This is a genomic window from Ochrobactrum sp. BTU2 (genome assembly GCF_024539785.1).
Lineage (GTDB): Bacteria > Pseudomonadota > Alphaproteobacteria > Rhizobiales > Rhizobiaceae > Brucella > Brucella anthropi.
The window spans coordinates 1-41652 of the sequence record NZ_JAHWRG010000016.1; the positions used below are offsets into that span (position 1 = coordinate 1).

A 41652-nucleotide genomic window follows, 5' to 3' on the forward strand; every position below is an offset into this window, starting at 1 on the left:
AACTGCCGCATGGCCGAAAGCCGGCGTGACAGCCGAAAAGCTCGGCCATGCGGCATAATCCGACTTACGGCATAATGACCATTATGCCGATATCGGCATAACGGGCATTGGTCAGGCGCAAAACATCGCCTTGATCGTGATATGTCGGGCCGCTTCGGCACCAACGCTTATGCGCTCGAAGAGCTGGTCGCAGAACTGTCCGCAGCATTCCTTTGCGCTGACCTGGGTGTATCCCATGATCCTCGCGAAAACACAGCCGCTTACCTTGAAAGCTGGATGTCCGTCATGAAGGCGGACAAACGCGCCATTATCACCGCAGCAGCCAAAGCTCAGGCGATTGCCGATTATCTGCATGGGCTTACATCGATACACGGATCGGAGGTCGCGTAAGCGACCTCCATGTCAAACAGGCCTTTTCTGCCGCATCAGATCTGACAGAAATGACAAGATTATGAGATATTACTGTGTTCTGGAGCGAGCGGTATTATAAACATCGCCACGCTCACGTTTTCCAACTGCCACGACCAACACCGTTACAGTGTCGTCGTTGACGGAATAAACCAGCCGATAGCCTAATTGACGTAATTTTATCTTGTAATGGTCAGGCATACCGTGAAGTGAGGCGCTAACGACCCGCGGCGTTTCCAAACGTTCACGCAGTTTTTTCTTTAATTGCTCTTGGATTGTTGAGCCGAGTTTATTCCATTCTTTGAGTGCCGAAGGCAGGAATTCAAGCTTATAAGGCATCGATATCGACCGAAAGGCCCTTTTCGTCGGCTCGTTTCCGGATTATCTCAGTCAGACGAATATCGTCCAGCTTCTCGAGCATGGCTTCATAGACGCTAGCGGGAACCATATAAGCCATAATTCGATTGTGATTAAGAACGGCGACAGCCTCGCCATTAGCCTCGTCCATTACCGCTGACGGACTTTTTTTGAGGTCCGAAACACTAACTGCTATATTTGCTTCCACACGTTGCATAACAAATTCCGTATCCAATTGGGTGCGAAATTTAGTATCATATTAAGTATGGAAGTGCAACAGTAAACCCGATCCTCCCATTGAGGATTGGTTCTTATCGCGCATTTCGAGCAATTGTCGGCTATTCGCAATTGCCATTGCCAACTTCGACTATTTGATTGGATCCGTGCTTTGCGGTTTGGCATCGACCTGGCTTTGTAAGTCTGCCATTTTTTTAACCAACGAAAGCAAGTCACGCGTAGTGCTGTGCGGGAGATTTGCCACGAGTTTCGCAAGTTCGACGCGATCCTTGGCTTCCTCCTCACTTTTGCCCCACAAATGAGGTGCTGCCTCGTAAAGCATGTCGATGGGCATAACGTTCAGCACTTCGCAAATATGAACCATGCGTGTGACGTGGAGTTTTGAAAACGCCCGCTCATAACGGCCATAAACTGGCGTAGACAGTCCCATCAGTGGCGCAAAATCAGCTTGTTTCAGGCCCGCTTTTTCACGTGCGTCGCGCAGGTATTTTGCAAGTCGCTGATCTATTTCTTCAAACGTGCTTATTCCGTTAAAACCTGAACGCCTGAAGACTGGCTTATCGATCTCAGGATCATTGGTCCTTTCCAAAGAATGCTCATTTGCGAAATCCAATGACTCACTACTCACGCTGGAACCCCTTTTACCTGCCGTGCCACAACGGCGATCATTACCATATTTTTCAGAAATAGCAGCACTTCAGAGTTCGTGTTCGCCTGTTTTCAGCGCGCGTTTTATATTGAAATGAAGGAGGAGGGCGCATTCGGCGCTAGCGTTTGGGATTCCAATGCCGATCGTCGTCACATCGGTTATCTGGATTTCACCGCCACAAGGCGCCAATCATTGGCCACCCCCTCGAAGACGGCTTCGATAGCTTTGGGCTCATTCAACCAGCTTAGCGATGCAGACAATTCGCATGCAACAGTCTGCTCTTTGATTGGAATACAACGCAGGACCGACACTTTGGAAGAACGGCCGTAATCGGCGTAATTCCAGTTCGACAATCGAAATAACTCCGTCCTGGCTGTTTCGTCATCAGGCCAAATGGCATCGTAGCTTTGCTTTGCCAGACTAGCGACCTTCCGTTCGTCGGTATGAAGATCCAGATTGGTGCGCAGCGATGGAGCGATATAGATCCCAACGGCAATTCCGACCGCAATGCCGATGAGAAAACTTCGACCAAGCATGATCAGTATCCGTTATCTTTGAGATACTGATCAATTGCGTCTCGAAGTATGACGGTCATCTTGAGACCGTTGTCGTGTGCTGCTTTCTCAAGTCGACGCTTGGTTTCATAATCAAGCGAAACGTTGACGAAATGCTTGCTTTCACGCTCACGAGACTTGCGAAGCTCACGCAGTCGATTACGGGAGTCTTCCCGACGGTTCGCAGTTTCAATAGCACTTGCCCGGTGCTGTTCCGGTGTTGTCTCAAGAGGCGTATACTGCTTTTTCTGTCTTGATGTCGCTGGCGCTGATTCATTTCCAACTTTTGCAGCGTTTTCGTCGCGCGCGTGAGTAACTGGCGGGGGAGAGGCAGTGACTTTGTCCAGATCAATAGAACGTTTTCGACGTTCCGCGACAGGGAAATCAGAAAGAGAGATTTTTCCCTTAGCCATTGATAGTCTCCCCGTCGTGCTCCTTTTTAAGATGCTCCAACTCCTCGACGAATGCATTCACCTCCGCTCTGGCCTTGAGAACCGGTTCACTCGGTTCGAGCATTTGTAGCGTGCCAAGACCGCTGCGGATTTCGCGATAGCAGTTGCGCTCGATCAACTCTGTATCGAGCAACACGGAATTATAACCGTGTTCGCTCAGATTTTGGACGAAAGGGCGAATGATCCGGTATTCCTCCAGATGCCGATTGACGATAGTGATACGTGTTCGCAGAACTGCTTGAGGAATACTACGGTCTAGAAGGTCCGTTCGTGTCGCAATTGCCTCCGCTGTTTCACCAACTGCTTTAATCTCATCTTGGGCGGGCTGAATGGGTGTGATGACGATATCTGAATGGTCGATTATCGTATCCATCACTACACTATCGACGCCCGGTGCGTCGATCAGTATGGCGTCGTAGTTGCCCTCCTGTGACGCCATTAACTTCTCTATATTGTTCTGACGAAGTGCCGTCGCCAGTGAAATCGACGCTGGTACATTATCCTTTGCCTCGCACCGCTTCCACCACTCGGCTAAGTTCTGTCGTGGATCGGCATCAATTAGGAGTACCCGTCGATTTTTGAGTGCGAGTTCACCTGCTGTCAGGATGACTGCGGTCGTCTTCCCCGCTCCACCTTTGCCGCTTACCGAAGATATTCGAAGTGTCACGATGGCCCTCCTGTACCTGGATAATGCTGGTTTTCTTGGTGTCGATTATTGCCTGAAGCGCCGGCAATGCTGCCAACAGGGCGCAAGAATACATGTCAGGATAAGGTACTTTCACACGATGTGACAATACGATTTGTAGCATGTGACACACCATGTGTTCACATCAAATAATCACATCACTCGATAACTGGAGTTTGGGAACATGTTTCTCCCAATCGAGTGTGAACCCCGGAGCCGCGCAAAAGCCGTCCGTGCCGCTCGCACGCAGTCCGGCAAGGGCGAAGAGCGAAGCGTCCCTTGCTGGCGATTACGGAGGGGTACACAAAGGCGAATAAAGCGTTCTGGTGGTGAACCTTGGTGAGCGTAATTTCTTTGCAGCGCCGGGGCGCAGCCTCGGCGTAAGGTAAGCGGAGCGAGGCCAAGTTAGACGAATATTGGATGGCTCCCCTTGTAAATGGTTAGGCAGGATACGGAAAAATGTGCTACATTTTTGCTAAGCAATCGCGAAACACGTCCGCGATTGTCGATTGCTGCGCTGAATTGGAGCTAACAACGCCTATGAATGAAGCAATTAATGAGGGTATGGGGGGCGTAAAACCCAAGCCGCAAACCATTCATAGCCGTGTCTCGGCGGACGAATATGACGCGATCGACGATGCCGCGAAGGCGGCTGATATGACGATGAGCGCATTTTTCAAGGCCGTGTTGCTGCAAGGCGCAGGGGTAAAGCCCATCTTCAATGATGAAGACAGAGCGCTTTTGTCCCTCATGCTTGAGGATATGCGCATGATTGGCATCAATCTTAATCAGGTCGCTCGAGCGCTGAATAGCGGCAAATCGGTTTCAGATGGCGAAATCCGCATGGTGGTGGGTGACGTACAAAAGATGCAGGTTGCGGTTCTAAGTGAATTGAGGCGCGTCACCAAGCGGTCAGGATACAGACACCGCAGCAAGGAATAGCGACCATGGAATTCTTTCTCGGGGCCTTTGAGAGCGAATGGGAGCAGCGCCGTGCGGCGATGCTGCATGAGCTTTCGTTGGGTTCGGGAGTAGCAAGTAGCGCCGAAGAGGAAATGCGTCGTAGATTGCGTGAATTGCAAATCGCTGGCGGTGCTGCTGCAGCAAGTGGCGGCTTGGTGCCGAAAATGCGCGCGCGATCCTCAGAAGCATTTGCGTCCGTACAAAGTGCGGCGAACAGACCGATTGCCGCCGCAAGGCCGATGGAAGCCCGTTTGGTCGCGGTCGCAGCAGGTAGTCAACCGGCTGTGGTGAAAATGGCGTCGTATGGTGGCGGTGCGCGGTTCGGCGCGATGGTCAATTATGTATCGCGTAGCGGGGAAATACGCGTCGAAAAGGAAAACGGCGAGCGCCTTCAGGGTCGCGAGGATCTGGCCCGGTTGCATGGAGATTGGGAGCCATTGTTTCAAAATCGAGCCGAAAGCAGGGATATTGGGACTTTCCATGTGTCGATCGAAGCTGCCGGGTTCGCAACAGAAGAAGCTTTGCACCAGCTCGTACGCGATAGTCTGGCTAGCGCATTCGGTAATCGCAGCTTCGCTTATGCTGTTTCGCAGCCTTCACGTGGAGTTTTACAAGTTGACGGTATTGTAGTGTTGCGCAGTGCGGAAGGGGAACGGTTAACCGGCGACCCGAAGGCAGCGGACATTATTCAGAGGCGTTACAACGAAAGCGCAGCGTCTGATCTGGCGAGGGCGCGGTTCCGTTTTACCGGGTATGGTAATGGCGTGGAATATGGCGCTGCCAAGCTGAGAAATCTGGTCGAGGATCATAAGGGTGATGTTCGCGATGGTAAGGGGCGTGTTGTCTCTGATGCGCGCTCCGCAGGCGACCTGGTGCAAAAGCAGTGGCGTCGGGAGTTGCACAGCCGTAAGGGCAGGGATGTGATGCATGTCATTATGTCTGCCAAAGCTGGCACCAATGTTCAGGCTTTTGAAGGTGCTGTTCGGGATTTTCTGGCCGCGCAGTTCGAAGGACACCGCTACATATTTGCGATGCATGATCCGTTCAGCGACCCGAAAGAGATGGGGCAGGGCGGAAAGCGACCGCATATCCATGCACATGCCATTATCGCTATGCGTTCGGATGCCGGTGATCGGGTCGAGACCTCGCCACAAGTTTTTCGCCAGTGGCGCGAACTTATGGCTGAAAAGGCGCGCGAGCACGGCATCGCTATGGAAATGACCGACAGGCGCGAGTTTGCAAATGCTCCAGCCTATACGCGCAATCAGGTTCGGCCGGTTAATCGCGAGGGACGAACGGAACATGAGGGGACGAGTGCGGCAGCTCAGTCGCGTTATGACGCCAAGCGGTCGGGTCGTCATAGCGTGGCGCGAAGTGCGCGCAGCCGCGAATATACCGTAAAGGTAACTCAGGGTTGGGAGAAACTCGCAATGGCAAGCGGCGATCGTCAGATTTCTGCATATGCTATGCAACAAAGAGATGTAATAGAATCAACTATTTCGCTTCAAGCGGACGTAAATAATTCTAATATCGTTCATGCGGATTTCGGGTCGCAATATCGTTCCAATTTGGTAAAGTTGCAAAATATCATTTTGGAGGGTGAAAAAATGCGCGAAATGTCGAGAAGCGATTTTGAGGCATATGAGAAAGAAGTTGAAACAGCTTTGTTCCGACTTGGCCGCAATCTCGGTCTGGAAGACAAAGCCGATCTGGATCAGGTAGCGCAGTATACGCGCGAACATGTCAATCTAATGCGCGAGCATATGGAATTGACGGAACAGCGTGGATTGACCGTTGAAACACCATCGCAAGAAAGCGAGCCGGATAGCTCGTCGATGCAGATTGCTCGCGAACCCGATTCCGAAATTGCAAAGCCAGCGCATGTTGTCGCGGAAGCAGAGCAGGGCCGGCCATCGGCAGATAATGCCAACGAACTTCATTCCAGCATGGATGACGAGGAGAAAGCGGCGGCAGCATCCTACCGGGCTGAAATGGATCGTTCATTTCCCGATGAAATCACGAGCCGATATTATATTCGTGAGGATCACGGGGGGACGCAGCGAGTCTTTGCCGATTCAATGGGTGAGCGCGAAGTGTTCCAGGACAACGGCGAGAAGCTGCGCGCTAAATCGTTCGATGTTCAGGGTGTTCGCTTGATGGTCGAAACAGCAGCGCATCGCGGCTGGACGAGCATCGAGATAACGGGGAGCAAGGCGTTCCGCCGTGAAACGTGGCTGGAGGGCCAGGCGCACGGCATCTCGGTCAAGGGCTATCAGCCGACCGAACTGGATTGGCAAGATCTGGCGCGTCGCGAGCAGTCCTATTTGCGTAATGAAATTGCTCCAATCGAGGGCAGGGCGCTGGATGCGGCTCATCGGGATCAGGAGCAATCTGCAGGTTCAGATCAGTCGAACAAGATCGATAGAGAGCCACAGAGTGCAGATAATTCCGGAACGCCGCAGTCCAAGACCGTCGACTATAAGGAGGGCGTTCAGGGTATCCTCGTCGAAACAGGCGAAAAGCCCTATCAAGATAATGAAAAAAATGAGCCTTCGCCATTTGTGGTTATTGAAACCGCCAGTGGCAATCGCACGGTCTGGGGTGTCGGACTGCCGGATTCGTTGCATCGTGCTGGCGCTGAAATCGGCGATGAAATTCATTTGCGATCCACTGGTACGGAACGCGTCCTAAAAACCGTCATACAGGAGATTGACGGGCAGAAGCAGCGTGTCGAACAAATGGTCGATCGCCGGGCATGGGAAGCGAACTTGCTTGAAGAACGGGATCGGGCAGACGAGAAAGTTGAAGGTTCCAAACAACTCGATAATCGCGCGAATATGGAAACAAAGGCCGTCGTTCGGGACGGAGAGACAACCCGTGCAGATCCGCCGCAACAGCAGGTTGCGCGATTGCAGGAACTAAAGCAAGAGCAGCAGCAAAAGAAGGAACGCGACGAACACGAGCGTTAATCGACCATGCGACACGATTACATCTATAACTCACCTCCCGATCCGAAGGCCGACCATGCCCTTGCAAAGTTCTTTGCGGTTCTGTTCTGGCTTGTCCTGGGGCTGGTAGCGATCGTGTACGTAGCTACTGTCGTGAGAAGCTGGTTCAATGCAGTCATCGCGTGGTTAACCGATATGATCAGTTTCCTTGGAGGATTTTTGCCGTTTTGACGGCAAAGAATATTTAATCAGACGGGCACTTTTGCTGCCCGGAATGTTTGAAGTGGGATTGAGATTTAAGCGGGTCTGGGGTCAGTTACAGGAGCAAACTACATTATGGGGCGGGAATAAACGTGCTAAGTCGAATCCGATGCCCGAGTGTAAAACTCAATGTCTTTAATATATCTAATGCATAAATGCCGACCCTATAGCCGGCCGTTGTAGGCGGTGGACTGTGGAGCTCCCCTAGCGTTCCTGACGTGGCCTCAACTCGATCGTTAAAGGGTCGATCTCTTTCATAGTCAGGAGGGCATTCACCCGCCGCGCCGCGTCGCCAGCGCGAAACCACTTGGATGCTGCGTCAATATTGAAGCGTGGGCGCCGACGGCCCTCCTGGGGCTTAGATGCTTCTGTCACAACCTTAACGATCTCATCGATCCGGTAGAGTCCGCCTGCGACAGGAAGAGGCATTTTTCGTTGCTGGAGCGCCTGCCGCTGCACTTCAAGCTTCTCAGCGACGTCAGCCAGGCTTACCAGGTCAGGTCGAACCTCGTGAAGGGTCGTGCCTTCGGGAAGCGCTTTGATCAGCGCCCGTGCTGCATTAAGAATTACGTTCTCAGCGTCATCGCCTTCCGCTTCTAACTCGACACCGAGCAAGCCGGGCGTACCAGTGCCCACCAGGGCGTCCTCGAAGCCAGCTTCGAAGATGGCGTCGGACAACACAAATGGATCGTGTCCCCCGTCAGGGAGCGCGAAAACTAACTCGAATTCGAATTCCTCAGCCATCGACATTTCCTTCGTCATTTTTCTTTAGTTGCACGCAAGCAAGGGCTTTCTGGCGGAGCTTCTTAGCGTGTTGCTGAGGGTTTTTGGGTGTCGACCAGACCGACATCTGGCAAAACTCGCCACAGCGACAATCCTGATCATTGGCAGGGCAACGCAGGATACCCCAAACAATGCCCTTTTCCCTCGATCAGCTTCCACCCGAGCTTTTCGAGCTCCTGGAGGACGCCTTCTATTTCCTTAGACGTGTGCCTCTTTCTAGGCAAAATATATACTCCGCCATATTAAATTGTCAATTGACAAGTTAGAATGCCGCATACTCTTAACCTTAAGAATGAGTATGATGCCATGTCATCCTTCCTCGCGTGTGACTTGGTAAGTTATAGTGGTACACAATTACAAGCGAGAAGTTCAAAGGTCAGATCGCTGTCGCATATCGACGTAGGTTCTAGACGGTCACGGAAAACGCATGGACCGGCCAAAGTCGAGCGACATTCTCTAATTCTGCAATTTCACCACGTTTCGAATGAGTGCTTTCGACCCTCTAGAGGTCGTTTCGAAGGGCTCCGTTCCCACCCGCAACCTGCCGTTCATTCTGGATGAGATGCACGACGGAGTCTGGGCCGCAAGCGGACTGTCGGGTTTAAATGGTAATTTTGGGAGAACTGACGTTCGCTTTACCTGAAACGAAGTGGACGGTTCACGATGACTGCCGCAGAAATGCTGATTGAGGGCCTATTCTTGCCGATAATTCTAAGAACAGCACGGTCATGATGAAAGTTCAGAAACTCTTGCGCTACCGCATCGTCTGCAAAGTGCGTTGATATCTGGGCATCCGCCGAAGCTGTCAACGTACCGGCTGGAATACTGTCTTGCCAACCTTTTAACTCACGAAACTCCTTCACGATGATCCCGAAAGGCGGGTGAGCATGACTGAGCTGTGCTTCGGAATAAGCGACGAGTTTTCCAGTAATGTCGCACGCGATCAAACCGTCAGGGCCAGCGAAGCGGTCAAACTGCCTCTGCTTCATACCAAGCAAGTCGCGTGACACTGCGTTATGGCAAGCCACCGAGAACTCCTCCGCGTCACTCTTGGGACGACCTGCAACCGCTTGAACGTAACTAAAGTCCGTCGGTGTATTATCTACGCGAATAACCCAAAATCCTGGGCTGGACCATCCGTCGCCCTTATTCAACCGCCTCTCGAACTGCTTTATTCCCGCGCCGATTTTTGAAGGGCCGTCGGAAACAAGTAAATCGAAGCGCTCTAGGAGCGACGACAGATCACTGTGGTCCTGATAATCCGATATGTGTTCTCCGTCGCGATAGCGAGCCAACATGTCTCTAAAATGCTGTTCAGCAGCCTTCTTAGTCTTGAAAATCTGGCCATTCGCCAATTCAACTGGTTTTGCCATCTATTCCTCCTCCAATATTGCCTTTATCAGCACTTTTTCGCGAACCTCCCGAACCACGATTAATGGCAAACCGAGAGCGTCCAGCCGGTCGCGCCGCTCAATGACCCATTCAATACACGCTGCTTCATCGAGGTCATCCAGTGCAATAATCTCATATAGTGCAACAGCCCCTATGCGTGACATCCCAAGCTCCATCAAGGAGCGTAGGGTAACGGTGCTCACCCCAAATTCCAGGGCAATACCGATGTCGAGGTCGATATCGATGAGGTCTTCTCGCCCAATGGCCTTCAGATGGTGGTTCAGCACGTCGACATATGCTGAGAAATACCGAGGCGCCAGAAAGCGAGCCGTACTCTCGATCATCTCGAGTGTGCTTCTGATGACACCAGCCGTATCAATCTCCCGATCGCGCTGTTGAAGATACTCGATCCGCTTGCGTATGATAGTTGGCAACGAATAGCCTTTCAGCCACTCCAATACCGTCCGGGCGTGAAGCGGGATCAGTGTTTTCGGTACGAAGACGCTTAACACGTAGTCATTGATCCTCTCCATCATCCTCGAAAAGCGATCATAGGCGTCAACGCTTTCCGATGGGGCGGGAAGCAAGTCCTCAAGCGGACCACCATAAGCCTGAAAGAATGCCAACAGATTCTGCAATCCAATGAGGCTTACACCTGGGTTTCGTGCGCCAATTTCCGCTGCAAGGTCGAGCCCATCTGTAGCTTTCGCAAGCGCTTGCTCGAGGCGTAGCAAATTCGCAGAGGATTGGCGTTTGGCCCACGGTGCTGCGGTAAGAGACCGGTCGCGGACATATGCTGTCGTGAGATAAGCGCTCACCTGCTCGAAGGCACGGACCTGACTAGGGTTAAGGTCCATTCCTGCGACACGTTGCTCAATATAGGAAATCAGCTCATCGAGTTTCGAAAGAGCAGTATCGGTCTCACGCCGGATCGGATACCGGGTTCGCTGTGGAACGCCTGAAGGCCACACCTTCTCATCAAACGCATCGATGCAGATGATGTTGCCTTGGAATTCATCGCCCCATCTGCCAGCGCGACCGGCAAGGTTCCAGAAGTCCTGCGGCTCCATGGGCGTCTTCTTGCCCTTGCGAGGCCCCCGAATCACGATAGTCCTGCAAGACAGATTGACGCCCTCAATTAGCGTGGACGTACAGACTAGGAATTTGAGCTTACCTGTCTTGAACAGCCGCTCAACCTCCAGGCGGATTAGCGAAGGCATGTTCCCGTAGTGGAAAGCGACGCCGGCCTCAACGAGTGGTGCCAACCTGTAGCTTCTATGGACACACTTCCGCGCCAGATCAGCAAGATCAGCGAGTTCTTGGTCGATCTCCTTCGCTTTCGGTAGAAACTGACTGATGAGCTCAGCGACATCTTCGGCCTCTGCCGCTCCATTAGCGTAAACAAGGCTACCGCCCTGCTCACCTATGGCCGCTGCGATAAAGGCGAGCTTCTTCACCAGCGTACCCGGCTTGCTTGCAAGCGTCAGTGTCCCGAGGGGCAGATATTCCTTATTGTGTCGGAACTTCAGTGCCCATTTTTTCGGTTTTGCGGGAACTTGGTGGACGACAACGATGTTTTGCAAAACAGTGGCCACATCACTGTCGATCGGTATGGTCGGGGTGGTGTCCGGCGCGTCGTCGAGCAGTACCTCGGGGTTCTGTGTTGCCGGGCTTACAAAGATCACACGCATGTTCGGACTAGATCGAAGAAGCCGCTCAATCGCGTCTTGCAAGATAACACCGCGCTGCGGGTCCCCGATCTTGTGCGCCTCGTCGACGACAACTAGATCGATTTCGACACGCTCGTGCAAGAGGTTGGCCAGAAGATGCAATCGTTCTTGAGTGAAGACGAAGACGCATCGCTTGCCGGATTTCTCCGCGGCTGCATATTTCTGCGCCGAGGGCAATGAGGAGATTTCGATATCGAGCCCAGATTGAGCCGCAACTTCTGTGAGCGACGACTCGATTTCCGAAACAAGGGCGCGTGTTGGCGCAAGGTAGACCGCCCGCTGCACCTTCTCGGTAGCGATGCAATCGACGAGCCATTTCAAGACGAGGAAGGTCTTGCCGGATGCGGTGGGTGCGGACGCGGACAGCCAAGCCCTCTCCTGGCCAGCGGCTTGCCAGAACTCAAGCTGGAACTCATTGACCGGCAAGCGCTCCCCTGTCGCCTCCAACAAGATGGAGCTTTCGATCTGCTTACGTTGGTCTTCGATTCTAAGCGCGACACCTAACCTTGATTCCAAATCTGGTTTAAGCCGTCCTCGCTGCTCGGCCAAAGCTACCGATCGGCGGTTCGACAGCTTATCAAACAACACTGCGGCCGCGTCGCGAACTGGGTCTGACGTCGGTAGCAACATCGCGCCGGTCGCGATCCGCAGACTTGCCTCGCGGTGCAAGCGCTTTTTCGAACGTGCAAGGATGCTCGCAGCCAACAGCAGACGCGGCCAATCAAACGTAATGTCCGCCAACTCAGGCTCCGGGGCCACATTATCTAGTTCCAGAAGAGTGGTGACCCGACCAAGCTGCTGCAGCTCTTCGCGCATTGATGTCTCATAGAGCCAATCTTGAAGTTCCGTTTCCGACATCAGCGCCCCATAGCGTCGAGGAATGCCTCTCGAAACTTGTCGACGGAAGGAACTGGCAGGCAGAGGAAATGAATATCGAAATGCTGGAGCTTCTCTTCAGTCAGCCTTCTTCCAACCGATTTCGACCAGCCAACAAAGCGTTCTTTCGCGGCCTTCACCATGTCCTCAAGCACACCCAGTCCATCGTCGTCAGGATAGAAATCCGCTTCGAAGCCGACAAGCGCTACCCCGCAATACTCGACCCTGTTCGACAGGGGTGAACTAGTGTCGAAGAAGCGGCGAAAGGCGGCCGACAGTTCCGGATCGCCAAGGTCTGCTTTATCGCTCAAAAGCACGAGGTCGCGCTCTCGGGATGACTCGAGGTGATCTTCTTCGATCAAGAACGGTGCCAGCGAATTGAGACAGTCGCGGATAGCATCAGTTGGATCCTTGTAGACTTTTGATTCGCCCCAAAATAGCTTCAGCTTTCCGTCGTCGGCGACCGACGCATAGACGCCGTCAGCGCCATGGTAGTGCATCCGGCTGTCGGTCTTGAGATCCATCTTGCACAGGACATGGGGGAAACCCAAAAAACGTTCCGCAAGGAGGAACAGAAGCATTTCGCCGCCCTCGCCAGTCTTGGCCAGATCGGTGAACACAGCTCTTGCTTTTTCATGTAGCGCGGCAACGGCAGACGTGGATCGGAACTTCGCGTCCCTCTGCCTTGCCTCTTCAATTCGCATCCGTGGGATAGCGTAATCAGCCGCTGCGTGGCGCATGAATTCCGCCAGCCGCTTTACCTTGATCCTGCCATTTCCATCGGTCGTCAAACAATGACAATACATCGTAACCTTGTGACCATCGATCATGATGTCACGCTCGACGAGATGTAGATGCACGCCCAACTCGTCCGGATCGCCCGATAAAATCGCGTCGAGCTCTGCACCGGTTATTTCTGCCATGTCCCCGCATCCTACAGAATCAATTGAAGTACAATGCAAATTAAATCTTAGAGTTGCAAGTGAAGCCCCTATTAGATCACGTTGTTCTTGGGCTCACCCGGTTTGAAAATTGTCACATCGATCACATCGAAGCCTGGCCGATAAACGTCTGCTCGGAAATTCTTCACCTCGGGCATTATCACCAACCTGGTGATGCTTTCCTGACGTTTAAGCTGATCTCGTTCTATCTCCAACGTAAAACGATCGTCTTGTGTTCGGCGTACAGTAGACAAGCAGCTGTGGAGACACACATATCCAGAATTGCGTAGTGTGGCGCACCGATCCAATATCACTGAAGCGAGGACAGACAGGGCAAATCGGTGACAGAAGACATCAAAGCGGTAGATTTAAAGCTGGTCGGCGATCTATTCGGTGAAGGCTACGTGATGGACTTCACTAATAGAACCTACCAAGAATTCTTCCGTGATGAAGTTGGTGTAGACATTTACAACGACGCCTACTTGATCAACGAAGGCAACTCGAAGGGAAAACGCCTGCGTGCATTTATGCAGAAGGCGCAGAAAGTTGCCATCGTCAAAGCGCTCCATGGCCTCTGGGAATATCGGGTAGCCTATATGGCCGGGCGTGAGGATCCAGTGTCGCAAGGCCGCGAGCGGCTGAGCGCCTTGATCGTCAAGCTAGGTGGCAAGCCTCTCTCGGGAGCTGTTGATACCACATTAACCCATGCACCGTCGCCCAAGTCGAATGCTCCAAGCGAGAATGTTCAAGCTGCGCTGGAAGCAGGATTCAACATGCTACATTCAATGGACGATGTGCCACATGCTAGAGGATACGCCTTCGAAAGCTTCCTCAGATGCTGGTTCGATGTTTGGGGCTTAGAGGCTCGCAAGTCTTTTAGGATCGGCAATGGCGAGCAGATCGATGGATCTTTCGTCCACCGACATTCGGTCTTTCTCTTAGAGGCGAAATGGAAGAACGCCGAGACAAACGCCGGCGAATTGCATTCATTTCAAGGCAAGGTCGGAGAGCGCTTGGAGGGCGCACGCGGACTCTATGTGTCCTATGCAGGGTTCACTTCGCCGAGCCTTCGAGACTTCACCGCGAAGCGGATACTTTTGATGGACGGTATGGACATTGTAGATGCGTTAACTCGTCAATTATCCTTGGACGAGATAATTGCCGCTAAGCTACGTATTGCGATAGAAGAGCGTAGACCATTCGTCCGAGTGCGCGAATTGTTTCCTTAGTCGAAACCTTCAGCCTGTATGCAGCAAGGTTCAAGAACGTGCCCAAGGCAATCGCCAAGCTACGCCACGCTTTGCTGCGCCCCCATACAACCGAGGCAGCTTTACTCTTACGCACTCAATAGAAATTTTCCCGGCGAGCGATGGTTATCCAGCGACGTGTGGTTTTGCCGGTCAATCAAATGTCGGCCAAGATAGACCTTCTTTCAGTTGACCACTCCGACGTCGGCGATGAATAGGGGTCTTTAAACCCATGGGATTGACTTCCCCCAGCGGCGTTGGTTCAATGCTCCCGAGGGGACGCAGCCATGGAAATGACGGTCGAAGAGGCTTTGGCGATTTTCGTCGAGGCCGTGAAGCGATTCCTGCAACAGGAAGAACTTGCCTATGCGGACAACGACGAGACGGCGCTATCCAGCGTGCTGTTCGCCCAGATGTTCGGCCAGTATCCTGGATGGCAGGTGAACGCTGAATGGAACAAGCACAAGCAAGACAGTAAGTGGATGGATGCCGCTGGCAGGGCAGATGGCGAGCTAGCAACTAAGATTCGACCGGATATAGTGGTACATATCGTCGGGCAGCGCAAAAACCTCTTGGTCGTGGAAATGAAGCGCGAAGTGAACAAGAACCGCGCTAGAGACATTGAGAAGCTCATCGGACTCACCCTGCTGGGCGGTGACTACGGATATGCTGTTGGCGTACATCTTATCGTAGACATTGCCGAGAGCGTGGCCACGGGCTGCAACGTGTACATCAACGGGGCGATAGACGACCGCTGGACGACATGGCTAAGGGAGAGACTTCCCTAGCAACCCGTGCCTGCGGCACTCTTTCATCTGTTAGCCACCGTGGGCGTCAGTTGGTCGCCACAATTCAATGACGCCGTCTGGCCGCTCTACTCCTGATCAGCCCAATTTGATCGACCAACGGGTGGCATCTTAACAGTAATTCCAAAAAAGCGCGTTCGCTCATAAATAAACGCTTCAGGCCTATACGCGAAATTTTACCTCTGACAACGGGATGGCTGCTTTTCGGCCAACGTCGCGGGTGCCCATATGTCCAATTTGAGGGCACAAAGCTGCCGGAATTCGGCGACCAATTGAGTGGCAGCTTTTTCAATTTGGCCGGTCAGAAGCGTCGAGGCAAGTTATACCCAATTGTGCTGCTGAGCTCGGCGCGATTGCTGAGTCTCACTCAACACCTCTTTCGAGTGCCGCAGTTATTTTCACAATGTGACATTGGTCATCAGCCCAATATCTTCCGGGTCTGGCACAGTAGCATTGAATATGTCTAGATAACTTTTCCGCTTTCGAGGCGATGCGCCCGAGGCTTCGACTTTTTCGTTCACAGCCTTCAATAATCGCTCTGCGCTCGGTTTAAGCTGCGCTTCGACTTCTTCAATCCGATCATGGATGTCAGCGGGAGGAGCTGCCGACTTCGTGTCACTCCCTGTTGAAGCTAATTTGACGTTCAGATTGACCGTCCTGCTATTTGTTTTTTTCCTGTCATCAGCGTTAGGAATTGACGGAGAATTGTTTGGGCCCGATTTATGCAGAGGTTCCTCATGCTTTTCAGGACGGGCGGGCAGGGGGCTAATTGTCTGCTCAACGGCCTGTTGCCCATTACTCGCGTATTCGCTCGTCAGTGCTGGAACTGCCCTATGAGGTAGATATTCAATCGTCGGCACATCAGGAACATGCGATTGCGAATAAGCTTCAGCGGCCTTGAAGGGCATGGTGTTGAAAAACCGCAACTTATCGCCGTAGATGGGCCGTTGTCCTTCAACAAGCAAAATCATCTTGCTTTCTGGCATTTGCCGCACTTCTTGCGGCATCATCAAATCGCGTTCGCGGATTTGCTCAACCTTTGTGCGTCGAGGTAGTCCAAGAATCTCGATCGTGCGGGATTCCGACTTGTAGCGGATGGTTCTTTTTCCAAGTGCACGCGATGCATATTCCGCTGTGGCCTGATCGTTGGCACCTAGCACCAGTTGATAACCACAGTTGCCAAGAAGGGAATGACGCGAAGTCTCACCGTAAATCTCGTCGAGATTCTTGAGGTCCTGAATAATGATTGCGAGCTTGATATTATAACCAGCCACATAGGGCAGCTTTGTCATAATCTCGTCCATCTTTTTAAGCTGTCGAAATTCATCCAGCAAAAAATAGACGGGTAACGAGTTCGGATCGTGTTCCAGCGTCAGAATGTTCATGACTTGCTGTACGAACAATGTGAGAAGTGGTCGCAGGATCGTAATATCAGTAATATTCGGTGCAAGATAAATTGAGATTGGCCGCCGTTTCATGGCGGCGATATCCATGTCAGTTACCTCCGTTGCGGCAACAATGCGTTCATTTCTAAAGGGTCTGAGTGCGTTCTGAATATCGAGCAGTGCCGATGCTGCTGCACGCTCTGACAAGGCTAGAAATGCGTTGAAGCTTTCGACGGTATATTTTGAAAGGTTCGTCTCTTTTTCCTTGATGAACTTAATTTGTGCCTGCAGATCGACCCCGCTGTTTACAAAAGAAATGACTTCACCAAGGTTGCGCCGACCATGGTAATAGGGGCTCTCAAGAACGTAGCTGATAATTCCCGCAACGACCTGTTGAGCTAAGCCCTGCCAAACTGAATTTTCGGAACCGACGTTCTCAGGAACGAGGATGCTTGCAATATTTTGTATATCGGTTGTGCGATTACCACGCTCTGGGCGAACAAAATCTAGCGGATTATAGCGATGTGTCGTCTCGGAGCCGGGTGCGAAAAGGAATAACTGGCTTCCGTTCTTCTTTCGGTATCCGGCCGTAGCCCTAAATATTTCGCCCTTCAAGTCTGATACGATCATGGACCCTTCGTGCATCAGAGCATTGGGGATGACGTAACCAGCTCCTTTTCCGGATCGGGTGGGGCCAATTATTAGATGATGTCGACTGTCGGCCGCACGCAGTACATTTCGGCCGAACCGTCCAAATATGTGCCCCTTACTTCGAAACCATTTGCCACGCCGTAGGCCCATAACGTCCTGAAATGCCGCATCTCCCAACGGATTTTCGTGAGTCCGAAGACCAAGATAGGCAGCAAAAACCGCAGCCGCTATCGCGGGTAATAAAGCGCCGATTGCGACCCGCTGAAGGGTTGAGTTAGACGCATAGACCCAAATTTGTTGTATCGGCGCAAAAGGGTTTTCTGTGATGGTGACATTAAGAATGCGAGTATCTTTATAAATGACACCGAGCGCTACCCCATATGCCAGGGTCCAGACGAGAAAGGCTGTTCCGGCGCAAAATATGAGATAGATCGCTTTGTAACCTTTACTCATAGCTCCTCATTTCGCGCGAAAAAAATCTCCGATACACCGCGTTTTCCGCCGTCCCGGCGCAGCTGAATGACTATGGGGATTACCATGCGAATGTACGACATAAGGTCATGCTTGGAGTATCCCCCCGACAGCCCCGCCTGCTGCATCATCATGGCGAGCTGTTCATATGCGCCTTGTGGGGTATCGGCATGAATTGTGGACATAGAGCCAGGATGGCCAGTGTTAATTGCGCGTAGAAATGAAAACGCTTCGGCACCACGGATCTCACCAACAAATAGTCGGTCTGGTCGCAGTCGGAGCGATGCTTCGAGCAGATGTTGGATCGTGACGTTAGCGGTGCCTTGACTACCTTTGGAAGCCACAAGGTGAACGCGGTTTTCCTGTGGTGGTAACAGCTCCCGGGTGTCTTCCAATGTAATGATCCGTTCCATAGGGTGAACGGACTGCAGACAAGCGTTTAGAAAAGTTGTTTTCCCCGAGGTAGTGCCGCCGCTGATCAGGATTGACACGCGTTGCTTTATCGCAGTGTTGATGAAATCAAAAACCCTGTTTTTCTTGAGATGATCGATAAGTTGGCGATCGATATCACTCAGGCCACCAACTGCGACAGATACCTTGTCCAGCGAACCGCTATCCCTGTATTCTTCCAAGCTGAAATTGCTAACCACCTGCTTGCGGATCGATATCGATCCACCTTCAGGAGCGGCAGGAGGTAGTACGACCTGGATGCGTTCGCCAGTCGGAAGCGAAGCACTTAATATTGGTTCGGATTTACTGACATACTGATCAGTCGATCCGGCGACACGTTCACCGATATTCTGAATCTCTGTCGCTGTAAGTGCGTCAATCGCATGGAACTCCATGTGATCCGCACCAAGACGCTCTACATAAACGTGACCGGGCTTGTTGACTGCAATTTCTACAACCTTCGGATCGTTGAGAAGTGGTCGCAACGGCTCCAAAGCCCGCTCAAGGAAGTAATATCTGCTTTGTGTGGCTGACACCGCACTATTTGCCCCGGCGTTCACGTTGGATTTCCTTCATTGCCTCTGTGACGGGATCGTCATACATCGCGGAAAAATCGAGGTCTTGGCGCACAAAGATAAAGATGCGCTCTCCTTGATGGACGCTAATCGTTGGCTTGATACGCAAATTCTCGCTCAACGCGGTATTCGCCATCTGCGAGAATGTGTCTGCGATAGTTTCGCGTGCGAGTTCTTGGCCCCGTTTCGCATCATCATTATTGCGCCCGAAAGCTTCTCCGCTTCCAAAACCCGTCAGATAGCTGGCGCCAGCACCGACCACAGACAGCATGATGGACGCTCCGAACCGCTCGCGCCATTTTTTGTCAACGATGCCAGTGAGACCCGAACGCCCTAGACTATCTGTCCCCATGGAGTTCAGACGGACACTAACTCCATCATCGCGGAGCAAACGCGTCCAAACCACGAAGACGCGGGTTTGGCCGGTCATTACGTCACTTTGATATTCACCTACGAGGCGTGTGCCGGTAGGTATAAGAATGCGACGACCATCAAAACTGTAGACGTCTTCTGAGGTGATTGCGCGAACTTGGCCTGGCAGATCGCTTACGATCGAAGTTTCGAGGATACCGGGTATCATCGTTCCTTCCGGCACAACCGCATCGATGCGCTTGATTTTCGTAGCTTTGGCATTCCTGTCAGCCATTGCCGAGGCCGTCGCCAGAAACTTGCTGTTTCTGTCTTCGCCAGCAACAGTCGGTGTTCCTTCGCCACTATCGCCACCAAGTCCCCCATTTGCTCCGCCTGATCGCGCTTGATCCATCTGAATAAGTTTGGATTTGAACCGGTCTGGAAATTCTTCAACGATCTCCGGCGTGGGTGCCTGATCGGGTTCCTTCACCGCGACTGTCGGCGGAGGCGGGGGAGGGACATTAAATGTCGTGGTGTCGACTTTCTCCGGCTCCGGTGGCGGTGGAGGCGGCGGGATATTGATGATGTTGGGCTCGGGCGCAGCAGGAGGCTGATCCTGGTCGCGCACGAAAGACGGCGGTCTGAACGACGTGGTGCTGAACTCCTCGTCACCGCGCACGAGATCGCGCGGCTTCTCCGAAGGTTGTTTGAGAACAAAATAAGCCATAGCTACACCTGCAAGCAGAAATACCGCCATCGCAGCCGTCTGATTCCGCTTTGCATTCTTGTTGCTGACTCCGGCGTCATCGGCAGACGCCAGTGCTTCCAGTTCGGGAGACTGTTTCATCAGTTGCCGCTCCTTCTCCGCTTGGTTGCCACTTGATCAGGCGCAGGACCCATGATGTCGGGATCGGGTGCGCCAAAATCCGGCTTTCTAAGGTTGAAGATGCAGATCCACTGATCACCGTCGCGGAGAGTGTATTGAGTTGCCGTGCCATCCACGACGAGATATTCGCCTTCCTTGCGGAAGTTACGCAATGTTTCGGAAAAATCGCTGTTTACTGCAAAGATTGCTGGCGTCCGACCAGTGAATTTGAAGAAGGTTTTCTTGCCGTCATCGAAAACCATTGACGGTTTCAGTTTCGTATCTCCCGTAAAGGAATAGTCGATATTGACGTTTGCCTTGTCGATTTTAGAGATATTCGGGTTGGCAGCGCGATATTCAGCCTCTTTGCGCATCGCTGCATTCAAATCCTTCTCGGGGTAAATGAAACGGACGCCAAAGACTTGTCTGCCAGCTTCGGGCGCATAATCGTGCAGTTCCAAAAAATAGATGCGCTTGGTCGTGACTACGTTCATGTTTGTAACGACGTTCTTAGCCGTCGGCTTCACAAACAGAATGTTGCCTTTTTCGGTTGGAGCAACCTGCCAGCTCTCTGTATCGCCGAGTGAAATGGTCTCAAATTTTTCATCTTCATCGAAGACGATCATTGTCGATATGCCATACGTCGCGGAGATTTTGACGACATTGTTAGGCTGGTAGACGACACTGGTCACACGTGAATCGAGTGATCCAGCCCTTGGCGTCTGTGCTGCGTGGGCGTGCGAAAGGATGGCGGCGGAGAACGCCGCCGCAAGTAGGAAGCGGTTTTTCATCCCTTGCTCCCTTCCGTGACGGTTTCCTGATCACGCCGGTAATTGTAAACTTGGAAGCCGAGGGGATTTTCAAACCGCCATTCGTTTGTGGCGGGTTCGTCCGTGTAGCGATAGCGCACAACAGCGATGTAGTGTCTGGTGATGGCATCGGTATCGGACTTTTCAGTGGTTGAGAAACGAACTAGAGCGGTTGAATCGTTGGGGAAGGTGACAGACTTCACATCGACAAGCACACGCTTGTTTTTACCAAAGACCTTCGCCGGATTGTTCGGGTTGGCGACGCTGTATTGCTCTTGCAATTCGCGAGCGGCATCGCCTGTCGACAACAGTGCCGCCGTGCCAAAGTTTGTATCGATCGCGTAAGGATCATAGCCTTCACGTGTCCTGATATACCGAACGACGTTGGCTTGTGTAATTGCGCGTGAATCCGTCAGATTTTGCGCTTTTGTCAGTCCGCTTTTGGTTTCGATGTAGCCGGTAGCCTTGTCTACGACGACAATCACAGGCTCGAAAGATTTTAGCGGAACCAGCATAACGAGTGCGAGCAATGCGAAAAGCGCGACGAGCCCGAATATGATGGTTACGAACCATGCCACGGCCTTTGAACGTTTTGCTTTCCGGACGATCTCGTTCTCCCAACGATCACCGTCCTGAAAATAACTTCTCAATGCAGCTTCTCTGGAATCCGTCATGATCTGGCCTTTGACCTCTTATGAACCTGCAGCATCAGCGAGGCAGGCTGTTGCTGCTTATTCGGTTTTGCATTGCTTCTTTTGCGCCCTGGCTTGTCGGGGAAATCGAGCCCCCGCCGCCGCCAAAACGATTGTAAAGTGAACGTCCGCCTCGGTAGCTCGCACGGATCCCCTTGAAGCCAACTCGCGCAATCTGCATTGGGGCGGTGACACCGGTCATGCGAGCAATCCGTGTCGCGGCAACGCCAATTCCAACGGCCAACCCTCCTGCAATGCCCTGAGCAAGGACCTGGATGTTCAACAGGACGAAAGCGCCTGCGAAACAAAGCAGGAGGAACGCTGAAATATCACTCAGCGTAAGGCGTCGCTCCGCGGCGGCAGCGGATACCTTCGTCAGTTCGGGGTCCATTGCGGCGATAAGGAAGGCGGCGACGACAAACACGAATAGCGGGATCAGTGCATATAGAAGAACTTGTTGGAGCCATGCCTGCCCAAGACTGCGCGATTGTTCAAACAACATGCAGGCGATGAAGATAGGTGCGGTTCCGATCAGCACCCACAACATCACCTTGGCAAGCACAAGAATTGCGAGAGCAACGGCGATGAAGATTGCCACACAGGCCATAATGAGAAAGCCGACCATAGAAGGCAAAACGGAAAAATAGCCCGATTGCTCGGCAAACGCGGAAGCCGCCTCATTCGCGGTTTTCCAGATCATGGAAAGACCATTTGTCGGTTCGGTAATTCCCGTCCCGGTGGCGGTCAGGATGGCGCGACCTACATCTTCAGGGGTATTGTTCAGCCACTTATAGAAAAAATCGTTGAAGTATCCCCAATTGCTGATCAATGCCAGAATGAAGACCATGCGGAATACGCGTGTAACAATTTCAGCCACGCTAATCCGCGAAGTCCCCATTATTACTTGGAGACCGTAATATCCAACATAGGCGATGAACATCACCTTGAGCAGCGGCGTGATTTCAGAGCCGATAATATTGTAAGCCTGCGATGAAAAATTCTCGCCGGAATTATCAATTCTCTCCAAAAGATCGCTCAAGAAATCATGCATAGCGGCCCCCGATTATTCCGTCGCTATCGAATTGATCGCAGCAATGGCGGTCGCTGGATCGCCATTAACAAAGGCCATAGGTCCACAGTCTTGCCGAATGTCTTCGGCAAATGACGTGAGATTTGCGGGACGTTTGCAAGGAGCAGTCTTTTCCTTGACCGTTCCGCAGCCGGCAACGCCGGCTGCAATGGCGGCAAAGATAAAACACTTCAGGAAGTTGTTAGCGATGTTAGTTTGCACTGTACGTCAACACCTTCTTGGAATTGGAAATGTCAGTGAGGCGGCGCTGATTGTCGGCCTGCAATGACGACACGGCACCGTTCATCACGCCGATCAGTTCGTTGATGGTCAGCCCTGCTTGGACTTGCAGCTGCGTGTTTTGGTCGATGGAACCTTTAATGTCCTTTGCCTGACCGATACTCTGCCCGGCCTGTTCAAAAGCGCTTCGGCGCGTCGTTACTGCCTGTTGCGAACCATTTACGAGTGCGGCGACACCAAGCACTGTATTGACCATCTGCTCATAAGACTTGTCGCCGCTGAAGCTGCTATTTGCCTGCCCGGAAAGGTTTTTCACGAGCTGAAGCCCGTTAATGAAAGTCGAGGCTAGTTTCGCAACATCGCCGCCCATGCTGCCGAAGTTTGGTACGCCGCCGGACATAAGGTTGTCGAATGAAGGCATGGAAGACACGCTAAAACCGTTACCGACCGCAAGGTTTTGCATCTGGTTTGCATCGCCTCCACGATCACCAGTTACTGCCTTCAATGTCTCTTCAACAGTTGTGAGGATTTCCTTATTCGTTCCGAGGATCTTATCCGTCGTTGCGGATGTTTGTTTGGCTACTTCATAATTGGCTGCATCGATTACCGGCACGCCTCCCGCCGCATAAGCCGCAATGGGAGCGAACGATGCTGAAGCAACGGTAATCGCTGACGCAGAAATAAGTCGTTTCATGTCTTTTCTCCCTTATTGAGGATCAAGGTTCAGTTTGATGTTGGTTTCACGCTCACGTCTTTGAACGCAGGCTTTTTCGTCTGGATTCCATTCCAAGCCGGTACGGGGATCACAAACTCCGGTAGTTTCCCGTGGTTTATCGTTTTTCTTTTTGTAGGAACCCGATTGGGAAGCTCCGGAAATCCCGCTTGTGGACACTGCATTGCGGCTGTTGATCAAGTCGGCCATCGAGTTGCCGAGGACAATCACCTGGTTGACCATTTCGAGATTTGCGTTTCGAGCGCCGGAGTTGTGATCCCAACTGTCCTGAATAGTGCCCGATTGCATGCCGCCGAGCTGCTGAAGCCATGAGGCGACATTAGCGCCGCTTTCCTGTGTTGCCTGCGTCGTTGCCATCGAATTGATGGTCGAATCTCGCATACCGGAATAGGCGGTATCACCGCCGCCATAGTTCATGGGCAGGTCCTTCGAACCGCCGAATGCCGGTGTCCATTTTTGCGTGATGTTCCGGACGTAACCCTGTGTTTCTTTGAAGGGTGGAATGCCGCCGTATTTGTTAACGTTGCCAGCGCCTGCATTGTAGGCTGCAAGGGCTAGGTTCGCGTTACCGTTGAAACGCTTGAGTTGCTGTTTTAGATAGCGAGCGCCGCCACGTAGGTTCTGTTCAATGTTATGCGGATTTACACCCAACTCTTTGGCGGTATCAGGCATCAACTGTGCCAAACCGATAGCGCCCACGCCGGATTTCGCGCATGGACTAAAGCGGCTTTCCTGATAAACGAGACCAAGAAAAAGATTTTCGTCCACGCCTTCTTCGAGCGCTACCCGTTTGACCAACCCGGAAATTTCAGGGTTGGCCTTGGCGGCTGCGACTGGATCATCCTTCCGCCCCGGTCGATAGACAGCACAAGTTACACTCTTATTGAGTGAAAACCTGTCCTTATCAGTTTTCTCGATTTCGGACGTTTTTTTGTCACGGACTGTTCGCTCAGACAAATTAGGATCGTCAATGACCGGAACGCCACCTGCCCACGCAGAAAGCGGCATAGCAGCTGACGCCAAAAATATGCATAAAGCGGCTTTCCTATGCATCATTCTTCTCCCATCCGCAGAATTTAGCCAACCAGTTTTCAGGCTCGTCGCCGTATCGTTCCCGCAGCGCGGCACATTCCTCGACGGTTTCTTTACGACCCGACAGCACTTGGACGAGATCGGGCATGTTGGAGAGGTCGAGACGGGCAATGACGGAGTCATTCCCATGCTTGACAAGGAAAGTTCGCTTTTCGGGCGGGGTGTTTTTGATGAAGTTGAATTCTTTAACAGTCAGGCCAAAGCGCTTGATGTAGCTCTCTTCATCCGCGCGCGGGTTAGGGAAATGGATATTCGTGGCCGACTGTTCGATAAGGGTGTGAGACGCCTTTGCCTGGGCGATATCTGCCGCGGATTGTGTTCCAAAACCAACAATACCGTTGAGCTTACGAATGGTCTTCATCTTGTCGATAATGAAATGACTGAACGTTTCGTCCATAAGCAGCTGCCAGCCTTCGTCCATAAAGAACATGACTGGATCGCCGTTCAGCAGTTCATCGAGACGATGATAGAGGTACATCAGCGCAGGCGTGCGAATGTCCTCGTTACCGAGAATATTCGTCATATCAAATCCAAATACACTGCGACCCGAAAACGACAGCACATCATGCTGCGCGTTGAACAACCACGCCTTTTCACCGTCGATCCAAGGGCGCAATCTTGATGCAAGGTCATTCGCGTCTGCACGTGATCGTCCAACTAAGAGACCCGAAAGGTTCGGCAAATTGCGCTGTGCTGCAGGCTCTTCCATGATACGAGCAATCGCCCGTTCCAGCGTATCGGCGTCCTCTTGGCTAAAGTCGCGTTGATCGCTTGATCGCAACATCGATTTCAGCAGGCGCAGCAGGAAATCACGATTTGGACCAGTGTTTTCCAATTGAAGCGGGTTAAATCCAGTCGGCGTCCCCGGCGATAGGACTTCGTAAGCTCCACCCATGGCGCGCACGAAAATCTCAGCGCCTCTATCCTTGTCAAAAAAGACAGCTTTGGGAGTAGGACTGACACGCATTGCTTGCGCCAGCAAGAATGTCAGGGCGACAGTCTTGCCGGAGCCGGTGGGTCCTGTGACCAGAAAGTGGCCGATATCACGACGATGAAAATTAAACCAGTAGGGAGTTTGCGACGTGGTTTCGAGTATCGTGATCGGCAAGCCCCAATGAAGATTATCCGATTGACCTGACGCGAAATTGTGCATTGAGGACAGGCCAGAAAAATTTCCCGACGACAACATGGCCTTGCGCGCTCGATAGCTGTGGTTTCCCGGTAGCTGCGCCCAAAATGACGCTTCAAGATTCATGTCCTCGCGAAGCCAGTTGATATTCATATCTGTCAGGCAGCTGCCGAGTTCGGAGACTGCTTTGCTCAAGCCATCCAAATCGCGGGATAGACAAAGCAACGAGAAATGATGAATGCCGAAAACAGCCTCCTGGTTCATGAGGCTGTTAAGCGCAAAATCGATGTCGCTTTCCACTGCACTGCCGGCTTCATCCGAAGCAGCAATCTGGCGCTGGAGACGAGTAATACGCTCCTGTGCGATTGGCTTGTCGGAAATGGTAAAACTTTGAGTCAGGATGAATTCATGATTCACTTGCAGTAGCCCGTCCAGCATTCCGGGACCGGTATAGGGTGGATACTCCTTTATGGAGAGGATTGCTCCGTAGCGATTATCTTCATCGACGGCGGCTTGCGTTTGCATGGCTCTCTTGCCGAAATGCAGACGTGACGTTCCGACGTAATTTCGAATTCCCATCCGCGGAAGGCGCATTTTACGTGGTACGCCGCAGGTTAGAATGGTGTTGATGAACTCGCACGGTTCAGAATATGGCTCCCCATCGCGATAGGTGATGCCAAGCTCCCGCGCGCCATATTTCTGCAGCTCGCGGGTCATATTGGAAACGAGCTCTTCGAGCTCGGTCACTGTTTCACGTGTTTGTTGTTCTCGGACTTCCGCTCCGCCGGACCGTGTCAATACCCGGCCTATAACGTCACTCAAGCCGAGAGCGCCACGCATATTGGTTCGCACGATGGAGAGATATATTTCATTGGCGAACATGCGCTTATGACGCAACTGGCTCATATAACGACTATTGAGTTGTTCGCAGAACGGATCATCGAATACGCCGCCAATTTCAGAGTCAACCTGTCGGCGAATAACAGTCGACCAGACAGAGAAGCGGCTCGAACCAAGCGCACGAATAATCGTATTCTGCACATTCGAACGCATATTGAGTTCAGCCTGATCTTCAGTTTGGAAAAAGAGGCCATCAAGCTTTATGACCGACATGATAGCGCCGTTTTCCAAGCCGATCACCGTATCTGACATATGTCTTAGATACGGGATATGCGTTGCTATAGGCCGCTCATTATGAGCGACCTTGCCAAATCCGAGTTCTTCCCTGACGACTTTCAACATTTTCTATGGTCCGTACGAATTAGTGCCCCAAAAGGACTTGTTGCGTGTGCGGGGCGTTTTGCGCGCGGTGACTTCAAGAACATCGAGGATCTTGTTGTCCCATGCGCAGAGGGAGAAGAGCACCACATAGCTGATCGGGGCCAGGAGCAGCGTCCAGAAGGATTTGCTGACTAGCCAAGCGATGATTGTGATCCCAATAACAACGACGACTGCCATGTACGGGACGCCCCACATTGTTGGGGATCGGGTAAGACCGATAACCAATGGGGTTAGCTGTGGCTTCACATCCTCGTATTCAGCCATTGTTACCTTCCAACCGTGCTAATCAGTTCGTCGACAATGGATGGCGCGCCGAAAACTAAGCCAATGCCGAGGATCACACCGCCAGCAAGAAACCACGAAAGTCGGCCCGCAAAGGCGAGGAAACCGAGTGCCATAACTGCTATGATTGCAAACAGGCGGCCAATTGGGCCGCTGATAAATTCAACGATGGCTTGAAATACTGTTTGAATGGGCGCGAAGGCACCACCAACGCCGCCTGACTGTGCCAGCGCCAAATCCGCCCCGACAATTTGCGCGGCAGCCACCAAACCAAGGCAGACTGCCAGCTTTGAAGCGCTGATATGCCAAGCCTTATTCTGTTCGCTGATCATCCTTCTCTCCTTTAAAAATGCATCACGCCACCAACGAAGGTGCCGGCTTTCTTGACTGCAATGACCCCGGATTGATTTTCGCTTGCCACGACCGGCGGGGATTTCCGACTGCCGCCAACGAGCTTCTTTTTCCGCGCTGGCATAGTTACGCCAAGCTGATAATTGACCACCTTTGCGACGTAACCGACTGTTTCCTTGAATGGTGGAACGCCGCCGTACTCATAGATGCGGCCTTCGCCTGCGTTATAAGCAGCGGCAACAAGCAGGGGGTTTTGGAACTCGTCCAAAAGCACCCGGAGATACTTAACTCCGCCTTCAATATTTGACGCCGGATCGCAGACGTCGCGGACGCCGAAGCGCTCAGCGGTTCCCGGCATGAGCTGCATTGGCCCGCGTGCGCCCTTGTCTGAATTGCGGGAACGATCGAATTGGCTTTCTGCCCAAGTTATGGCGGTAGCAAACAGAGCATCAACTTGATGACGGCGAGCAGCCTGTTCGACGAGTGATTTGACTTCCTCTGGTGTTAGCGGGGAGGGGCCGCATTCGGGAGTGGATACAGCGGCCTGTTTGGTGGGAACAAAATCACCTAAAAGGGAAGATTTATCCGGAAACGGTATAGCCGAATTGGTAATATTCGACAGCGAACCAGTAGCTGCAACGGCGCTAGATATATTGCCAATATGGTTATCGTATTTAACGCCGCCTCCACTTTTTTCACCAGCTGAAACTACGCCATCAGAGCCCACGACAAATTCTTTGCTTTTGCTTGTACCGCGGCGGTCGAATACGGTTAAATCAGACGGCGATCCGGATGCGTTGTGTGTTGCGGACTGGCCGTCGCCATCTTGAGCGAAAGGCGCAATTGCCCCTCTTTCTTCTGCGCAACTGGCGGCAATCCCGAGCGGGATGGACAATGTGGCGCTTAGTAATAGCGCTTTGATTGAAAGCCTCTCCATACTAGCCCTTTAGCTCCTGTCGCAGACCTCATATGCGCTGTTGAGGTTGCAGCGAAAACCGATTAAGTTCACAATAGCATGATACCGATTTGGCTAAGTGATACATGCTTTTTCACAAATCATAAACCCCCTATTAGCAGGGAAAACGAATAAGCAAGACGGTAAGGGCTAGAAAATGAAGAGAACCATCGCAATCGCAATGAGCAGTTGTATGTTGGCAACAGCCGCAATCGCCGCACCAGCAATCAACAAGGATTACATCAAGTCGCTGGCATCGCCGGGGAAGACCGTGCTTGTCATTGAGTATTATGACGGAGACGGAAAGGTTACGGCTCGAAAGGGGTTTGCATCTGCTTCGGGCTATAAGGCGACTTCACCGACCGAATTTCGGGTTGATGATAAGACCGTACTTAATCTGTACGGGCTAGAAGCCTGCAAAGGCGAAATGGTCAACCGCAAGGATGATTTTGCTGGTTCTTGCACTGACTACGCCAAGCAGCAGCTGCAGATCATGTTGCAGTCGCCGAAGGTTCTCTTTTGTCGAGCATTTGTAAGTGAAGAGAGCGCACCCAAACAAAATGTGACGTGCTACGGCTATTACAATTACCCCGGAAGCCTGGACACCGTTGATATGCTCGAAGAGCAACTGCTCTCTCTCGGCGCGCTCCGCATTGCGAAATCGAAAGACGGGAAGCTAGAGCGTCCCGACTTGGAGAAGGCGCAGAAGATTGGAGAAGACGGCTCCTATGGAATGTGGGCCGATCCGCGGGTGAAGGCCCAATGAAGCCAGCCCTATTATCGCTATGTATGCTCCTTTTCTCGCCAACGGCTTTTGCCGCGCCGGAGGGATATTTCGACCTCCAGCCGGGCGTTACTTTGGAATCTGGCGATACGTGGGTCTCTGAAGGTCAGCGCTATCGCCTCTATGGTGTTCAGTCATGCCTTCGAGGAACTGCTTTCACTGATACGACCGGAAACAAGAAGGACTGCGGTGAGGCGTCGCTTGCCGTATTCGCCGCTTATATCAAAGACACCAAACCGGTGTGCGCTCCCGTAGCGCAAACTGCCGATACTTCTTATGTCATTTGCTACGCCACAATCGGCGGAAATCGCCTCGATTTAGCGACGGTGTTGATTACGAGCGGCTATGCCTTTGCCGCGCTGAAGGCTGAAGGTCTTCCCTATTATCCAGCATACGCTGTGGCCGAACAGGAAGCTCGTGAGAAGCGGGCAGGCCTCTGGCAATTCGAAGACGTTCAGCATCCTGCCATCCTGTTGAGCAAATCGGCAAACGAACGGACGAGGAATGCCCAACAATGAAATATCTGATTGTAGCAATATCATTTGCCCTCGCATCGACACCAGCATTCGCAGCTGATGCTATTAAACGCGCGCCCGCTGCCAACTTACCGGTTCAACCTAGCCAGCCGGTACCGCTTCCAATCTTCAAGGGTCGTGTCGCGGTTATTGATGGTCGGACCCTCTGGTTTCCCACTTATGCCCAACGAGTTCGGTTCGCGGACATTGATGCGTGCGAATTGCCTCAATGGGCGCTTGATCCGAAATGGACGAACAGGGACGTCACGAAAGCACCGCCGCCTGTACCTTGTGGCCCCTTTGCAAAAGCATGGCTCAAAAGAGGGATCGGGGCGTCCGCCGTCTCCTGCGCTGTTGCCGGCTATGATGCTGAAGGCATGGCACGAGCGAGATGCACATCACGGGGACGCGACCTAGCTCTCGAAATGCTTCGCGTGGGTTGGGCGAGGGTGGATTCGCCCTACCTCAGCCATCCTCAATATATGGGCTATCAGCGGGCCGCTATGTCGGCGCGATATGGCATGTGGGCGACCTATGTTCTGGATATGAACGAGTGGCGACGAAAGACCGTCGATAAAACGCTGGATCGTCAGCCAATCGCAGATTTCAACCTACTCCTAGAGCGAAAAAGCGAGATATCTCCCCCGTATGCCGATGCGCACAGAAAACCAAAAAGGACAGACCGATAGTTGTCGGAGATCGCTCATATTGCGCTCAATTTCGCGCGCGATCCCATGGCCTGCTTGTTGCTGGCCATCCTGTTATCGTTTTTGCTCATTATCCCGTCGTCGAAAATCTGGTGGGTCCACGGCACAATCGCGGCCCTTTTCCTCACCGTATCGCTGTTTTTCCACGAACAACAGCAAATGTCGTTCGATGCGTTCTTGATCGGCGTCTTTGCCTATCCAGCTGTATGCCGCGATATTCCAAATCAGCTCCTGGTCTATCGCGTTGGTATTTACTGGTTTTCTGCGTTCACACTTATCGCCCTATGCAGCTACGCGGCCGGAGATCTCGTCACACGGTCCCCCTTACACGCCCAAGACATGTTGCCTACCGAGTTAGTTTCAACTGCTACAATATGAGGATGACCTGAAATGAAGCAGTTTCTGTTTGCACTCGCTGGCCTTGGCACTATCGCCGTGATGCCATCCGCTGCAATAGCGCAGGACACGGGAGGGACGCCATCTTGGGGCTGCCAGGTCCTTTTGTGCGCAGCATCATCAAACCCTTCGTGGCATGGTGTCCCTTATTGCGTCCCGCCAATGACCAACTTGATCAAGGCCATGGCAAAACCGCGTTTCTCATGGCCAATTTGCCATGAAGCTAAGTCTGGCAAACCCGGATATCAGCCATACGAGGATTGCCCATCTGGTTTCAAGGAAGCCAGCAATATGAGTGATCGCGGCGCAATGCTGTCCAACCGCTGCGAAAAGACAGTCAACACCTGCACCAACAAGATCAGGGAACAGAACAAAGAACTTCAGCAGTACAAGGATGTTCAATATCGAGACATTGGCAACTCGGATCGCGGAAATAGTTGTCGAAAGGTTGTCTCCATTGCTCGTCCAATGCGAAAAGACCCTTACTTTTTCGACATTCCCGATTATCAAGGTTTGAAGGGGCGCTATTGGTTCAACTTGAAACTTTAAGGAGCTCTAATGAATCAGAACGCACTTCTCGCACTGGCAGCAAGCGCCGGCATCGCTGTTGGCGCGGGCGGTACTTGGTTCGTAGTCTCCAACGCTTCGAGCAACGCAACAGCCATTGCAAAAGCCGATATCGTTGCAGCGATCAAGGCCGACCCTACACTTTGTCCCGTTCCCGATGAGCCAGCGGCGAGCGCCAAGCTCGATGTGCCAACTCAAGCTGAAGCATTGCTTGCCGTAAGGAAGCTGGAAGAAAAAAATCCGCTCTTATGGGACAGAAGAGAACTCGAAAACCTCTCTGTCTCGTTGGCGAATTGTTGGCCAGTCGACGGTGCGACCGGCATGGTCGAATGCGTAACCAATGTCAAAAAAACCCGTCGGCACAAACTATCGCGAGAACGGTTGGATTTGCCAAGGATCAATCATCCGGCGAATGGATTGCGACAGACCGCAAATAGAAGAAGCCCGCTAGCGGGCTTCCAAAGCAATCACAATTTCTTATCGACGCTTTTCAAAACTGATGCCATTTCGCCCCGTGCGAGCGTAATCCGCCCGGAGATAAGAGAAGCGGCGAGATAGACCAGTTTTCCGATGGCGTCATCCACATCTTGCGGCTCATAATCTACGATCCGGCGCGGATCTTCCGCTAGCGATGACATATCCAGCAGTCGTTTTGTCGGGCTATAGTCGCATAGGTCAACGACATTGGTTTCATCCCGCCAATCCAATGTATCTACAATAGCATCCATAATGGCCTCCGAAATTCATTTTCAGAAGATGGGTGATGCTCGTAAGTGCAATCCTCGAAACTGATGCCTAGTTGATAGCAGCACGATACACGATCATTAGTAGATCAATGCTTCTTACTGCCCGATGCCCAGTTTCTCGCCTCCATACACCAATTTTCTGACGAAACAGTCATCCCAAAATCCAAGTGATAAAAATGTTGATTAAGGCATCCCACACGATAGGATAAGAAACACTGCGAAACGAAACGAAATATGAGCCGCTAAGCTATTGACAAAGAACGGAAAGTTTTTTCTCCCGCCACCGAAGGATGGGAGCGACTTCAAAGAATTGTTCAAGCTCATTGTCGCCGCCGGTGCTGGTCGCCCGCTAGTATCCGACGGTCATACGGCAGGTCCATGGACGCCAGAGCTTTTGGCGGAGGCCATAACGCATGTGGATCCTAAGCGGATTGGCGTCGATCTTCGAACGGTTCAGCTCTGGTTTCAGGAGAATGAAAAAGGCATAAGCACGACCAACATCGGGTTGCTGGCAAGAGTTTTAAGTTGTGGTGATACGGTTGCTACAAGCGAATGGAGTATGGAACTCAGCGCCGCACACTCTCGGCTTGTCGCTAAAAGACGTGAGCAGAAGAAGACTGAAACAGCCGAACCGTCGGAGCCAGCCCAAGTTGAAACCCGCCTTGCAACATCGGACTCTGCAAACGATAACGATGGTAAGCGATGGAATCTGACTAGATGGTCAGAGAAGCTTTTCGGTGAGGGGTCTCCACTGAATCTGTCTGCCTCGGTTTTTGCTGGAATGTCGGCTCTCGGGTTCCTTTCGTACATCATTGGCATTCACAACGTAACATTCACCCGATCAGATGGCGTGATCAAGCAGGTCGGATTCCTTTGGGCGGCGAACTGGACCCTCGTGTTCATGGTGTTTCTTCCGGTCTTCCTGGCCTTCGTTTCCGAACTGGTGCATTCGTGGAAGCAGGAGGAACGTCGTCGGCATTTCGATGGCACACCCGAGGACAGCGACCGGGCATGGCGTGATATTATCGACGCCTCATCGGGTTCGTTTTGGGCGGTCTTCCTAATCTGTTTGCTATTTGCCGGTGTGTTCCAGTGGATCGGCGTCTGTTTGATGCCTCTCATCAAAGGGGGAGGTAATTACGCGACCGATTGGGGCACAGTCGCTATAGTCCGTCCTGAAATCGTAACGATACCTGTTGCGATCTTTTTCACGGCTCTCGCCTACCTCTATATGTGCCTATCGTTTTATCTTTTTTTCGCCGGTCTTATTCTGCTCTATTCGGTCATCAATGACTTCTGGAAAATCGGCGGCGCGGCAAAATCAAGGACACGCTTGGAGGTGGACGATCTAAGTGATACCGGGTTTTGGGTTATGCAGTGGGTATTCCGCTGCACACTGTTAGGTATGCTGATCGCTACCGTTATGAAGCTGCAAAGCTCTTATCTGGCGTCAAATGGCACGAGCATCGTTGCATGGGTGATTAGCGACCTTTCATCGATCCTATTCGAGCGTTCAGATGTGTACAGTCGCATTAGCTATCGGATGCCGACACACTACAGCAGCCTGCTCATCGCAATATCGACTTGTTTTGTTTTTCTTTATGGTGTGCTCCGCGCAGGATCTGGAAGTCAATATAGAGTGGTTTTTTGGAAAATGACCGCAGTTGTCGCGCTACTATTCGCAAGCTATTTGTCTATCGACGCGTTTTCCGGCTTTACGGTCCTGATGTTTGCCGGGCTCTTAATCGCTATTTACAGCTTATTTGATCCGGCCTTCGGGCGCGGGCGTGCGAGTGAGGTTAGCAATCAAAGTGTTTCATAGTTGGCTTGATAATTGGGATGAGAAACGGGCACGACGCGGAGAAGACGCTAAAAAGGCAACGATCGTCAGTCTAGATGCAGAACGCGCGTTTCCGGGCGCTGCGAATGTTTCCAATATCGAGGAATTCTGCAAGCTCGGGGTGCAGGCAGCTGCCACGCCATCGTACTTCAGAGTGCCACTCGGCAACGATAATGATTATGAGCGGGCAGGGGATTTCCTCAAATTTCCATCTGACATTTCGACAGACGTTGAGGAAAATAACCTGGTCTGGTCGAAGATCACCGATAGCGGGTCGCGGGACAAGGCACTGGTGATATTTCATCATTGGAACGCACGATCCCGCAACCGACAAATAGCGGGTTACTTGTCCAAAAGGGGCATCACGGTCGTTGAGATTGCTTTGCCCTATCACTTCGAACGCAGCCGTCCGGGGTCCCACTATGCTGATTATATGCTTAGCGCGAATCTCGGTCGAACGATCCAGTCTTTGCGGCAGGCCGTGTGGGATGGACAGAAGCTCATTCGTTGGCTGAAAAGCGAAGGGTATCGAGAAATTTCCGTACTCGGAATGAGCCTCGGTTCGTGGGTCGCAGGATTGGTAGCAGCCCATGACACCAACGTTAAGAAAGCCTCGCTGTTTCTCACAGCCGGTAGTCTTGCCGGTATGGTTTGGACCGGGCGCGCAACGCGGGCCATACGCGAAAGCTTTGAGCCTACAATAGACCTGTCTCATCTGCACAGGGCTTGGGCACCGCTCGATCTCGGAAATTACGCCTACAGTCTTGCCCGACCGGCATTGGATATTCAGATTGTTTTGGCCAAAAGAGACAAGGTTGTACTACCAGAATTGTCAATTGCTCTGTTGGAAAGTCTGAATAATGCTGGCGTAAATCCGAGTGTTCTGCAATTAAACTGTGGTCACTATTCACTTGCCATTCCGCCGTACATTTTAGTCGCCGGAGTAAATCTGAAACGGTTTTTGTCGCAGTCTGGCAGTCTAGATCGTCGGACGTGACCTAGACTTTGATAATATTCATCATCTAGGGGGCAGAACAAGATTAGCTCAAAATCGTACGCTTAGATCGAACGGAAGAGGAACGCCACCTCCGGCCTGGCGCAGGATGGCAAGAATTTGCGGTTCGCTGAATCTGTTCGTCTTCATCAAAATCTCCTCGATCGTATTGCCGAGAAAATTCTACTTTTAAAGCCCGTTGATTGCCGGAGGGAATACCGTAGAACGCGAGCGCCGTGCGAAAGTTATAAATGCAGAGGGTGAACGTAACGGCCCGATTGCTACCGCCTGTTGAAACAAGGTCTCGTGACGTAAGACACGTCTTTAGCGACGTCGTTAATGACGTGTCTTGAGATTGAGATAGACGATGCGGATGGAGATACTGGGCCACGAACGCCGACGTCGGTGGCGGACCGAAGAGAAGCTTGCGATAGTCAATTCGGTTGGGGTTGATGGGGCGACCGTAACAGAAGTTGCGCTACGTCACGATGTATCGCGGCAGCAGATTTATATGTGGCGTAGTGAGTTGAAGAGGAAGGGGCTTCTGCCTGCGTCGGTAGAGGCGTTGTTTCTTCCCGTTGATATGACCGCCACGCGGCTTGGCTCTGAGCCGAATAGCTCCGTCAATGTTGCAGCCTCGATGATCGAATTGCAATTGCGCTGCGATCGGCGTCTTTGTTTTGACAGCCAAATGGAAGGTGCGGTGTTGACACGGCTGATCCGGGCGGTGGAACAGGCATGATTGGACCGGGCACCGGCGTTCGGGTTACCTTGCCTGCGGCGTGACAGATATGAGGAAGGGCATTGAGGCCTTTCGATGTTGGCACAGGATGTCTTGCGCCAGAAGCCAACTGGGGGAGCTGTCTTCGCCTTTCGTGGGCGGCGTGGTGATCGGGTGAAGCTCCTGTACTTTGATGGCCAGGGATTTTGCCTTTACTATAAAATTTCTGCAGAAAGGCCGTTTCCCCTGGCCTTCAGCGGCCGATGGGTCAGCTCGACTGACAGCAGCACAGCTGGCGATGCTATGGGAAGGAACAGACTGGAGACGTCCGGACTGGGGTGCTCCGCCGGCACGTGTCGGTTGATTTTATCTTACTGAAACTACTTGTTTTTATGGCGTTCTGTCCTGATTTATGCTAGTCAGGCTCATGTCGAATGCGAGCTCAATTCTTCCTGATGATCCAGCCTTTCTGAAGGCGATGATCACCGCCTTGCAGGCGGAGAATGCGAAGATGTCGGCGGCGTTGAAAGCGCATGACCACCTGATCCAAGGTTTGAGGCTGCGCATTGCCCGGCTGAAGAAACAGGTCTTCGGCAAGTCTTCTGAAAAGATCGAGCGAGAAATTGCGCAACTGGAACTGGCGCTGGAGGATCTGTTGATTGCCAGTGCCGAACACGAGACCGCGCCCGTCGAAGAGCTTGAAAACGATACGGCTTGTGGCCCGGAGGAGACTTCACAGTCCCGGCCACTGCGTCGACGCCCGCGTGTGTCGGAAAATGCCGTTCGCGAACGCCGGGAACTGGATCCCGGTCATTGTTGTCCTGCCTGCGGCGGAGAATTGCGCCTTGTCGGAGAGGATGTCAGCGAAATCCTCGATATGATCGCAGCGACGATGAAGGTCATCGAGATCGCCCGACCAAAGAAGTCGTGCCGTTGTTGCGAGAAGATGGTGCAGGTTCCTGCGCCCAGCCGCCCGATATCGGGCAGCATGGCTGGTGCCGGGCTTCTGGCCTATATCCTGGTCTCGAAGTTCGACGATCACCTGCCGCTCTATCGCCTCAACGAGATATTCGCGCGGATGGGTGCCGATATACCAGACAGCACACTGGTGGACTGGTGCGGTCGTGCCATGCAGGTGCTCCGTCCGCTGATCGAGCGTATTGAGAAGGAGATCATGAAGAGCGATGTCCTCCACGCTGACGATACGCCGATCCGGGTGCTGGATAGGTCGCTGCGCGACAAGGGACTGGGCAAAGGTGTGAAGAAGGGCAGGATCTGGACATATGTCCGCGATCAACGTCCATGGGCAGGCGGCGCACCGCCGGGTGCGGTTTATTACTTCGCTCCCGACTGGAAGGAAGAGCACGTCCACCATCATCTGCGAGAGGCGAGCGGCATCCTTCAGGCTGATGGCTATAAAGGCTATGCGAAGTTATATGAGCCGGGATCGGACGGGAAGCGCCGCTTCCGCGAAGCTTCCTGCTGGGCACATTGGCGGCGTGACTTTCATGACATCTGGACCGCGAACAAATCCGAGATTGCGCGCGAGGCTCTCGATCGGATCGGCGCGCTGTATGATATCGAGCGGGATATTGCAGGTCGGCCCGCCGATGTACGGCTTGTCACGCGTCAAAAGCACAGCAAGCCAAAGGTCGAGGAACTGCGCGCATGGGCGGAAAAGCAGTTGCTTCGCATTCCGGGCAAAAGCGAACTGGCGAAGGCTTTGCGCTATGGGCTGAGCAGATGGCCGTCATTATCCCTGTTCCTGGAGGACGGGCGTGTGGCCATGGACAACAATGCTGCGGAGCGAGCCCTGAGGCCGATAGGAGTAGGACGCCGGAATTGGTTATTCGCGGGCGCTGATACTGGCGCAGAAACTCTGGCACGTGCCATGACGATCATCGAAACGGCGAAGATGAGCGGTCTCAATCCGCAGGCTTATCTGGCCGATGTGCTCGACCGCATTCATGATCACAAAATCAATCGGCTCGATGAGTTGCTCCCTTGGAACTGGAAGCCTCTCGCAGCAGAACACGCTGAGGCAGCCTGATGGCGACGGTCAGATTTGTCTTCACGCTCGACTATGTTGCCGAAATGCTCGAAGAGGATGTCGATCTTCTTCAAGCGATCATCTACAATGACGACAACCTGACCTATGGCAATATCATCACCGTCGTAACCGGCGACGATCAAACCACTTCCGCTTTGACGGACGACGGCATCGATGAACTCAGACAGTTGCTGGCCGACGCACGCAAATCAGCCGCAAAATGGCAAGAATTCCTCGAATGCTTTGTCGATGACGAAGAGATCGTCGCCCGCGTCAAGACATATTCTCCACGGTAACAATCGGGCCGTTACGGGTGAACAGCATGCCGCACAAAAGCTTCTCGAAGCAGCTCAAATACTCGCCAAACAGCCAGAAGCGATGCAACTTCGGTACCTGAGCACACTCAATATAATCGCAGGCGAGAAGAGTTCCTCGATAATATTCCCGTTTCCAATGGAACTTGGTAATCTAATTCGGCGCCTGGAAACAGATAAGCCTCGCTCCTGATATTGCTTCCGAATACAGTTATGCAGCATGCTGACATAGAACGTCCAGCTCTTCCCTCATTCTCGCCGGCTTTGGCAACAATCAAATGCCTGCCTGTGGAGCAACGGGAGTGTTTGAACAAGCTCCTCTCCAAAGGACAATCTGTCCCGAGACCAGAAAGAGGTAAGCCGCTAACTCCATTGTTTCTTCTATCACCTGAGCATGTCCTGACCACCAGTTAAGGGACAATCCCAAATGGTGTTCGGCCGCCGCTGACGCAATCATGGATACAAAGAAACCGAGAAAGTCGAAGAACGGCAACTTTCGCGATTGGAGCAAAATACAGAGGCTATGCCACGGCTTTGAAAAGTAAAGACCGACGCAGGAAGCAATAATTATAAGGAAGACGAGTGGGGTTCTTGCGGGATAGTAAGAGAGCTGTGAAGAAGAAAATTGTGGGCCCAGTTCTGAGGCCGCAATAGGCTCCAGGAACACTGCACCCCAGCTTACTTCGCGTGCAATCAGAATACACCAGAGTGGGAGAATTGACAGCCAGAACAAGCGATGCATACTCGAAGATCGCAATACCAAGCGAATGCAAAACGCTGCTCCGACCGCTAATACGAAGACCTGCATGTTTTCCAGTATTTGATTTTCCCAGCTAATCCATAGAGGAGAGATAAGACTGATTGGGAAGCTCAAGAGAAACGCTGCGACGCCCGCCCACCGCCAGAAATAGGGCCATACGAAAAATTTGTGATGCTTTAGCTCGACTGCTTTCGCGCTTTGTTGCATTTTGATTTGAGTACCCTAATTATTAAAATAATACACTGCGACTGGTTTGCTACTGTCGCAACCGCTCAGGTTAATGGCATTCTCGCCACGCGATCTTTTGCGCGCATATTTTCAGCAAGAAAGAGGCTATGACACACCACCCCCCCATGAAAAACATCTGAGTGGGTAGTGATATGTCAAAATCCATAAGGATGCCCGTGATGCCCGGGCCCGCCGCAGTACCAAAGACCATTGCGGCAACTACAACTGCACGAATACCCCCCAGGTTCGCTAGTCCGTATACTTCGGGCCACAGCGCACCACTTAGCGTAGATGTAAATCCGTTACTGATGCCAAGCAGCAGCATAAACACGTAAACGCCCCATATAGGGGTGATTATTGCCACTCCAATTGACGCTACAGCCAAAGGAAGCAGGAAATACGGTAGTAGTTTTAATGCACCGAAGCGATCGATAAGATAACCGCATACAAAGCCAAAAATTACTGTTGTAACAGACATAACGACATAAGCCGCAGCAAAGGCGAGTGGGTCGTAGTCGCGGATTGTAATCAAATACCCCTGATGGAAAAATATGACGGTCCCGATGAAGGCCGGAGCCAGAGTGCCTATCAAAAGCAGATAGAAGACCGGATCTCTTAAGACTTCGCCGCGCGTCCAGTCACGCGCTGTTCTCTCCCTGGCGGCAGCAATTTCACGCGATTGCGGTACCCTCTCCTTCCGCATCAAAAATGTTACCAAAGGCCAACCGATCAAAGCAAGGACGACGGCCGAAGCAAACCAGCCAGACCTCCAGTCACCATGCCATTGTGCTATAGCTACAATTATAGCGGGTAAAACTGCTGTGCCCACCTGTTGCCCTGTTGTGATAAACGCCATGGCTCGTCCTCTATTGGCAACGAACCAACGGCCTGTTTCTGTGAAAGCAATTTCAGTCATCATTCCCTGGCCGAACAAGCGAAGGAGGTAAATTGAAATCGTTAACAGCGTTATATTGGGCGCAATCGCGATCAGAATACATGCAATAGCAAGGCACGGCATACTGAATGCGACGACTTTCCAACCGGACATGAAATCGAGAGTTCGACCCAGCCATGGCAAAGTGAGTGCGCTGGCCAAGGTTGCCAACATGTAAAGGCCGCCAAAACCGCCACTTGAAAGATGAAAGATGCGCTGGATCTCGTTGCCAGACAGCCCAATGAAAAACGTCTGCCCGAAAGAGGAAAACAACATCAAAAGAAAACCGCTTGTTATCCAGCGGCTGTTAATGCGCAAGAAGTGCACGTTGTCCCTAAAGTATTCTGACATATTGTTCCTATGCCCGATCTTTGGGGGAAAATCGGGCGCGTTCTTGCGATGCAAGCAACAATTGATCGATTATTCTTGCCAGATCCACGAATGTGTCGGCTTCCTTGATCAACACTGGTAAGGGTGCTATTGCTTCAGGCGCCCTTAATGTCGAAACCAGAGTTACTTTTGAACCCCTCTCACGCAATGCAGCGAAAAGCGGTATCAGTTTAGCATCACTTGCAAGGATAATGCAGTGCTCGCCTTCTTGCATGCTGGCTTGGGCATCGACTGCCAGTTCTACGAGGTTAGTACCGTACCGTTCGCGCGGTTCATTGTCCGAATGCTCCCGCCCTTTCACGGCAAAACCATTATGGCACAGCCATTTTAACAAGCCCTGCTGGCGATCAGCCTCCTCGCGGTTTCGCAAATCCCGATAGTAAAATGCTTCTATAACTGGTTGGTCACCATTTGCGATCACTGCGAGCTTCGCTAGATCGAAAGATCCTTCAAATACGCTTCGCAGCCGGTCGTAGTGACTACCATCTACAAAAAATCTTGTGGTTGCAGAACCTTGAACCATCTTCTCCTCCCACTGAAATTTAACGGCTACAGCGCACACATGTTTGAAAGACAGGATCAATCTCCAGACGCTTGATCGCAATGGGTTCGCCGCACTCGACACAGTATCCGAATTCCCCGTCCCGAATTTTCGATAAAGCGCGTTCGAGGGCCACTTTTCGATCTTGCCGACGACGCGTCAGATCCTGAGCCATGGCCTGCTGCTGAATGGCATCCATACGGGAAAGCCGCCCCACACTTTGCTGGTCCAGTTCAACTGGCGCCCGATATTCCTTGCTTTCGTCGATCAGCCGAACAATCTCGTCCAATTCCGCACGGATGCGTCGATCGAAAGCTTTGATGATATCAGGGTCTTCAGTCGTTTTCACGAATGATCTCCAGTAAAAGGGAGGGCGGACCCACGTCCACTCATTCAGTTTTTAACGGAAGATAATGATCGGCACCTTGCAGGAGCGGATTGTCTCCGTTGTTGTGGAACCGATGAACAGGTTGCGGAGCCGCGAATGACTGAAAG

The 41652-nt window shown here is 52.2% G+C and carries 43 protein-coding genes and 3 pseudogenes; 19 read left to right on the forward strand and 27 right to left on the reverse strand.

Annotated features, from left to right (window positions below; all coding sequences use genetic code 11):
* Positions 1–105: 105 nt before the first annotated feature.
* Positions 106–390: pseudogene (locus KWJ32_RS24020) on the forward strand (zincin-like metallopeptidase domain-containing protein); the annotation flags it as partial.
* A gap of 69 nt (positions 391–459) precedes the next feature.
* Here KWJ32_RS24020 and KWJ32_RS24025 read toward each other — a convergent pair.
* The 6 genes from KWJ32_RS24025 to KWJ32_RS24050 all read right to left on the reverse strand — a co-directional run bounded on the left by KWJ32_RS24025 (position 460) and on the right by KWJ32_RS24050 (position 3324).
* The gene (locus tag KWJ32_RS24025) at positions 460–747 is read right to left on the reverse strand and encodes a type II toxin-antitoxin system RelE/ParE family toxin (protein WP_165902970.1); all 288 of its coding nucleotides are present in this window, start codon (positions 745–747) and stop codon (positions 460–462) included.
* The gene (locus KWJ32_RS24030; RefSeq protein WP_256886392.1) at positions 737–982 is read right to left on the reverse strand and encodes a type II toxin-antitoxin system Phd/YefM family antitoxin; all 246 of its coding nucleotides are present in this window, start codon (positions 980–982) and stop codon (positions 737–739) included. Before KWJ32_RS24030 ends, KWJ32_RS24025 begins: the two co-directional genes overlap by 11 nt.
* A 150-nt stretch (positions 983–1132) precedes the next feature.
* On the reverse strand, positions 1133–1630 hold the full coding sequence (locus KWJ32_RS24035) for a helix-turn-helix transcriptional regulator (protein WP_128095072.1): 498 nt from the start codon (positions 1628–1630) through the stop codon (positions 1133–1135).
* A 179-nt stretch (positions 1631–1809) separates the two neighbouring features.
* The gene (locus KWJ32_RS24040; RefSeq protein WP_094574682.1) at positions 1810–2187 is read right to left on the reverse strand and encodes a hypothetical protein; all 378 of its coding nucleotides are present in this window, start codon (positions 2185–2187) and stop codon (positions 1810–1812) included.
* A gap of 2 nt (positions 2188–2189) precedes the next feature.
* Positions 2190–2618 carry a ribbon-helix-helix protein, CopG family gene (locus tag KWJ32_RS24045; protein WP_256886393.1) on the reverse strand — a complete coding sequence of 143 codons (429 nt, stop codon included), beginning with the start codon at positions 2616–2618 and terminating at the stop codon, positions 2190–2192.
* A complete protein-coding gene (locus tag KWJ32_RS24050) occupies positions 2611–3324 on the reverse strand; it encodes a ParA family protein (RefSeq protein ID WP_256886394.1) in 714 nt (237 codons plus the stop codon). Before KWJ32_RS24050 ends, KWJ32_RS24045 begins: the two co-directional genes overlap by 8 nt.
* Positions 3325–3882: 558 nt before the next feature.
* Here KWJ32_RS24050 and mobC point away from each other — a divergent pair.
* Entirely contained in the window at positions 3883–4284 is a 402-nt protein-coding gene (gene mobC, locus KWJ32_RS24055) for a plasmid mobilization relaxosome protein MobC (RefSeq protein WP_024899910.1), read from the forward strand.
* A 5-nt stretch (positions 4285–4289) separates the two neighbouring features.
* Positions 4290–7274: an LPD7 domain-containing protein gene (locus KWJ32_RS24060; RefSeq protein WP_256886395.1), complete on the forward strand. Its 2985-nt coding sequence runs from the start codon at positions 4290–4292 to the stop codon at positions 7272–7274.
* A 444-nt stretch (positions 7275–7718) separates the two neighbouring features.
* Here the strand turns inward: KWJ32_RS24060 and KWJ32_RS24065 are convergent, their stop codons facing one another.
* The 4 genes from KWJ32_RS24065 to KWJ32_RS24080 all read right to left on the reverse strand — a co-directional run bounded on the left by KWJ32_RS24065 (position 7719) and on the right by KWJ32_RS24080 (position 13218).
* Positions 7719–8258: a hypothetical protein gene (locus KWJ32_RS24065; protein WP_256886396.1), complete on the reverse strand. Its 540-nt coding sequence runs from the start codon at positions 8256–8258 to the stop codon at positions 7719–7721.
* A 674-nt stretch (positions 8259–8932) separates the two neighbouring features.
* The gene (locus tag KWJ32_RS24070; protein WP_256886397.1) at positions 8933–9670 is read right to left on the reverse strand and encodes a DCL family protein; all 738 of its coding nucleotides are present in this window, start codon (positions 9668–9670) and stop codon (positions 8933–8935) included.
* Positions 9671–12277 carry a DEAD/DEAH box helicase gene (locus KWJ32_RS24075; protein WP_256886398.1) on the reverse strand — a complete coding sequence of 869 codons (2607 nt, stop codon included), beginning with the start codon at positions 12275–12277 and terminating at the stop codon, positions 9671–9673.
* Positions 12277–13218, reverse strand: coding sequence for a DUF1837 domain-containing protein (locus tag KWJ32_RS24080; protein WP_256886399.1), 942 nt, complete (start codon positions 13216–13218; stop codon positions 12277–12279). Before KWJ32_RS24080 ends, KWJ32_RS24075 begins: the two co-directional genes overlap by 1 nt.
* Before the next feature lie 359 nt (positions 13219–13577).
* Between KWJ32_RS24080 and KWJ32_RS24085 the strand changes: the two genes are divergently transcribed.
* Both KWJ32_RS24085 and KWJ32_RS24090 read left to right on the forward strand, forming a co-directional pair.
* Complete coding sequence (locus KWJ32_RS24085; RefSeq protein ID WP_256886400.1) at positions 13578–14465, forward strand: hypothetical protein; 888 nt, start codon at positions 13578–13580, stop codon at positions 14463–14465.
* 305 nt (positions 14466–14770) lie between these two features.
* Positions 14771–15271, forward strand: a complete 501-nt coding sequence (locus KWJ32_RS24090) for a hypothetical protein (protein ID WP_256886401.1) — start codon at positions 14771–14773, stop codon at positions 15269–15271.
* 416 nt (positions 15272–15687) lie between these two features.
* Here the strand turns inward: KWJ32_RS24090 and KWJ32_RS24095 are convergent, their stop codons facing one another.
* The 13 genes from KWJ32_RS24095 to KWJ32_RS24155 are packed head-to-tail and all read right to left on the reverse strand — an operon-like array spanning position 15688 to position 28652.
* Positions 15688–17778 carry a type IV secretory system conjugative DNA transfer family protein gene (locus KWJ32_RS24095; protein ID WP_256886402.1) on the reverse strand — a complete coding sequence of 697 codons (2091 nt, stop codon included), beginning with the start codon at positions 17776–17778 and terminating at the stop codon, positions 15688–15690.
* Positions 17775–18806: a P-type DNA transfer ATPase VirB11 gene (gene virB11, locus KWJ32_RS24100; protein ID WP_024899891.1), complete on the reverse strand. Its 1032-nt coding sequence runs from the start codon at positions 18804–18806 to the stop codon at positions 17775–17777. Before virB11 ends, KWJ32_RS24095 begins: the two co-directional genes overlap by 4 nt.
* The gene (virB10, locus tag KWJ32_RS24105; protein WP_024899890.1) at positions 18787–20019 is read right to left on the reverse strand and encodes a type IV secretion system protein VirB10; all 1233 of its coding nucleotides are present in this window, start codon (positions 20017–20019) and stop codon (positions 18787–18789) included. The genes virB11 and virB10 overlap by 20 nt, the downstream gene beginning before the upstream one ends.
* A complete protein-coding gene (locus KWJ32_RS24110) occupies positions 20019–20828 on the reverse strand; it encodes a TrbG/VirB9 family P-type conjugative transfer protein (RefSeq protein ID WP_256886403.1) in 810 nt (269 codons plus the stop codon). Before KWJ32_RS24110 ends, virB10 begins: the two co-directional genes overlap by 1 nt.
* Complete coding sequence (locus KWJ32_RS24115; protein WP_256886404.1) at positions 20825–21520, reverse strand: type IV secretion system protein; 696 nt, start codon at positions 21518–21520, stop codon at positions 20825–20827. The genes KWJ32_RS24110 and KWJ32_RS24115 overlap by 4 nt, the downstream gene beginning before the upstream one ends.
* A 34-nt stretch (positions 21521–21554) precedes the next feature.
* Entirely contained in the window at positions 21555–22589 is a 1035-nt protein-coding gene (locus KWJ32_RS24120) for a type IV secretion system protein (protein WP_256886405.1), read from the reverse strand.
* Positions 22590–22601: 12 nt separating this feature from the next.
* Complete coding sequence (locus tag KWJ32_RS24125; protein WP_151665579.1) at positions 22602–22817, reverse strand: hypothetical protein; 216 nt, start codon at positions 22815–22817, stop codon at positions 22602–22604.
* A gap of 1 nt (position 22818) precedes the next feature.
* Complete coding sequence (locus KWJ32_RS24130; RefSeq protein WP_256886406.1) at positions 22819–23541, reverse strand: type IV secretion system protein; 723 nt, start codon at positions 23539–23541, stop codon at positions 22819–22821.
* Between the two features lie 12 nt (positions 23542–23553).
* On the reverse strand, positions 23554–24588 hold the full coding sequence (locus KWJ32_RS24135; RefSeq protein WP_256886412.1) for a lytic transglycosylase domain-containing protein: 1035 nt from the start codon (positions 24586–24588) through the stop codon (positions 23554–23556).
* Positions 24589–24625: 37 nt separating this feature from the next.
* On the reverse strand, positions 24626–27043 hold the full coding sequence (locus KWJ32_RS24140; RefSeq protein WP_256886407.1) for a VirB4 family type IV secretion/conjugal transfer ATPase: 2418 nt from the start codon (positions 27041–27043) through the stop codon (positions 24626–24628).
* 3 nt (positions 27044–27046) lie between these two features.
* The gene (locus tag KWJ32_RS24145; protein WP_011982849.1) at positions 27047–27346 is read right to left on the reverse strand and encodes a VirB3 family type IV secretion system protein; all 300 of its coding nucleotides are present in this window, start codon (positions 27344–27346) and stop codon (positions 27047–27049) included.
* Positions 27347–27348: 2 nt separating this feature from the next.
* Positions 27349–27696: a TrbC/VirB2 family protein gene (locus KWJ32_RS24150; protein ID WP_256886408.1), complete on the reverse strand. Its 348-nt coding sequence runs from the start codon at positions 27694–27696 to the stop codon at positions 27349–27351.
* Between the two features lie 11 nt (positions 27697–27707).
* Entirely contained in the window at positions 27708–28652 is a 945-nt protein-coding gene (locus KWJ32_RS24155) for a lytic transglycosylase domain-containing protein (RefSeq protein WP_256886409.1), read from the reverse strand.
* Between the two features lie 175 nt (positions 28653–28827).
* On the opposite strand from KWJ32_RS24155, the gene KWJ32_RS24160 reads away from it, so the two are divergent.
* The 14 genes and pseudogenes from KWJ32_RS24160 to KWJ32_RS24225 all read left to right on the forward strand — a co-directional run.
* The gene (locus tag KWJ32_RS24160; RefSeq protein WP_256886410.1) at positions 28828–29436 is read left to right on the forward strand and encodes a hypothetical protein; all 609 of its coding nucleotides are present in this window, start codon (positions 28828–28830) and stop codon (positions 29434–29436) included.
* Positions 29433–29972 (forward strand): thermonuclease family protein, encoded by a 540-nt coding sequence (locus KWJ32_RS24165; protein WP_125303408.1) that lies wholly within the window; start codon positions 29433–29435, stop codon positions 29970–29972. The genes KWJ32_RS24160 and KWJ32_RS24165 overlap by 4 nt, the downstream gene beginning before the upstream one ends.
* Entirely contained in the window at positions 29969–30658 is a 690-nt protein-coding gene (locus KWJ32_RS24170) for a thermonuclease family protein (RefSeq protein ID WP_125303406.1), read from the forward strand. Before KWJ32_RS24165 ends, KWJ32_RS24170 begins: the two co-directional genes overlap by 4 nt.
* The gene (locus KWJ32_RS24175) at positions 30659–31054 is read left to right on the forward strand and encodes a hypothetical protein (RefSeq protein WP_125303405.1); all 396 of its coding nucleotides are present in this window, start codon (positions 30659–30661) and stop codon (positions 31052–31054) included. It abuts the gene before it with no gap.
* 12 nt (positions 31055–31066) lie between these two features.
* Entirely contained in the window at positions 31067–31621 is a 555-nt protein-coding gene (locus tag KWJ32_RS24180; protein WP_125303403.1) for a hypothetical protein, read from the forward strand.
* Between the two features lie 9 nt (positions 31622–31630).
* Positions 31631–32197: a hypothetical protein gene (locus KWJ32_RS24185; RefSeq protein ID WP_235824500.1), complete on the forward strand. Its 567-nt coding sequence runs from the start codon at positions 31631–31633 to the stop codon at positions 32195–32197.
* Positions 32198–32635: 438 nt separating this feature from the next.
* Positions 32636–34207 carry a hypothetical protein gene (locus tag KWJ32_RS24190; protein WP_256886411.1) on the forward strand — a complete coding sequence of 524 codons (1572 nt, stop codon included), beginning with the start codon at positions 32636–32638 and terminating at the stop codon, positions 34205–34207.
* Complete coding sequence (locus KWJ32_RS24195) at positions 34197–35222, forward strand: dienelactone hydrolase-related enzyme (RefSeq protein ID WP_125303280.1); 1026 nt, start codon at positions 34197–34199, stop codon at positions 35220–35222. Before KWJ32_RS24190 ends, KWJ32_RS24195 begins: the two co-directional genes overlap by 11 nt.
* A 370-nt stretch (positions 35223–35592) precedes the next feature.
* Positions 35593–35961 (forward strand): transposase, encoded by a 369-nt coding sequence (locus KWJ32_RS24200; protein ID WP_185758046.1) that lies wholly within the window; start codon positions 35593–35595, stop codon positions 35959–35961.
* Positions 35962–36036: 75 nt separating this feature from the next.
* Positions 36037–36089 (forward strand): annotated as a pseudogene (locus KWJ32_RS24205) (hypothetical protein); the annotation flags it as partial.
* Positions 36090–36133: 44 nt separating this feature from the next.
* The gene (gene tnpB / locus KWJ32_RS24210; protein WP_256886413.1) at positions 36134–36304 is read left to right on the forward strand and encodes a transposase; all 171 of its coding nucleotides are present in this window, start codon (positions 36134–36136) and stop codon (positions 36302–36304) included.
* A 63-nt stretch (positions 36305–36367) separates the two neighbouring features.
* Complete coding sequence (locus tag KWJ32_RS24215) at positions 36368–37990, forward strand: IS66 family transposase (protein ID WP_125303271.1); 1623 nt, start codon at positions 36368–36370, stop codon at positions 37988–37990.
* Positions 37990–38286, forward strand: a complete 297-nt coding sequence (locus tag KWJ32_RS24220) for a hypothetical protein (RefSeq protein WP_125303268.1) — start codon at positions 37990–37992, stop codon at positions 38284–38286. The genes KWJ32_RS24215 and KWJ32_RS24220 overlap by 1 nt, the downstream gene beginning before the upstream one ends.
* 16 nt (positions 38287–38302) lie before the next feature.
* Positions 38303–38497, forward strand: a pseudogene (locus tag KWJ32_RS24225) (slipin family protein); the annotation flags it as partial.
* Positions 38498–38578: 81 nt separating this feature from the next.
* Here the strand turns inward: KWJ32_RS24225 and KWJ32_RS24230 are convergent.
* The 4 genes from KWJ32_RS24230 to KWJ32_RS24245 form a co-directional block, all read right to left on the reverse strand.
* Entirely contained in the window at positions 38579–39271 is a 693-nt protein-coding gene (locus tag KWJ32_RS24230) for a hypothetical protein (RefSeq protein ID WP_125303265.1), read from the reverse strand.
* Between the two features lie 70 nt (positions 39272–39341).
* Positions 39342–40577 (reverse strand): MFS transporter, encoded by a 1236-nt coding sequence (locus KWJ32_RS24235; RefSeq protein WP_125303262.1) that lies wholly within the window; start codon positions 40575–40577, stop codon positions 39342–39344.
* Between the two features lie 7 nt (positions 40578–40584).
* Positions 40585–41139: an NYN domain-containing protein gene (locus KWJ32_RS24240; protein ID WP_125303259.1), complete on the reverse strand. Its 555-nt coding sequence runs from the start codon at positions 41137–41139 to the stop codon at positions 40585–40587.
* A gap of 19 nt (positions 41140–41158) precedes the next feature.
* Positions 41159–41506 (reverse strand): TraR/DksA C4-type zinc finger protein, encoded by a 348-nt coding sequence (locus tag KWJ32_RS24245; RefSeq protein WP_125303256.1) that lies wholly within the window; start codon positions 41504–41506, stop codon positions 41159–41161.
* Between the last annotated feature and the right edge of the window lie 146 nt (positions 41507–41652).

Coding starts and splice junctions, on each gene's coding strand:
- KWJ32_RS24025 (WP_165902970.1), bottom strand. CDS start 747: ATGCCTTATAAGCTTGAATTCCTGCCTTCGGCACTCAAAGAATGGAAT.
- KWJ32_RS24030 (WP_256886392.1), bottom strand. CDS start 982: ATGCAACGTGTGGAAGCAAATATAGCAGTTAGTGTTTCGGACCTCAAA.
- KWJ32_RS24040 (WP_094574682.1), bottom strand. CDS start 2,187: ATGCTTGGTCGAAGTTTTCTCATCGGCATTGCGGTCGGAATTGCCGTT.
- KWJ32_RS24045 (WP_256886393.1), bottom strand. CDS start 2,618: ATGGCTAAGGGAAAAATCTCTCTTTCTGATTTCCCTGTCGCGGAACGT.
- mobC (WP_024899910.1), top strand. CDS start 3,883: ATGAATGAAGCAATTAATGAGGGTATGGGGGGCGTAAAACCCAAGCCG.
- KWJ32_RS24060 (WP_256886395.1), top strand. CDS start 4,290: ATGGAATTCTTTCTCGGGGCCTTTGAGAGCGAATGGGAGCAGCGCCGT.
- KWJ32_RS24065 (WP_256886396.1), bottom strand. CDS start 8,258: ATGGCTGAGGAATTCGAATTCGAGTTAGTTTTCGCGCTCCCTGACGGG.
- KWJ32_RS24070 (WP_256886397.1), bottom strand. CDS start 9,670: ATGGCAAAACCAGTTGAATTGGCGAATGGCCAGATTTTCAAGACTAAG.
- KWJ32_RS24075 (WP_256886398.1), bottom strand. CDS start 12,277: ATGTCGGAAACGGAACTTCAAGATTGGCTCTATGAGACATCAATGCGC.
- KWJ32_RS24080 (WP_256886399.1), bottom strand. CDS start 13,218: ATGGCAGAAATAACCGGTGCAGAGCTCGACGCGATTTTATCGGGCGAT.
- KWJ32_RS24090 (WP_256886401.1), top strand. CDS start 14,771: ATGGAAATGACGGTCGAAGAGGCTTTGGCGATTTTCGTCGAGGCCGTG.
- KWJ32_RS24095 (WP_256886402.1), bottom strand. CDS start 17,778: ATGAGTAAAGGTTACAAAGCGATCTATCTCATATTTTGCGCCGGAACA.
- virB10 (WP_024899890.1), bottom strand. CDS start 20,019: ATGAAACAGTCTCCCGAACTGGAAGCACTGGCGTCTGCCGATGACGCC.
- KWJ32_RS24110 (WP_256886403.1), bottom strand. CDS start 20,828: ATGAAAAACCGCTTCCTACTTGCGGCGGCGTTCTCCGCCGCCATCCTT.
- KWJ32_RS24115 (WP_256886404.1), bottom strand. CDS start 21,520: ATGACGGATTCCAGAGAAGCTGCATTGAGAAGTTATTTTCAGGACGGT.
- KWJ32_RS24120 (WP_256886405.1), bottom strand. CDS start 22,589: ATGCATGATTTCTTGAGCGATCTTTTGGAGAGAATTGATAATTCCGGC.
- KWJ32_RS24130 (WP_256886406.1), bottom strand. CDS start 23,541: ATGAAACGACTTATTTCTGCGTCAGCGATTACCGTTGCTTCAGCATCG.
- KWJ32_RS24135 (WP_256886412.1), bottom strand. CDS start 24,588: ATGCCGCTTTCTGCGTGGGCAGGTGGCGTTCCGGTCATTGACGATCCT.
- KWJ32_RS24140 (WP_256886407.1), bottom strand. CDS start 27,043: ATGTTGAAAGTCGTCAGGGAAGAACTCGGATTTGGCAAGGTCGCTCAT.
- KWJ32_RS24145 (WP_011982849.1), bottom strand. CDS start 27,346: ATGGCTGAATACGAGGATGTGAAGCCACAGCTAACCCCATTGGTTATC.
- KWJ32_RS24150 (WP_256886408.1), bottom strand. CDS start 27,696: ATGATCAGCGAACAGAATAAGGCTTGGCATATCAGCGCTTCAAAGCTG.
- KWJ32_RS24155 (WP_256886409.1), bottom strand. CDS start 28,652: ATGGAGAGGCTTTCAATCAAAGCGCTATTACTAAGCGCCACATTGTCC.
- KWJ32_RS24160 (WP_256886410.1), top strand. CDS start 28,828: ATGAAGAGAACCATCGCAATCGCAATGAGCAGTTGTATGTTGGCAACA.
- KWJ32_RS24165 (WP_125303408.1), top strand. CDS start 29,433: ATGAAGCCAGCCCTATTATCGCTATGTATGCTCCTTTTCTCGCCAACG.
- KWJ32_RS24170 (WP_125303406.1), top strand. CDS start 29,969: ATGAAATATCTGATTGTAGCAATATCATTTGCCCTCGCATCGACACCA.
- KWJ32_RS24180 (WP_125303403.1), top strand. CDS start 31,067: ATGAAGCAGTTTCTGTTTGCACTCGCTGGCCTTGGCACTATCGCCGTG.
- KWJ32_RS24185 (WP_235824500.1), top strand. CDS start 31,631: ATGAATCAGAACGCACTTCTCGCACTGGCAGCAAGCGCCGGCATCGCT.
- KWJ32_RS24200 (WP_185758046.1), top strand. CDS start 35,593: ATGGAGATACTGGGCCACGAACGCCGACGTCGGTGGCGGACCGAAGAG.
- tnpB (WP_256886413.1), top strand. CDS start 36,134: ATGGCCAGGGATTTTGCCTTTACTATAAAATTTCTGCAGAAAGGCCGT.
- KWJ32_RS24215 (WP_125303271.1), top strand. CDS start 36,368: ATGTCGAATGCGAGCTCAATTCTTCCTGATGATCCAGCCTTTCTGAAG.
- KWJ32_RS24220 (WP_125303268.1), top strand. CDS start 37,990: ATGGCGACGGTCAGATTTGTCTTCACGCTCGACTATGTTGCCGAAATG.
- KWJ32_RS24230 (WP_125303265.1), bottom strand. CDS start 39,271: ATGCAACAAAGCGCGAAAGCAGTCGAGCTAAAGCATCACAAATTTTTC.
- KWJ32_RS24235 (WP_125303262.1), bottom strand. CDS start 40,577: ATGTCAGAATACTTTAGGGACAACGTGCACTTCTTGCGCATTAACAGC.
- KWJ32_RS24240 (WP_125303259.1), bottom strand. CDS start 41,139: ATGGTTCAAGGTTCTGCAACCACAAGATTTTTTGTAGATGGTAGTCAC.